The following is a 56,467-nucleotide window of genomic DNA, read 5'->3' on the forward strand; positions in this document are numbered from 1 at the left end:
CAGCGCCTCCAGCGGCCGCCCCGCGTGGTAGTGGCGCAGGCCGTGGATGAGGTCGGCGGCCACCGCCGTCAGGTCGTCGGACAGCCGGTACGGCGTGACGGCGGTGTCCTTGTAGGGGTCGAACACCTCGACGTAGTCGTCGACCGCTTCCATCCGCTCGGCCAGCGCCGTACGGACCCCGTCGACGTCGGGGTCCTCGCTCAGCGGCGGCTCCCAGTTGCCGGACAGGATGATGTCCTGGCTGGCGCCGAGCTGGGCGCCGGCCAGGCTCACCTGCGCCACCTCGACGAGCAGCAACGACCAGATGGCGTCGCCGCCCTCTCCGCCCGCCACCCTGCTCAGGCCGTCCAGATAGTTCTGCGCGTGCCCTGCGATCTCGTCGGCGAGAGCGCTCCACTGATCAGACATCCAGCAGCCTCCGTCCTTCGAACGCGCGGCCCAGGGTGACCTCGTCGGCGTACTCGAGATCACCGCCCACAGGCAGGCCGCTGGCCAGTCGTGTCACTTTCACGCCCATCGGCTTCACCAACCGGGCGAGATAGGTCGCCGTCGCCTCCCCCTCGAGGTTGGGGTCGGTGGCGAGGATGAGCTCGGTCACCCGGCCGTCGGCCAGGCGGGTCATCAGCTCACGGATGCGCAGGTCGTCGGGGCCGATGCCGTCGATCGGGCTGATCGCCCCGCCGAGCACGTGGTAGGTGCCGCGGAACTCGCGCGTCTTCTCGATCGCGACGACGTCCTTCGACTCCTCCACCACGCAGATCACCTGGGGGTCGCGCCGCGCGTCGCGGCAGATCCGGCACTCCTCCTCCGAGGCGACGTTGCCGCACACGCGGCAGAACCGGACCTTCTCCTTGACCTCGAGCAACGCGTGGGCCAGCCGCTTGACGTCCACGGGATCGGCCGCCAGCAGGTGGAAGGCGATCCGCTGCGCGCTCTTGGGACCGACGCCCGGGAGCATCCCCAGCTCGTCGATCAGGTTCTGGACGACCCCCTCGTACATGGCCTAGAACCCTGGAAGCTGGCCGAGACCACCGCCGCCGAGCCCCTGGGCCAGCGGGCCCAGCTTCTCCTGCTGCAGGTCGGACGCCGCGCGTACGGCGTCGCGAACGGCCGCGATGACCAGGTCGGCGATCGTGTCGGCGGTGTCCTGCGGGTCGTCGGCGTCGATGACGCTCGGATTGATCTTCAGCTCGAGCAGCTCGCCAGATCCGTTGACGACAGCCGTGACCAGACCGCCCCCGGCCGAGCCCTCGATCTGCGCATCGTTGAGCTCCTGCTGGGCGCTCACGAGCTGCTGCTGCATGAGCTGAGCCTGCTCCAGCAGCTGCTGCAGGTTGACATCCCCTGGGTTCACCTTCGTGCGCTCCTCGTCGGCTCCGCGTTCATAACTGTCACGAGCCTACGGTGTCTGAGCGCCGACATGTACTGGTGGGCACATGCGTTGCGACTTTGTCGACGATCGCGGCGTCATGGCCGGGTCCCAGCCCCCCTCCAGCGTCCGGGACCCGGCCATCACGCCGACAGGAGCGGCCGCGCCACGCCGGCGTGATGGGAGGAAGCTAGCGCCCACAACGTTGCACACACGTTGCGAGCGATCAATCACCCTTAGCAATCCCCCGAACGGCTTGCGCGAGAGAGGTGATAACACGGATGCTTCGCCGTACAGCATGACTACCTGGAGTGGCCAATGAGTTACGGTCGGCGGCTACGCCGGATCCTGGAGACAGGGGTCGGTGCGCCGCGCCAGCTGATCAACGCCTCCTGGCAGCGCTCGATGGAGGCCGGCGTCGACCCCGAGAGCCAGGCGGCGCCGCTGGTCTACGACGGCTCTCTCATCAAGGACGTCCGCCAGGCGCATCCCCTTCAGCCCGTCCTGCCCATGCTCGCGCACACGCTGAAGCGGATGGCCGACGAGTCCGCGCACATCATGATCGTGACGGACGCCGAGGGCCGCATCCTGTGGCGCGACGGCGACTCCGGCACCATGCGCCGCGCCGACCTGGTCGGACTGGCCGACGGGCACCACTGGTCGGAGATGTCCGTGGGCACCAACGGCATCGGCACCGCCCTCGCCACCCGCAGACCCGTCCACGTCTACTCGGCGGAGCACCTGTTGCGCGTGCTCCACTGCTGGTCGTGCAGTTCGGCGCCGATCCTCGACCCCGACAGCGGCGGCGTCCTCGGCTGCGTCGACGTGAGCGGCACCACCCGCAGCCTCCACCCCGCCACCGTCGCGCTGGTCGACACCACGGCCAAGCTCGCCGAGGCGCAGCTGGCGCTCATGATGCACGAACGCGACGAGCGCCTGCGCCGCCGCTACGACTCCCTCATGCGGCGCTCCGGCGTCCTGGTCACCGCCACCGGGCGGGTCCTGTCCGGCGACCCGGGAGGCCTGCTCGGCTCCCGCATCCGGCTCCCCGAACCCGGCACCACGGTCTGCCCCGACGGGATCCTCGAACCGTTCTTCGACGGGTACCTGCTGTTCCCTGGCGAACGGCCGGAGGCGCTGCCGCTGCGGCTCACCTTCCTCGGCGAGGGACAACCCACGGTCCGGTACGGCGACCACACGATGACCGTCTCCCTGCGACACGCCGAGATCCTCACCCTGCTGGCCCTCTACCCGCGAGGGCTCACCTCGGAGCAGCTCTCCTGTCACCTCTACGGCGACGACGGCAACCCCGCGACCATTCGCGCCGAGATCTACCGCCTGCGCGCCCAGCTCGGCGGGGCGGTCGCGGCCAAGCCGTACCGGCTGCTCGTCCCCGTGGCCGCCGACTTCCTCGAACTGAAGCGGCTGCTCGCCGGCAACGACCCCGCCGCCGTGGCCCGCGCCTACACGGGGCCGCTGCTGCCCCGCTCCGAGTCGCCCGAGATCAGGTGCGCGCGCGACGAGCTCGAGGTGCAGGTACGCGCCAGCCTCCTCACCGGCGGTACCGCCGACGACCTGTGGGCGTACGCGCAGACGACCAACGGCCGCGACGACCCCCAGGTGCTGGAACGGGTGGCCGCCACCCTGCCCTCCAGCGACCACCGCGCGGCCGCCGCCCGCGCCCGCCTGTCCCCCTGACCGCGGTCCTCCTGAACCGTCCTCCACGACACCGGCAGTCGCTCACCTTGCCCGCGAACGGCGCCTTCACGCTCGCGTTCTCCGGTCACCGCGTCTCGACCGACGGACGCCCGGCCCCTGCCTGACGGGCGCCGCCCCCTCTGATCAACGGCTCCACGCGGACCGCAGGACCGGAATCCCGTGCGGATCGCAGGACCGGTATCCCGGAACATGCCGATCGGCACGGCACGATCGAGCCCCAGCCGTCCGTGCGTCTCACCGCTCCAGCGCCTGTCGGCGAGGTCCGAGCCGTCAACGCCCCCTCGCCCGGCGGCCTGCCCGAGTGCCGATGTCCCCCACCACCGGGCCACTCCACTCCCTGCCCGGTCTCGACCCGACCGCCGCGGGCGGCTCGAGCTCCAGCACCTCCGCCCCGGCTCCGACAGGGCCCGACGCGACCTCCCTGGCAAGTCGAGCTTCCCGGGTCAACCGCGGGCCGGTCAGGTGTGGTCGATCTCGCCGATCATCTGCGCGCCGAGCTCCCGCTGCAGGAGGGCCATGCCGCTGAGCTCGTCGACGTCCGCGTCGGCGTCGTTGAGGGGATCGACCTCGTCGACCTCCGAGCCGCGGTTCCGCCCCGGGATCGCGTCGGGCCAGCCACCCGCCTGCCCGCCGGCTTTTCCGCCGCCCTGCCGCGATGTGGGCTGGCGCGGGCCTGCCTGCGCGGCCGCCTGCGCCGCCGACCTCGCCGCGGCCAGTCCAGGGCTGGATGTACGGCTGGTCGCCTGGGCGGGACTGGGCATGGGCGGCGTGCCGTAGTCGTGGTCGTCGGGCGCCTGGGGCCACGACTCGTCGGTCGTGAGTCGCTCCCCGGCCCCGCCCGTGTCGCCGGCGGCCTGTGCCGCCGACCCTGACGCCTGGTCGGATCCGGCCCCGGCCGACTGGCCCGCGCCGCCTGACCAGTCGCCCTGAGCCTCGCCGCCGCCCGGCCGGTCGCCGCTCTGCGGGCCGCCCGAGACGTCGCCCTGCCCGCCACCCGCCGGCCCGCCACCGGCAGTACCCCCGGAACCGCCGGGGCCGCCAGGGCTGCCCTGTCCACCAGGACCGGCAGGCCCACCGGCACCGCCTGGTCCACCGAATCCACCGGAACCGGCAGCGCCGGCTTCGCCGGCCCCACCAGTACCAGGCCCGTTCGCCCCACCAGCGCCGGGACCGCCGAACCCACCACCACCGGGACCTGCACCGCCGGAAACCCCGGCACCGCCAGGCCCGAGGCCACCGGGACCAGCCCCGCCCGGCCCGACCCCGCCGGAAGCACCGACGCCGCCAGGTCCGCCGGGACCACCCGCATTACCGGCTCCGCCCGGACCACCGGGGCTGCCGGGACCGCCGGGTCCGCCCGCATTACCGGCTCCGCCCGGCCCACCAGCGTTGCCGGGACCGCCGGCACCGCCGAAGCCGCCGGGACCGCCGCCCTGGCCGCTCTGGATCGCCGAGCCGTCCGGCTGCGTGGAGCCCATGGACCCACCCGAGGCGTCCCAACCGCCCGCCGCAGGACCGCCCGAAACAGCACCGCCCGAGGCGGGACCGCCCGAAGCGCCAGGGCCGCCCGGCACGCGGGGGCCGGCTTGGGCGTTGCGGCCGCCCTGGGGAACGGGCGCGCCGCCCACGACGGCCTCGACCCGCCACGTGCCGCCCAGCACGTCGCCGAGCGCCCCGGCCACGACGGCGTCCTTGCCGCCACCGGTGAAGTTCTTCATCGCGCCGACCTGGCTGAACCCGAGCGTGACCAGGTTTCCCTCGACGCCGACGACCTGGGCGTTGGTGTTGACGTTCGCCCAGACGACGATGCTGCGCTTCTTCAGCGCGGCCAGAACGGCGGGCCACTGCTGCTGGAGCGGGCCGACGCCGCTGCCCGTCGCGGCAGGGGCGGAGGCAGGAGTGGGAGCGTGGTGGACGGGCTCGGATTGCTGCGCGGGTGCTCCTGGCCGCACGGGCTCGGGCCAGTCGACGTCGCCCCCGGTGACCCCACCGGAAGCGGCACCACCCGACGCCGCACCATCCGATGCGTGACCGCCCGACGCGGCACCACCGGAAGCATGACCCCCTGGAGCGGCACCAGCGGAAGCGGCACCGGCCGCGGGGGCGCCGTCCATGACCGCGCCGCCCGGCCTCGCGCCGCTCGAAGCCGGGCCATTCGTCGCGAGATCACCGGCAGCCGCGCCGCCTCCAACGGGTCCGCCACCGGCGTAAGAGTCACCGGCGGAAGCGCGGGAGGAAGGGCCGGGAACCGTGGCCGCGGGGCCGCCTGCCGTACCGGAAGACGAGCGGGCGGCCATCTGGGCGACGACCCCGCCGCGCTCCAGGCGTTCGAGGCGGGCCAGCAGGGCCGCCTCCCCCTGGGCGGCGGCGGGCAGCAGCACCCGCGCGCACATCAGCTCCAGCAGCAGCCGCGGCGAGGTGGCGCCGCGCATCTCGGTGAGTCCCGCGTTGAAGACCTCCGCCGCGCGGGTCAGCTCGGCGGGGCCCATGGAGGCCGCCTGGGCCACCAGGCGGTCGAGCTCGTCGGCGGGGCGGTCGAGCAGCCCGCTGGAGGCCGCCTCGGGAACGTTGGCGAGGATGACCAGGTCACGGAAGCGCTCGAGCAGGTCGGCGGCGAACCGCCGGGGATCGTGGCCGCCCTCGATCACCCTGTTGACCGTCTGGAAGACCGCCGCTCCCTCACGCTTGGCGAAGGCGCCGACCACCTCGTCCAGCAGGTCGCCGTCGGTGTAGCCGAGCAGGGACACGGCCTTGGCGTAGGTGATGCCGTCGTCCTCCGCGCCCGCGAGCAACTGGTCGAGGATGGACAGCGAGTCACGCGCCGACCCCGCGCCCGCGCGCACGACCAGCGGCAGGGCGGCCGGCTCGAACGGCACGCTCTCGGAGGTGAGGATCTCCTCCATCAGCGCCTTGAGCGTGGCCGGCGGCATCAGCCTGAACGGGTAGTGGTGGGTACGCGACTTGATGGTGCCGATGACCTTTTCCGGCTCCGTCGTCGCGAAAATGAACTTCAGGTGCGGCGGAGGCTCCTCGACGAGCTTGAGCAGCGCGTTGAAACCCTCGCGGGTCACCATGTGCGCCTCGTCGATGATGTAGATCTTGTAGCGCGCGGAGACGGGGGCGAAGAACGCCCGCTCGCGCAGGTCACGCGCGTCGTCGACGCCACCGTGGGACGCCGCGTCGATCTCGATGACGTCGAGGTGGCCGGGACCCGTGGGCGCGAGCGCCACACAGGACTCGCACTCGCCGCAGGGGTCGGGCGTCGGACCCTTCTCACAGTTGAGCGAGCGCGCCAGGATGCGGGCGCTGGACGTCTTACCGCAGCCCCGAGGACCGCTGAACAGGTAGGCGTGGTTGATCCGGCCGGTGCGCAGTGCCTGCCGCAAGGGGTCGGTGACGTGCTCCTGACCCTTGACCTCGGCGAAGGTTCCGGGCCGGTACTTGCGGTAAAGCGCAAGACTCATGCGACCATCCCGCCTGGGAGGGGGCTTCCAATGAAGAGACCCCTCGCGCACCCGCCAGAGCCCGCTTATCCTTGCTGCCTTCCGGCCCTGGGGAGGTTCACAGGATGACGCCGCGCGAGGGGTCCTCCGACAGTCTAGCCCCGTACGGCAGTGCTCGCTCACGTTGAATGGTGGTCTCTTCAGTGTGAAGAGTCCGGTAAGCTTCTCGACGGAGGATTCGCCTAGTGGCCGAGGGCGCACGCTTGGAAAGCGTGTATAGGGCAACCTATCGGGGGTTCAAATCCCCCATCCTCCGCGCCTGGTTGAGGCAGTAAAACGCGAAGGGGCCGACCATACCCAGTCGGCCCCTTCGTCCTGTCCAGTCTCAGTTTTAGTCTCAGTGGGCCTCTTCGGAGGGCTCGTCCCCCTCCGCGCCCGGTTCCCAGAGCAGGCCGTCAACCTCGTGGTCATCGATCTCGACCTGCCAAAGCCCGGACACGCTCCACCGCCAGAATTGGACCGTTCTGGCATCCGTGACGGTGCCGACGTGTTCGCGGCCCTGTGCGCCGAGCAGGGGCAGGAACTGCCCCTGGAGACCTTCCAGGTACGCCTGATCAGCGAGGTCTCCAGTAATGGCAAGGTCCCAAAGGGAAGATCACCAGGGTTCCGGCTCACGTCGAGACGGAATCAGGTGGATGGGTCAGCCTTGTCCACACACGTAGTAGAGAGCCGGCACCTCTCGCAGACCTTGAGCTCACTCGGGTCATGGGCCCTTCAGTAGCGGTCACCACGGCCGGTTCCGGCCTCGGACGTCGACGGCCCCGCCGTACCCGCAGCGTCTCCTTGTCCAGGTCTGTGGTCACCCACCGGGAGCGACCCGCCCGGGGGCGGCATCGGTCCAGGGCCCGATCGGGTGAAGGTCAACCCCGCGCCTGACGAAAGACGGCCGTGGCGATGCGGGTGAGCGAGCGGATCAACGGGTTGTCGTTGGCGCTCTTCCAGGCGACGACGAGGGGGCTGGGCGGCATGTCGGCCAGGGGGACGGCGGTGACCGTCCTGGTCGTCGAGACCGGGATGGGTCCAGGCAACGCGGAAACCGTCCTCGAGTTCGCCACCGCGTACGCGCGCGGCCGCAAGCTGTACCTGACCACGACACACTTCCACCCCGAGCACGCCTTCGGCGCCCAGGTGTTCGCGGGGGAGGCGACGTTCCTGATCAACCGCGCGCAAGCCGAAGACCTGGCCGCGAAGGGCCCCGGTTACCTCGACATGTTCAAGGGACTCGGCGAACCGGTCGCCCGGCAGCTGGAGGGCGTCGCACTCGCCACGCCGGACGTCGTCTATGACGACTCCTACGACCTCGACCTGGGTGGCCGGGTGGTACGGCTGCGGGCCACCGGACGGGCGCACAGCAAGGGCGACCAGGTGATCACGGTGCCCGACGCCGGGGTGATGTTCACCGGCGACCTCGTGGAGGCAGGGCAGTTCGCGATCTTCCCGTGGTTCCCGCCACACGACACCGACGTGTCCGGCATCCGGTGGATCGCGGTGATGCAGCGACTGGCCGAGCAGAGCCCGCGAGTGGTGGTCCCGGGCCACGGCGACATCGGCGGCCCGGAGCTGCTGGCCGATGTCCGCGACTATCTCCAGCTGCTGCGCGACGAAACCTGGGTACGCCGCGACTCGGCCATGAGCGAGGAGACGATCAAAGAGGAAGTCACGGCCCTGATGATCGCGCGCCACCCGGAATGGGACGGGCAGGAGTGGATCGAGAAGGGCGTCGGCTGCCTGTGCGCCGAACACGTCGGCGGACCTCAGCAACGGCCGCAGGGCCAGGTGGACACGCTCACGGAGTAGTCGCCTCCCGCGTCCGGCGGGAACCAGACCGACATCACGACCTGAGCGCCCTCGACACCCTTCACCACACATTCCTCACCCTCAGACGAGTCCTCGCCGGCGTGATGCGCGCGTGTCATGGGGACTGGTGTTGTCGTGGGGAGACGGCCAGGTGCCACAGCCGGCGCCAGTCCAGGCGTGGCCGGGCGCGGGCCGTTCCGCGTCGGCTGCCGGCCGGTACGCGCACGCGCAGGACCCCAGGCTGGATACGGCAGTGCACCGGGGTCGCGACCATGAGCGCCTCCCCGTCGACCCCCACGGGGATCTCCGGCACGTCGGCATCGATGACGGCTTCGCGGGCGGTGAGCGAGGTCAGCCCGCCCGACCGGCCCCTGCGGATCAGGCCGACGGCCTGCACGGCGTTGTCCACCTTGACGCTGAGGACGCCGAGGACCCCCGAGTCCAGGCGGGCACGACGGCCGAGGCCGGCGGGGTCTCCCACGTGGTAGGGGTTGTTGCTCACCAGTACGGCCTGCGGATCCTCGACGGTCACGGTGTCGGTCCGTACGGTGAGGCGGGGGCCGCGCTGACCCGTAAGGAGTTCGGGCAGCATCTCCAAGGTGGTGTGCGTCTTGTCATCGCGATAGGCGGGGCTTTGCACGATGGCCGCGTAGGCGCCGAAGGACGCGTTGTTGACGAAGACCCGATCGTTGATGCGTCCCAGGTCGACGCGGATCTCCACGCCTTCGTCGAGCGCTGCCAGGCACGTGGAGGGGTCGTTCCGATCCAGCCCGAGGTCCATGGCGAAGTGATTGCGGGTGCCCGCGGAAATGACCATGAAAGGGACGCCGTGCTCGGCCGCCACAGCGGCCACCAGGGCCTGCGTTCCGTCGCCACCCGCGACGCCCAGGAGGTCCGCGCCTTCGGCCACGGCCTTGCGCGCCAGCTCGGTCACGTCCTGGTGATGGGCCGGGTCGAGAAGCGCGACCTGCGCTCCACGTTCTCGCGCCTTGGCCACCAGGTCGAACGCGCTCACCTTTCCCCCGCCCGAGCGTGGGTTCATGATCAGGAACGGACGCCTGAGCGGGAGCGCCGGGAACTCCCGTGAAGAGGCAGGCTCGGAGCCCATGCCGAGAGCGACCCGGCCGGTGAGCACGGCCAGCATCATCAGGACGCCCGACATGACCACCGGCCCGAGCATCCCGACGATCGCATACCTGACGAGCACGGCGACGGGGACGGCGATGACCAACACGGCCGCGCACGCGCGTGCCACGCCGCGATGGGTGAGCGCCCACCACAGCGCGGCGACGGTAAGGGCCAGCCCCGCCACTCCGAGGCCGAGGAGCGTGATGCTGCGGAGCCCCGCGGAGGCCATCGGAATCACCGCGGCGGCCGCCGCCGTGACAAGAGAGAGGCGGGCGATCCAGGTCCGCGTCCGGCTGGTGCGGCTTGTGGCGGTGTTCACGGGCGCTCCTGAGACCTGTATCCCCCCATGGCACCGCCATCACGCCAACCGGGCGTCACCCGGCTGAGGTGACTCCCGCGGTACGGCCCGCCGCTTCGCGTAAGTCCGGGGCGGCGCCACGGCACGGTCCGGGCCAGGAGCCGGACGCGACGGCGTGCCCGAACAGTCCGCCGGCCGTCCACCCGCCCGGCCCCGGCCGCAGGGCCGCGACTCGTACGGGTCTGCCGGCTCGTCGCCTGACCGGCACGCGCTCAGGCCGCGACGGGTCCTCGGGGGCCGGGTGTGAGGTACGGCTGGTCCGCGTAGCGGTAGAGCTGCACCACGAACCAGATGGCGGCGACGAGGGCGGCGAGCGCCACCCAGGGCGTCCCGGGGATCACGTAGCCGGAAAGAAGCTCGGCGGACAGGGCGACCGTGACCACCCATCGCAGCGTGTCGAACGTCGAGGCCGTCGGCGGGTCGTTCTGGGCGCGGGCGCGTTTGACGATCCCGTCGGCGATGAACCAGATCGTGAGGATGACGGCGATGCTGTGCAGGAGGCCGATGAAGAGGAACCGGCCGAGCCCGACGAACATCGCCAGCGACAGCACCATCGCCACCACGGCGCTCGCGTGGGCCGGGCCGAACACCGTGTCGTTCCCGGCCTTCATGCTCGACAGCCCGAGGACGACCAGGAGCCAGCCGACCGGGTCGACGAGAATGTCGAACCCGAACAGGCTCAGGGTGAAGAAAGCGATCAGGAGACCGGCCGCGACCCGGCGGAGGGGGAGCACACGGAAGATCGTCTCACTGTCCGGCCGGATTCTCCAGAGTGGAGATGTCTTCCGGGCTGAGCTCGAGGGTGCCCGCGGCGACGTTCTCCTCCAGGTGCTCCAGGGAGCCGGTGCCGGGGATCGGGAGGATGTTCGGTGACCGGGCCAGCAGCCAGGCCAGCGCCACCTGCGGCACGGTCGCGCGGTGGCGGGCGGCGACAGCGTCCAGGCGCTCGGTCGTGATCGGCTGGAAACCGCCGACCGGGAAGAACGGGACGTAGGCGATGCCCGCTTCCGCGCAGGCGTCGACGAGCGGGTCGTCGTCACGCCTGGCCAGGTTGTAGAGGTTCTGGACGCAGGCGATCGGCGTGATCGTGCGGGCTTCGGCGAGCTCGGCGGCGGTGACGTTGGAGACGCCGAGGTGGCGGATCAGGCCCTCGTCGCGCAGCGCGCACAGCGTTTCCAGGGGGCCGGCCGGCGGTGTCACGGCACGGTCGAGGTCGCCCAGCCGCAGGTTCGCCACGTCCAGGCGGTCGACGCCGAGCGAGCGCAGGTTCGCCTCGATGCCGCGGCGCAGGTTGTCAGGGGTGAGACCGGTCTTCTCCGCCGCGGGCAGGGCCAGGTCGGAGCCCTCGACCAGTGCCCCGACCTTGGTCACGATCACCAGGTCGTCCGGGTAGGGGTGCAGCGCCTCCCTGATCAGCTCGTTGGCCGCCACGCCGTCGCGCGCGTAGTAGTGCGAGGTGTCGATGTGGTTCACCCCGAGTTCGACCGCCCGGCGCAGGATGGCCAGGGCCGTCTCCCGGGTGGGCCGGTCGCCTTTCGGCCAACCGGTCAGCTTCATCGCGCCGTAGCCGATCCTCGCGACGCTCAGATCGCCGCCGAGTGCCCATCGTTCCGTCGTCACGTTCACCCACCCTAGACGTCGTGCGGGAGGCGCCGACAAAGGCGCCGTGATCAACTGTCCCCATGGAAGCCGTCATAGCGGGGCTCATCGCCATCGGGGGAACGCTGTTGGGTTCCCTCGTCACCTACCTCTTCCAGCAGAGAGCCACCCAGCGGGCCGAACAGTTCACGATCTCCGCCCGGCTGCGCGAGGAACGCATGACCGTCTACAGCGGTTTCGCCGGTGCCGTTCTGCAGTTCAGGACAGCGCAGTACGACCGCGCCCTGCGCGCCTTCGAAGGCAAGCCGACGCCGGCCTACGACGAGGCCAAGGCGACCTCCTACCGGCTCCGCGCGTCCGCCTGGCATGCTTTGCCGCAGCGGTCGCGGCCGTCCGTGACCGGATCCCCTGGCGTTACTCGGGAGCTGCCGGAAGACGCGTGAACGGCCGGCCGCCGGCGGGCCGGCCGAGGAGCGCCCGGCCCGTTCTCAGGGCGCCATCGGTGGGGTGACCGAGGAGCGCACGATCAGTCGCGACCTCAGGGTGTGCATCTCGCCGCGCGGCTCCGCGCCGCCGATCGTGTCCAGCAGCACCTGGGCCGCCTTGGCCCCCAGCTCGTGCACCGGCTGTTCGATCATCGTCAGCGGCGGCTCCATGACCGCCGCCCACGAGCTGTCGTCGAACCCGATCAGCGCCACGTCGCGCGGGCAGGCCAGCCCCGCCGTCCGCAGCGCCCGCAGCGCTCCGGTCACCGCGTCGGTCTCGGTGCAGAAGACGGCGGTGATGCGGTCGGGCAGGGCGAGCATGCGGGTGACCTCCTCGGTCGCCCGCTCCTCGGTCTTGGGCCCGACCATCACCAGTTCGGGGTCGAAGGGGATGCGGGCGTCGTCGAGCGCGTCGAGGTAGCCGCGCAGCCGCTCGCCGTCCGTCCACAGGTTGCGCGACGCCTCGGCCAGCAGCCCGCGCCTGGTCGCGGGCGCTTCGGGCGCGGGCGGCCCCCACACGAACCCGATCCTGCGGTGGCCCGCCGCGATCAGCGCCTCGACCGCCTCCCTGGCCGCGTCGCGGTTGTCGATGACGACGGCGTCGAGGTCGAGGGCGGCGACCGCGCGGTCCACGAGCACGACGGGGATGCCCCGCTCGACCGCCGCCTTGATGTGGGCGACCTCGCCCTTGCCGATCGCCGCCGAGGCGACGATGAAGCCGTCGACGCGCTTGTCGATGAGCACGTTCGTCGCCGCGACCTCCTCGTCGAGGTCCTCGTACGTGCTCAGCACGATCGTGTCGAAGCCTCTGGCGCGGGAGGTGTCGCAGATGCCGCGCACCACGCCGGCGAAGAACGGGTTGCCGATGTCGGCGACGATCACGCCGAGGGTGTGGCTGACGCCGGTCGACATGCTGCGCGCCAGCGCGTTGGCCCGGTAGCCGAGCTTCTCGGCGGCGGCGAGCACCCGTTCCCGCAGCTCGGGGCTGACGTATCCGTACCCGCCGAGTGTCCGGGCCGCGGTGGCCCGGCCGACGCCGGCCTCGGCGGCCACCTCGGAGATCGTCGGCGGTCCCGCCGCGCGGCCCCGGTCAGCTGGCATGGATGACGTCCCTCATTTCTCGCGTTCGGAGCCTGGCCACATGCTAGCCAGGGCCCGCCGTTCGACGGGCCGCCCGTGGCCGAACGCGCCTTCGACGAAGCACTGCCGGTAGGCGCTGTCAGCGCCGTCGTGCAGGGCCCGCTCGATCATGCGCTCCGACGGTCGCCGGCCGGCCGTCCACCCGGCGCGCAGCAGGGAGACGGCGAAGCCGGCCAGGAAGGCGTCGCCGCAGCCCATGGTGTCGACGACGGCGTCCTGCGCGACGGGGCGGGCCGGGGCCGCGACGGTCACGCGGCCGTCGTGGGCGATCGCGCCCGCCACGCCGCGGGTGGCCAGCGCCAGGCCCGCGCCCCGCCGTACGGCGTCGGCGAGCAGCGCGCGGGTGGCGCCCTCGTCGAGGTGGGAGCACGAGAGCAGCACCAGGTCGGCGTGCGGGCAGACGCGGTCGAGGTAGGCGGGGGCGCGGTAGTCCTCCTCGCTCGACAGGTCGAAGCTCACGAGCGTGTCGAGCTTGGGCAGCTCGCTCTCGCTGCGGGAGTAGACGCTGGAGTGCACCAGGTCGAAGGACGAGGCGTGGTCGAGCAGTTCGCCGTCGAGCGCGAGCGGCTCCCGGACCGTGACGCCGCCGCCGTTCCAGCCGAGGAAGACCCGGTCGCCGTCGTCGACGCGCAGGGTGGAGACCCCGGTCTCGCCCTGCCGTACGACGCAGTGGTCGACGGCGACGCCCTGCGCGGCGATCGACTCGCGGAGGAAGCCGCCGAGGTCGTCGTCGCCGAAGACCCCCAGGTAGGCGGCTTCGACGCCGAGGCGGCCGGCGTAGACGGCGACGTTCACGCTGTTGCCGCCCGGATAGTCGATGCCGCGGTCGACGAACCGGTCGACGATGTTGTCGCCGAAGCCGAGGACTCTCATGGAGGCTCAGTAGTCCATGACGCGGTAGTAGCGGCGCAGGTCGAGTGAGTGGTCCCGGACCCGCTCCAGGTGCTTGCTCACCCTGCCCATCACGGTGTCGAGCACGAGGGGCGCGAGCAGGCCGCGGAACTCGGGGCTGATGCCGTCGAGCGGGTAGTCGCGGGTGTCGAAGACGGTGACGTCCTTGGAGATGCGCCTGGCGAAGGACTCGACGCGGTCGGTGAGGGCGCGCGTCTCGTCCTCACCCTGGAAGACGATCACGCTGGTGTCCTCTTCGAGCAGTTCGAGCGAGCCGTGGAAGAACTCGGCGCTGTGCACCCGCGTGGTGCGCAGCCACTGCATCTCCTCGAGGATGCACATCGAGTAGAGGTAGGTGAAGCCCCAGAGGTTTCCGCCGCCGACGAGGAAGTGGTAGTCGGTGTCCTGGTGGGCCTCGGCGAAGGCCGCGGCCACGGGTTCGGCCTGCTTCGCCACCTCGAGCAGGACGCCGGGGATGCCCGCGAGCTCGGCGGCGAGCTTGTCGTAGCCGTCGAACTCGCCCCTGCGCGACAGCAGGCGTCCCATGAACAGCAGCATCTGGGGGTCGAACGGCCAGGCCTTCGGCTCGGAGACGAGCGCGACGTCGACCTTGGTGGCGACGGGCGAGTCGGGGTAGCCGGTGAAACCGATCGTGTAGGCGCCCTTGGCCTTGCAGTACTCGATGGCGCGGACGCTGTCGTCGGTCGTGCCCGTCACCGAGGTGAAGATCGCCGCGGTGCGCTCGCCCAGGCCCGCGTCGCCCGAGGCGATCAGCTCGGCCGCGATCACCGCCCGTACGGCGAGGCGGGACGAACGCCTGGCCAGGTGCTCGTACGGCCACATCTGCGCGTAGGTGCCGCCGGCGCCGACCAGGAGGAGGTTGTCGAACCCCTCCTCCACGAGGCGGTCGGCGACCTCCTCGATCCGCGGGCGCAGGGCCACGGCGCTCGCCAGCTGGGAGAGGAATTCGGGCTCGTTGAAGCCGAGCATGTTCGGGTCCTTTCGGGAGTGACGCGACCTGATACCGGTATCACGCGGGGATCACGCTGGCACAGCGCAACCTTCTCCGTCAACTGTTCAGCAGGTCAGAGGTGGCGAGCCGAGAAGGAAGATCTTTTCGACTTCCCTCTGGTACCGGTATCAGATCGGCTGTACAGTCGGCCCTCACCACGCGGATCCGAGGTGCCGAGGCACTCCGAGAGAAAGGAAGCCCATGCGTCCTCGCCCATTGACGACGCTGGCCGTACTGGCCGGGTCACTCGCCCTCACCGGCTGCTCAGGCGGTACGGCGCCGGCTCCGGCCGCCGACGTCGCGGCGAAACCGGACTTCTCCGGCACGCTCAGCGTCCTCACCAAGTTCGCGGGCGATCCGCTGAGCCCGTACTTCGAGAAGCTCGCCGCCGCCTACCAGAAGCGGCACCCTGGCGTGAAGGTCGAGCTCATCCAGGAGACCGACCAGAGCATCAAGGACAAGACCAAGACCCTGACCGCCTCCGACGCGCTGCCCGACGTCTACTTCACCTGGACGGGCAACTGGGCGGAGAACTTCGTCCGCGGCGGCAGGGCGGCCGACCTGACGAAGGTGATCGGCCCCGGCACCGAGTGGGGTCGCACCTTCGGCGAGTCCTCACTGTCCGCCTTCGCCTTCGACGGCAAGTACTACGGCATCCCGCTCTACAACAACGGCAAGTTCATGGGCTACAACAAGGCCGCCTTCGCCAAGGCGGGCGTCAAGGTGCCCACCACGTTCGAGGAGCTCGTCGGCAGCTGCCGGGCGCTGCGCAAGGCGGGCTACGAGCCGATCGCGTTCGGCAACAAGGACGGCTGGCCCGCGCTGCACTACCTGCAGCAGCTGTTCGCCTACGACGTGCCAGGCGAGACCCGCGAGGCCGACGTCCGCCCCGCCACGGCCAAACTCGACCACCCCGGCTACCTCGCCGCGCTCAAGCAGTTCAAGACCCTCGTCACCGACTGCACCGACACCGGCAGCGGCACCAACGGCGTCCTGTACACCTCGGCGCAGGAGGCGTTCGCCAACGGCAAGGCCGCCATGTACTACCAGGAGATCCTGGAGTTCGACAGCACGACCGCCGGCCGGGGGCTCACCCCCGAGGACTTCGGCATCTTCCCGCTGCCCGTCCCCTCGGGCGCCGCGGGCGACCCCAAGGTCATCGAGGGCGCGCCGGAGGGCTACCTGATCAACGCCAGGTCGCCGCGCGCCGCGCTCGCCGTCGACTTCATGAAGTTCGTGACCGAGGTCGAGAACGCCAAGGTCCTCTCCTCTCCCCCGTACGGCCAGCCCAGCACCGTCGTCGGCGCCGTCACGCCCGAGACGTCCAGCAAGGCGGTGTTCGAGGGCATCGAGCTGGTCAACGCCGCGCCCCGGCTGGCCAGCTGGCTCGACATGGTCACCGTCCCCGAGGTCGCCGACGCCTGGCTGGCCGGCGGCGAGGCCCTCATCAGCGGCGGCCGGACCCCCGAGCAGGTGCTCGAGAGCGTGCGCCAGGCCTCCCGGACGGCCCGGTAGCCGTGCGCGCCGTCACTCGCCGGGCGGCCGGGCTCGCGTGGGTCGCCCCTGCCCTCGTGCTGGTCGGGGTGTTCGTCTACCTGCCGCTCGCGCAGAACATCGGGTTCAGCACCCTCAAGTGGGACATCTACAGCGGCGGCCAGGAGTACGTCGGCCTGGACAACTACCGCAGGCTGCTCGACGACCCCGTCTTCTGGTCGTCGTTCGGCAACAACCTGCTGTACGCGGTGATCTCGATCGTGTTCCAGGTCTTCGGCGCGCTCGTGCTGGCCGCGCTCATCGAGAGCATCCGCAGCGAGAGGTGGCGGCGCGGCCTGCGGGCGGTCTACTTCATCCCCTCGGCGATCTCGCTGACCGTCGCGGGCCTGCTGTTCTACTTCATCTACGAGCCGAGCCTGGGCCCGCTCAACCACGCGCTGGAGGCGGTGGGCCTGGGCCGGTTCGACCACTCGTGGCTCGGCCAGGAGAGCACGGCGATGCCGGCGGTCATCGCGATGAGCCAGTGGCAGGGCTTCGGCTACTCCACGCTGCTGTTCGCCGTCGCCATCCAGCGCATCCCCGCCGAGCTGTACGGCGCCGCGGCCATCGACGGCACCGGACCGGTCCGCCGCTTCACGCACGTGACCGTGCCCCTGGTGCGCGAGATGACCGGGCTCATGACGATGGTGACCATCTCCGGGGCGTTCCAGGTGTTCAACGAGGTCATGGTCATGACCAGCGGCGGCCCGAACAACTCGACCCAGGTCATGGGCACGTGGCTGTACCGCAGCGGCTTCGTGCGCAACAACTTCGGCTACGCCGCCGCCATCGCCACGCTGATCTTCGTCATCACGCTCGGCATCGCCATGGCGCAGCTGTGGTTCACGCGCAAGAGAAGGGTGGACTGGTGAGGCGACTGAGCTTTCTCGGCCTGGTCGCGCGGGTGTTCATGTGGGCCTTCCTGCTCGCCCTCGCGGTTGTCGTGGTCTATCCCCTGCTGTGGATGGTCCTCAACGGGTTCAAGTCGAACGCCGAGCTGTTCGGCGACCCGTTCGCGCTGCCCGTCGACTGGAGCTTCGCCAACTACCGGAAGGCGTGGAACAGGGGGGTCGACGACTACCTGACCACCAGCGTGCTGGTCACCGTCACCTCGACGATCGCCACCGTCTTCGTCAGCGCGTGGGCCGCCTACGGACTGACCCGCGTCAGCATCCCGTTCCCCAAGGCGGTCACCGCGGCCATCCTCGGCGGGCTCATGCTGGCTCCCACCGTGGCGCTCGTGCCGCTGGTGAAGATGTTCCAGGCGATGGGGCTCTACAACAGCTTCTGGGCGCTGCTCATCCTGTACACCGCCTTCCGCGTGCCGTTCACGACCTTCCTCATCCGCGCCTACATGATCGACCTCCCGCGCGAGGTGGACGAGGCCGCGGAGATGGACGGCGCGGGCCGCTGGACCGCCTTCTGGCGCGTCATCCTCCCCATGAGCAAGCCGATCATCACCTCGACGATCATGCTGCACGTCCTGTTCGCGTGGAACGAGTACCTCTTCGCGATGGTCTTCACCAGCGGCAGCGGCGTGCAGACCCTGCCGGTCGGGCTGACCAGCCTGATGAGCAAGCACGGCACCGACTACCCGGTGGTGTTCGCGGGGATGATGATCGCGGCGCTTCCCGTGGTGCTGCTGTTCTTCCTCGGCCAGCGCTACATCGTCAAAGGCCTCGCCGACGGCATCGGAAAGTGAGCGGCCGCGGGCCGCCGAGCTGTGTGGTGGAACGCTGCCTGTCCGCGCTCGCCTGACCGCATGGGGAGCGCCGCCCGCCGGCGAGGAGCTCCCCAGGCGGGCGATTGGACAGGTCAGCGGGGTGCGCTTGATGCTGGGCGCATGGAACAGCGGACATTCGGCAGGACAGGCCGGCGCGTCTCCGTCGTCGGCCTGGGCACGTGGCAGCTCGGCGCCGACTGGGGCGAGGTCGCCGAGAAGGACGCGCTGGCGGTTCTCGACGCGGCCGTCGAGGCGGGCGTGACCTTCTTCGACACCGCCGACGTGTACGGCGACGGCCGCAGCGAGCAGCTGATCGGCGCCTACCTGCGCGAGCGTCCCGACGCGGACGTGCTGGTGGCGACCAAGATGGGCCGGAGGGTCGCGCTGGACCCCGCTCTCTACACGCTCGACAACTTCCGCGCCTGGACGGACCGGTCCCGCGCGAACCTGGGCGTCGACCGGCTGGACCTGGTGCAGCTGCACTGCCCGCCGACCTCCGTCTACTCCTCGCAGGCCGTCTTCGACGCTCTCGACACGCTCGTCGAGGAGGGCGGGATCGCCGCCTACGGGGTGAGCGTGGAGACCTGCGACGAGGCGCTGACCGCGATCGAGCGGCCCGGCACCGCCGGCGTACAGATCATCTTCAACGCCTTCAGGATGAAGCCGCTGGAGCGCGTGCTGCCCGCGGCGGCGGACAAGGGGGTGGGGATCATCGCCAGGGTCCCGCTGGCCTCGGGGCTGCTGTCGGGCAGGTACACCAAGGACACGGTCTTCCCCGCGGACGACCACCGGTCCTACAACCGGCACGGCGAGCGCTTCGACCAGGGCGAGACATTCTCCGGCATCGACTTCGCCTCCGGGGTGGAGGCGGCGGCGGAGTTCGCGGCGCTGGCTCCCGAGGGGGTCTCGCCCGCGCAGGCGGCGCTGCGCTGGGTCATCCAGCAGCCGGGCGTGACGGCGGTCATCCCCGGCGCCCGCTCGCCCGAGCAGGCGCGGGCCAACGCGGAGGCCGCCGCGCTGCCGGCGCTGCCCGAGGCGACGCTGCGGGCCGTACGGGACCTGTATGACCGGAGGATCCGCGCCCAGGTGCACCACCGCTGGTGACCTCCCGTCACGGGGACGTCAGAAGGTCACCGGCGCCGCCGTCAGGCGGCGACCACCGCGCGCGAGCGGTCCATGGCCAGGTGGATGGCCATGCCGCCGAGGACGGTGCCCATGAAGTAGCGCTGGACGCGCACCCACAGCGGGCGACTGGCCAGGAACGCGGCCAGCGTGCCGGCGGAGATCGCGATCAGGCCGTTGACGACGGTGCCGATGGCGACCTGGACCGAGCCCAGCGCGAGGCTCTGGAGCAGGATGTGCCCGGCCTGGGGGTCGATGAACTGCGGCAGCAGCGACAGGTAGAGAATCGCGATCTTCGGGTTGAGCAGGCAGGTGACAAGCCCCATGGAGAAGAGCCTGCGCGGCGAGACGGGCTCCAGTTCCCTCGGCTCGAACACCGAGCCGCCGCCGGGCTTGAGCGCCTTCCACGCCAACCATCCGAGGTAGGCCGCGCCGGCCAGCTTCAGCGCCGTGTACGCCGCGGGCACCAGCGCGAAGATCGCGGTGAGGCCGAGGCACGTGGCGGTCAGGTAGAGCGTGAAGCCGAGCATCACGCCCATCAACGAGATGAGGCCCGCCCGCCTGCCTTGGGTGATCGAGCGAGAGATCAGATAGATCATGTTCGGTCCCGGGGTGAGGACCATGCCGAGCGACACCAATGCAATCCCGATAAGTCCACCCATCATGTGCCCCATTTTGCACAATTACGGAGCGTATTTGACCAATGACCCGGGAAGGGCATCGACATGCAGTTCGAGGACGATGCCGAGCTTGACCCCTCCCAGGTCGAGGACGTCAGAGCCGCCGGGCCCGGACCAGGGCCGGGCCGGGGGCCGAGCGGCGGCATGCTGCCCGGCGGCTGCTCCGTCCCGGTCGGCGGCAAGGGCGCCGGCTGCCTGCTCCTGCTGGTCGGCATCGCCGCACTGTTCCTGTTCCAGATCGTCCCGACGAACATCTCCATCGACGAGCCCGCCCGCCAACCCCAGCAGTCGCTGCCCGCGCCACAGGGGTCGCCGAGCGGCAACCTGGCCGCCCGCTGCCGTACCGGCGCGGACGCCGACCAGTCGGAGGACTGCCGCATCGTCGGCACCGTCAACAGCATCCAGGCCTACTGGCGGCAGGCCTTCGCCGAGCGCGACCGCACCTACACCCCGGCCAAGACCGTGCTGTTCTCCCGGGCCGTCAACACCGCCTGCGGCCCGGCCGACGCCTCGGTCGGCCCGTTCTACTGCCCCGCCGACCAGAAGGTGTACCTCGACCTGACGTTCTTCGACACCCTCCAGCGCGACTTCGGCGCGAAGGGCGGCCCCTTCGCCCAGGCGTACGTGATCGCCCACGAGTACGGTCACCACATCCAGAACCTGGTCGGCACCATGGACAGGGTCGGCCACGGCCGACGGGGCGCCACCAGCGGCGCCGTCCGCCTCGAACTGCAGGCCGACTGCTACGCGGGCGTGTGGGCCCACAACGCGGTGCGCACCGGCTTCTACACCCAGCCGTTCACGCAGGCCGACATCGACGAGGCCCTCAGCGCCGCCTCGGCCGTCGGCGACGACAGCATCCAGCGCCGGACCACGGGCATGGTCGTGCCCGACGCCTTCACCCACGGCACCTCCGCGCAACGCGAGAAGTGGTTCAGCACCGGCTACGAGAGCGGCGACCCCGGCCGCTGCGACACCTTCACCGGAGGCATCTGATCCTGATGCCATCTGATCCCGGTGCCATCTGACCCCGGCGGCATCTGACCCCGGTGCCATCTGAGCCCGGTGGCATCTGATCGGGGCCGGTCGGCCCGGGTGCCGGACTGATCACCCCGGCCCCGGGCAGATGCGAGGGCATGGATTTCCGAGACCAGGCCGACCTCGACGCCTCACAGGTCGAGGAGCGCACCGGCGGCGGCCGTTTCCCCGGCGGCGGGCTCGCCGTGGGCGGCATCACCGGCATCATCGCGCTGATCGCGGCCCTCGTCTTCGGGGTGAACCCCGGGGACATCATGGGCCGCGAACCTGAAGGGTTACCGCCCACCGCCAACCTGTCCGCGCAGTGCAGGAAAGGCTCGGACGCCGACCAGTCGGACAAGTGCCGCGTCGTCGGCGTCGTCAACAGCATCCAGGAGTACTGGAGCGGGCTCGACGGCTACCGGCCCGCCAAGACGGTCCTGTTCTCCCAGGCGACGAACACCGGCTGCGGAGCGGCCGACTCCTCCGTCGGGCCGTTCTACTGCCCGCGCGACGAGCAGGTCTACCTCGACCTGAGCTTCTTCGACGTCCTGCAGTCCAGGTTCGGCGCCGAAGGCGGGCCTTTCGCGCAGGCCTACGTGATCGCCCACGAGTACGGTCACCACGTGCAGAACCTGACCGGCCAGATGGACCGCGTCGGCCAGGACCGGCAGGGCCCCGACAGCGGATCGGTGAAGCTCGAACTGCAGGCCGACTGCTACGCCGGCGTCTGGGCCAAGCACGCCGTGGACACCGGGTTCTACGAGAAGCCGTTCACCCGCTCCGACATCCAGCAGGCGCTCGACGCGGCGGCGGCGGTCGGCGACGACCGGATCCAGGAGCGCACCCAGGGCAGGGTCGACCCCGAGGCGTTCACGCACGGCACGGCGCAGCAGCGCGTCAGGTGGTTCACCACCGGATACGAGACGGGCTCCCCGGAGCAGTGCGACACCTTCCAGAGGGGCGTCTGACCGTTCCAAAGGGCGCCTGACCTGCAAAGAAGGCGAAAAGGTGGAATCTCTTCTAAAATCGATGGGGTGATCTTTAAGTTGGTCGGCGACGGTCGCCCATATCCAGAACACGGTCTGAGCAATCGCGAATGGGCGCAGATCCCTCCGCGGCAGGTCCGGCTCGACTCGCTGGTCACCACCAAGGCGATGCTCGACCTGCACTCGCTGCTGGCCGCCGACTCGACGTTCTACGGCGACCTGTTCCCCCACGTGGTGCAGTGGCAGGGCGAGCTCTACCTGGAGGACGGCCTGCACCGCGCCCTGCGGGCCGCGCTCCACCAGCGCTCGATCCTCCACGCCCGGGTCCTGGAACTGCCCTCGTGACCCACGACGAGGACGACGCGAAGGGCCGTTGATCGCTGACGATCGACGGCCCTTTCCACGATCCGCCACGACCGTGACGATTCCCATGGCCCGCGAGCGGCAACGTTCCAGGTGACGGTTTCCCTGGTCATGGGGGTTCGCCATGGGTCACCCACCGCCTCAGCCCGGCACGCCACCGCCGTACGTCCGCATGGTCGTGCCCGTCCATCCGCGGCACGTCAGGTCGGTCACCAAGCGGCGCGGCCTGAGCCCGGCAACCCACCTGGCGCACTTCGCGCTGACCGTGGCCACGTGCGGTCTGTGGGGGCTGTTCGTGTGGCTGCCCTGGTGGGCCTTCCGCATGCTCGTGCGGCGGAAGTCGACCACGCACTACTACTACTCGTGGCAACCGAAAAGGGCCGCCCGTCGGCGACCCTTCCCAGAAGCGGTCGTGGTGGGATTCGAACCAGAACCGCACGCCTTCTTGGCCTTCGGTGACGCGGATCGTAGCCCGCAGAGGCCGGGATGAGGCCACATGGTTCCGGACGAACTCGAACGGTCTCGGCCGAGCCGTTCCCCCGAATCGCGGGAAGCTTGGACCACACCGGCCGTGACGCCGGGCACGCCGCGGCGATGCTGGTGTCCGGGCGAGTGGGATGAGCAGGCGACGGCCGACTTGATCGAGGCGCGAGCGGAGCGGCTGCGGCTGTTTGAGGTCCCTCGCGGGCTGCCGTGACGGGGCACCGTGCCACCCACCTCGGACGCCGAGAAGCAGCGGATCGCGGCCCGCGCCTGAGACAGAGAACGCCCCGCCCATCGGGGCGAGGCGTTGGTTTTGCCATGTGCTGGCTATCGGGTGCGGTACTCCACCCAGGCACAGCCGGCGGAGACAGCGCGACTACGGAACTCGCGACCCTCCTCGACGTACATGGCCTTGTAGAGACGGAACAGCGTCCACAAGGCGGCGAGCCCGGTCACCGCACGCTCTGGCGCCGACGCCCATGCGGGCGCCAGGAGCTCCTCGGCCTGGGCGGGCGTGTGCCCGGCCTCGATCAGGCGCGGCGCGAGCATGACCGCGTCCACCCAAGGGGCGCCGCCGGCAGCGAACCCCCAGTCGATGACCCGCACGCCCTCAGCCGTGACCATGAGGTTGCCGGCGTGCAGGTCGTAGTGCAGGAGCGCGCCACCGGCCAGGGCGGCGACGTCGAACCCCTCGATGGCGGCGGTGTACATCGCCTGGTCGGGCACCTCGTGAGAGGGCTTGGCCATCAGGTGCCTGCCTTTGGCCAGGAGGAACTCGACGTTGTCGGCGACGAGGGGCGCCCCCTGCTCAGGTGCCTTGAGGGTGGCGAGCTTGCTGAGCGTTGCGAGGACCGCGGGCACGTCGGCCGAGCCGGGGGACAGGTCGGCGCGGCGGCCGGCGAGGTGCTCGAACAGCATCGCGATCCAGCCGTTGTCGTCGCCGCTCCACGTCATCCGCGGGGCCGGCGCGCTGGCGGGCAGGATCGTCCCGGCCCAGCGCTCCCGCTCGTACAGGTGGGCGGCCGGGCTGCCGAGCGGGACGGCCTTGAGAAACGCCTTGCCGCCGTCCTCCGTGTACAGGGTCGCGGCGATCCCCGGCATGAGGCCCTGATGCGCCGCCTCCGACTTCAGCACGAGTCCGACGACGTCCTGGACTTCGGCGCGCACCGTCGCGGGCAGTTGCTCCCACTGGGGCCTATCCAATTACCCCCATTAGTTGTCGCTAGTGGACGGCGAGCTGTTCGAGATCCTGGCGGTCGAACAGGCGGCGCAGGTGTTCAGCTGAGCGCCAGACCGAGGCCGGCCAGCTGCGATTGCGGTTCGGCCCGCCGCTGGAGGCGTGACCGCGTCGTCGTCCGTGAGCTCAGCATCGCGCTGGCGCGGTTCTCAGGTGAGCGAACGACGCTTTATCCGGGTCTGGAACGCCTATCCGACTGGACGCACGTGCAGCAAATCAGCAGGGACAGGGGCAGGTCATGCCCAATCATGCGCGTTCAAGGTGCGGGCGGGCTCGGTGGCCGAGACACCCGTCGTCGAGCGCATCACTGGTCGCAGCGTGTGAACATTTGTACGTATGTGTTGGCTGGGGTGGTGGACCCGTCGGCTGGGTCTGCGCTGCCCAACGCGATGCCGACGTACATGGTGGTGAACACCGGGCTGAGGATATTGGCTCGATGGTCGGGGCTATTCATCCACCAGTTGACGGCTGCCCGGGGCGTCACGCTCTCACGGCCTGCGCCCGTGTAGGTGTTCTCGGCGAGCCAGAACTGCTTGCAGGGGACGCGGATGCCGAAGCCCGCGTCCCGCGCACGGATTTCTGGGGTCGTCTTGGTCTCTGGGTTGATGTGTGGATCGCACAGATCGGGCTGTTTCTCCCTTGGGACGCAGTTCCCGACTTGCGCGACGGTTCCCCACCAGCGGAGTCTGGCTGCGTCATCAGCATGCCGCTGGGCGGCAATCTTGGCGGGCGGCGTCCCTCTGATCATCCGGCCTATCACGAGGGGGCGCAGCCGACGACCCACCGGCCTGAGGTGACGGGCGCGCGCCTCATTGACGAGACACAAGACCGCTTGTTCCATGTGGTATCGCTGCATTTTGTACGTCACACGTCCTACTGGCGTGTCGGGGAAAGCGGACTTATCGGGGTTGTACACCCAGTCCGCAAACTCGCACTGAGTGCTCTTGAGCTCAGCGAACGTATTGGCGGGGATCCCGGCTGTTGACTGGGCTGCAGACGTGGATGCCAGGGTCAACGCGACGGCGCCGGCCGATGTGAGAATGACGGCTTGCCGAAGACGCGATATGGGGCGCATCGCTTGCCTCCCTTCTGGGGGGCCTCGCTGGCAACTTAACAGCGGTCAGCTATCAGCCGAAACATGGCACTTATTCGGGTTGGGCAGACTGCTCTTTACCTAAAGGCCAATGGCACCCCACCGGCACCGAGCACCTCCCTTCGTGACCGCAATGGGTACCCGTCGTCGTCCATGAACCCAGCATCAGCGCCGGAGCCGCGGCCAGGTGGGCGTACGGCGCTTTGTCCGGGCGTATCCGGCCGTCCAGCGCAGCAGCCAACGCGCGTCGACCTCGCCGCGGAGGTGGGCGCGCTCGAACGCCCACATCTCGGCGGCAACCGCGACGTGCTCCAGCAGCTTCTGCCGCCAGCGGACAACGCGATCGCTTCGCGCCACGCCGCGCACCGTGACCCTGCCGAAGCCTGGAAAGTCGTTACCGACCTCGATGCTCACGATCTCCAGCTCAGCCGAGGCGCCGAAGTATCGGCGGCCGATCGCGAGACCGCCGGCGCGCAAGTCCCACTCGTCTTCGCACCTTGCACAGTGACCTTGATGACGTTCGATGGCAGGCCTGTCATGTGCTGGGCTCCTGCTCGTTCTCGTCGGGCTCCTGCCGCGTGTCCGCAGATTGGAGCCGCTGCAGCGTTTCCCGGATGCGCGCCATCGCCGCCTGTCCGAGGGGCCCAACCTCGGTACAGTCGGGCCAGCGCTGGGTACCGTCCGGAAGCCGGTGGCGTCGCCGCAGTTCGTCCTCAGGCACAAGCCCTCCTCAGCTGCAGGAGTCGGGGACCGGGGACCCGGTGTAGCCTCAACTCCCTGACCAGACCGCCAGGCGTGGGCGCGGCCAGCGTGCGCACGCACCTGCCGCACGTTGGGTCGGGGCACCTGCCAGCGGCCCACCACACGCCGTCGCGGCCCACTGTGATCCGCCAGCTCGGGTAGGCGGCGCGCAAGATCAGCGCCCGCAGGTTCTCGGACTGCGCGGGGGTCAGCCGGGAGACGGCGGCGGCGCATTCAGCACAGCACGTCATGCCGCCACCCCCGCTGCGGTGATACCTCGGCTCGGCGCGTTACTGCCCGGAGGAGCCCCACGAGGAGTAGACAGCCGAGGTGCCGCGCGGGCGGCCGTGCGGCGTCGGCGATGCATCGCGCTGGCGGGTGCGGCTCGATCACGCTCGGCATCCACCGCCCGGCGCGCGGCAGGTCGCGGCCACGCCTGATGGTCAGTGGCCAGGAGTGCGGCCGGGGCGCGGCACGCCGCGGCGAGGCTCCGGTCGAAGGGTGCGGCCGCCGTTGTGTCGACCAGTTCGAGGCGGGGCGTCGGCTGCTCGAGCGGCGCGACCTCACCGGCAGTGGCAGGCGCGGGAGACGCGAGGGCCTGCTCGGCGGGTTTCGTGGCGCAGTCGACCGGCGGAAACCAGTCGGTCGCCGGCATGTGCCGCCCCTGGATGCCCGCCGCGCGAATCAGGTCCCAGCGGGCGGCGATTGCCTCGGCGCTCGGCGTCACGTACGCATGCGCTGGCACGTGCCCGCAACCGGTCTCCCCGTGCTCGTAAGGGGCGTGACCGCAGACGCCGCAGCCCAGGGGAAGGGGCGGCCTCGAGGTACTGAAGCACGGGCCGTACACGGGCGTGTGAGTTGTATGTCCGGCTGTGGTGGAGCCTCGGTCGGGGGTCTAGGGTTGTCCACGGGTCGCACCTCCACGTGCGATCAAGGGCCCGTTCCGGTCGTGTGCAGCGCCGGTGCGGGCCCGTTTCGTGCCTGGAGCAGCGCGATGTGCCGAGCCACCCCAACTACAGAAGGATCAACGTTTCATTGCGCCAACCTTACTGCAATTCGCGAAAAGCATCAAGGCTGATACGGTCCATCCTGATATCCCCTTGATCGGTGGGTCACGTGCCCAACCGGTACGGTGGCTGGTATTGGCCTTCTGCGACCTCTGGAGGAGCGCATGCCAGACCTGCGCTGGACCAGCGTTTCTGCGCCCTACATCAGACCGCGCGCCTCCGGGGAACGGGATGCCTGGTCCGAAGAGGCCTCCCAGCACGGACATGTCGGCTCGAACCAGCTTCGAGAGGTGGCCGAGGTGGTACCTCCGCCAGGCGTAGCGGAGGCGCTACGGCTGGGCCCCAACGAAACCGCGGTCGTTCGGCGCCGCCTGGTGCTCCTCGATGACCAACCCACCGAGCTCACGGATTCCTACTACCCGAGCGCTCTCGCCTTGGGCACAGCACTGGCCGAGCAGCGGAAGATTCCGGGCGGGGCGGTGACGCTTCTCGCCAAGCTGGGCTATGAAACGCACAAGGTCGAGGAGCGCGTGCAAGCCCGCCCCTCGACCGAGGAGGAGCAGGAGACGCTCCGGATCGCGCCGGAGGAGTGGGTGTTCGTTCTCACCCGCACGACTCGCGCGATCGACGGTTCGCCGTTCGAGGTCGCCGTGATGACGATGATCGCCACCGGCCGCGAGCTCCAATACGAGATGACCGTCCAGTGAAAGGCCTGACGAAGGTGGTACGGCGGGTGGACCCTCGCCCTCGGCATCAGCAGATCGCCGCGGAACTGCGCGCGGAGATCATGTCGGGCGACATGAAGGCCGGCGAGCAACTGCCGTCCACGGCGCATCTCGTCGCCCGTTTTGACGCCGCCAACGCGACCATCCAGCGTGCACTCCAGGCACTCAAGGACGAGGGGTTCGTTCGCGGACACCCAGGCAAGGGCGTCTTCGTGCGGGACCGGAAGGCCTTCGTCGTCGACGCCACTCCCTACAAGTCCCCCGCCCCACACGGGTACAGCTATGAACTGCTGCACGTCGGTGAGCTCCGGCCGCCCAACGACGTCGCCAGTGCGCTGGGCCTGGACGACGGCCTCGCGGTCGTGCGGCACCGACTCCTGCTACACGACGGCGAACCCGTCGAGCTCTCGTGGTCGTACTACCCACTGACCATCGCGGCCGGCAGTCCTTTGGCCGGACGGAAGAAAATCCGCGGAGGCGCGCCCCAGGCGCTCGCCGAACTGGGATTTCCCCAGCGACGCTTCGTGGACCACATCTCTACCCGCCAGCCAACGCCCGACGAGGTCGAGGGCCTGAACCTGCCGACCGACGTGCCAGTGTTCAGGCAGTTCCGTGTCATCTACACCGACGCGGGGCGCCCGGTCGAGGCCTCGATCTTGATCAAGGGTGGCCACCTCTATGAGCTGGAGTACCGGCAGCCCATCAGCTGAGCAGCAGGGAGCCCAGGACCCGGGGATGGTCCTGGGCTTCTTCGTCCTGCCGGCTTCTACGCTGTCTCCTCCAGCGCGGGCGCGGATGGGGCGAGCAGGCCGTCGATGACGTCCGCGGCACGCATGTCGGCCTCGGGCGACAGGTGGCTGTAGAGGTCGGCGGTCACGACGATCGACTTGTGGCCGAGCCGCTTGGAGACCGTGTCGAGGGAGACGTTGGCGGCCAGGAGGCCGGTGGCGTGGGCGTGGCGCATCTTGTGGGGCGTAACGTGATTGTGGAGCCCCTGCTGGGCGGCCTTGTCGAGGACCTTGGACCAGTGCGTCTTGTGCCAGGCGTTGGAGTGCAGCAGGATCCCGCCCTGGGTGGCGGTGAACAGGAGGTCGGCGCTGGCCAGGTTGCGGGTGCGGCGCCGGCGACGGTGAGGAGCTTACGCTCGAGGTCGATGTCACACTTGCGCAGGGCGGTGAGTTCGCCCCAGCGCAGGCCGGTGCCAAGGGCGAGGCTGGTGATGTCGCCGGCGAGCTGGCTGACGTCGTAGGCCACGGCGATCCACTGTGCGATCTCCTCCCCGGTGGGCACCTGGTCGATGGACACGGCCTTGCCGGGCCGCGGGGGCAGCTGCACCTTGCGGCAGGGGTTGGTCTTGAGCAACTCTTCCTCGACGGCGTAGATGAAGACGGGAGCGATGACGCTGCCGTGGATGTTGAAGATGGTCTTGGCGCTGTACGGCTTCTTGTCCTTGCCCCAGCGGCGGCCTCGCATCAAGGTGACCCAGGCCTGGATCACCTTGCGAGTGAACGCCGTGATGGGTAGGCCGCCGAGCGGGCCGACCGTGGAGCCGTCAGGGAGGCGGACGACGGCGCCCTGGACGTGCTTGGCAAACTGGCTGCGGATGTATCGCAGTTGGCGGGGCGCCGCCTTGAGGTTCTGCTCGAGGTAGGTCTCCAGCAGCTGCGTGAGAGTGAGCACCGGGAGGCCCGCGTCCTCGTCGGGTGTGGTGGCGCTGATCTCGGGCTGCCTCACCGGATCGGGCTGAAGCCGCTCCTCACTGTGCAGCCCTCGGCAGCGCTTGGGGTATCCCTCCGGACGCTGCTCGCCGGCGGCTTCGACGAGGGCCTTGAAGCGGCGGGCGATGGTCTTGCTGTCGCAGGTCTCGCTGTCGCGCTTGCCGCCAGCCGCCGGTGACCCACGCGACTCGGTAGGTCGTGCGTCCGTTCGCATTAGTGCGTGGCTCGATGGAAGCCATTTCGTGATCCTTCCGTTTTCGGAAGGCGAGCGACCACCGTCACCGGGAGACCGCATGCTCTAGATCATCTGGGGTCCCGTTCCCCCACGGTTCCCCCATGATCTTGATATGCGAAGAGCCTCTGAACTGTGTTACCAGGTCAGAGGCCCTTTGTCGTGGCGGTGGTGGTGGGATTTGAACCCACGGATGAGTTGCCCCATCACACGCTTTCGAGGCGTGCGCCCTCGGCCACTAGGCGACACCACCGCGCATGAGCTTACCGGATCCTGCGAGTGCCGAAGAACTCCTTGAGTGTCGCGGAGCACTCGTCCTCCAGCACACCCATGATGACCTCGGGCCGGTGGTTGAGCCGGCGATCGCGCACCACGTCCCACAGCGACCCGACGGCCCCGGCCTTGGCGTCGACCGCGCCGTACACGATCCTGTCGACCCTGGCCAGCACCGCCGCGCCCGCGCACATCGTGCAGGGCTCCAGCGTGACCACGAGCGTGCACCCGGCCAGCCGCCAGGTGCCGAGGGACGCGGCGGCGGCCCGCAGGGCCAGCACCTCGGCGTGCGCGGTCGGGTCGGCGCCCGCCTCGCGGTCGTTGCCGGCCCGTGCCAGCACCGCGCCCGACGCGTCGAGGACCACCGCCCCGACAGGCACCTCACCCCTGGCCGCGGCCGCCGACGCCTCGTCGAGCGCCAGCCGCATGGCCGTGTCCCATGGGGTCACCGCAGCCTGTCGAGCTCGTCGGCGAAGGCCAGCCGCTCGGCGATGACCGACAGGATGTCGGCGGGCAGCACGCCCTCCTCCATGCTCAGCTCGAGCAGCTCTTCCTTGCTCACCCCGAAGTCGCTCAGCAGCTCGAAGTCGCCCGCCGGCCGTACGCCGAGGTCGGCGCTGTCCTTGTCGGGCGCGACGCCGGCGAACTCGGCGAACAGCTCGCCGAGCGCGTCGGACAGGCCGGCCTGGGCGTCGGAGAGGAAGACCCGCGGCTCCTCGTCGCCCCGGTAGCGGGCGATGGCGAACCACTCGTCCTCCACCTCGACGCACAGCAGCGCCAGCTCGTCGCCGCTCAACCCCAGACTCTCCTGGACGGCGTCGCCGAGGTCATCGACGATCTCCGCCTCGCTCAGATCGACTTCGGCCCCGCTCCACCCGTCGGGTGTCCTGACGAACGCGGCCGAGAAGATGGCGCTGGAGGGCATGCCACTGCTCCCGAGATTCAGCCGAAGACCGAGTCGATGGCTCGCTCGAACGGCTCGGAGAAGCCGAGCCGCGCGGCGATGCTGGACAGCACGTCCTCGGGGTGAAGGTCGATGTCACCGGAGAGGATGCCCAGCTCCATCTCGTCCAACCCGAGGTCGACGAAGATCGACAGATCGCCGGCGGGCAGCACGGTGTCCTCGTCCTGGAGGATGTCGTCGAGCTCGTCCTCGTCGGGGACGGGCACGTCGAGGTATTCGAGCACCTGCTGGGCCAGCGGGTAGTCCCACGAGGCGGCGATGTCGGACAGGAAGACGTCGACTCTGTCGCCGAGCACCCGCAGCGCCACGAAGAACTCGTCGCCCACGGCCACCAGGCCGATCGTGCCGCTCTCGCTCGGCTGCTGTTTCAACGCATGGATGAGCCCGTGGAGATCGGAGGTGAGAGCGACAGGGAGCAACTCTGCGTCCCAGCACTCGTCCTCGCGATAGATCACGATGGCGAAGTCGAGCGCATCTTCGTCTGTCATCGTCGTGCTCCCCACCCGGCCTGCCAACGCGGCCTCTACGAGCTCCAATGGTTCCAGAAGCGTCCACCGAGCGTAGGGCCGTCCGGCCAAATTGTGATCAAATCCAAGTACGCGACGTGCCGGTACCTTCCACACAAGATAGCGTTGTCCGTTATGGAGACCCTCGTCGTCGATCACCCCCTCGTCGCGCACAAGCTGACCACGCTGCGAGATGTCCGTACCGATTCGCCCACTTTCCGGCGGCTCGCGGACGAGTTGGTGACTCTCCTGGCCTACGAGGCCACGCGCGACGTCCGGGTCACGGACGTGACCGTCCAGACGCCGGTGTCTCCCGCCCACGGGATTCGGCTGGCCAAGCCGTACCCGCTGGTCGTGCCCATCCTGCGGGCCGGGCTCGGCATGCTCGACGGCATGACCAGGCTGCTGCCCACCGCGGAGGTCGGTTTCCTCGGCATGATCCGCAACGAGTCGACCCTGCAGGCGGAGACGTACGCCACCCGCCTGCCGGACGACCTGTCGGGCCGCCAGTGCTTCGTCGTCGACCCGATGCTGGCCACGGGCGGCACCCTGGCGGCGGCGATCCAGTTCCTCTTCGACCGGGGCGCCGTCGACGTCACCGCGCTGTGCCTGCTGGCCGCCCCCGAGGGGCTGGCCTACATGGACAAGGTCTTCGCCGACTCCGGCCGGCCGATCAGGGTCGTGACCGCGGCGCTCGACGAGCGGCTGAACGAGCAGGGCTACATCGTGCCGGGCCTCGGCGACGCCGGCGACCGCCTCTACGGCGTGGTCTGATCGGCTCTTTCCCCGACATGGCTCCGGCCCTTCGTTACATACTGTTGCTTCGTGGGTACGAAGAGTAACGAAGGTATCTCATATGCGCCTCCTGCTCCGAGGCGCGCATCGGGGAGCACCATGAGCGAGCTGCCAGCCACGAGTCCCTACGCGGAGGTCGAATCAGCCCTTCGCGACGAGTTCGCGGGGATACACTCCGCGAGCACGGTCACCCGCTGCGTCGAGGCCGCGCATTACGGCGCACTCGAGGTCACCGGCTATGCCCACCCGGGTCTGGTCGAGCGGATCGCTCGCAAGCACCTTCACGTCCTGGCGCTCGTGGCGAGCGACCGGGGCTAGTCAAGATCGAGTTCTGTATCCGCGACGCGTAAGACAGTCGTGGTCTGGAGCGCTTTACCCAGCCACCTGGCTGGGTAATGTATACGGCGGGTGTAGTGGGAATGTGGTAGTGGAGGCGACAGTGCAGGTCAAGAAGGTCCTCACCTATGGTGGTATCGCATTCGTTGCGTACTACCTCTTCGCACGACCAACCGATGCGGCGGACGCGGTGCGTGGCGCGTTCGACACGGTGTTCAACGCGGCCGACTCTCTGGCCCAATTCTTCAACAGCCTCGCATGAGACTTGTGACCCACGGGGACTCTGCTCCGTCGTCGGTCAACCGCTACCTACTCCCCCACGAACACCAGGTCATCATGGTGCGGCGACACCCCGCCGTGCTGCTTCGTCCGGTCGCCGAGGTCTTCGGCGGCCTGATCATCGCTGGACTGCTCAGCAAGTTCTTCGGCGACCAGGGTGGCGGCACCGCCTTGGTGGTCGTGTGGTGGCTGTGGCTGCTGTTGCTCATCCGTTTCGTATGGAAAGTCGCGGAGTGGTCGGTCGACTACTTCGTGGTGACCTCGAAACGGATGTTGCTCACGACGGGCCTCATCACGCGCAAAGTCGCGATGATGCCGCTACAGAAGGTCACCGACATGAGCTTCCAGCGCTCCTTGCTCGGTCGCATGCTCGGTTACGGTGAGTTCATCCTCGAGTCAGCAGGTCAGGACCAGGCCCTGTCCACGGTCGAGTACATCCCGTATCCGGAGACCCTTTATCTCGAGGTCTGTCAGATGCTTTTCCCGAGCAAGGACGAAGGGGACGATTAACCCTCTGTGAAGAGATTTCTCGGGTGGGGATACCCGATTCGGTCGCTTCATGCAATCATTGCGACACATTGACCCTTCCCCGCCCTGAGAGATGAGATGCCGAGTCAGGGAACCATCGGTGACCGCGTCCGAGGACTGCGGCTAAACAGGCGGATGTCTCAGGCCCAGCTGGCCGGGCCCGACCTGTCGGACAGTTATGTCTCACTCATCGAGTCGGGTAAGCGAACACCGACTCCCGTAGTGGCCAGACTCCTGGCCGAGCGACTGGGATGCACCACCGAGTTCCTCCTGCACGGGATCGAACCTCGACAGCGCATCGACACCGAGCTCGGCCTCCGCCATGCCGAGCTGGAGTTGCGGCACGGCGACCCGAACGTGGCCGCCGAGCGCTTCACCGAGATCATCAAGGCCGCCGGCGAGGAGAACGCGATGCTCGCCGCGCACGCCAGACTCGGCAGAGCGCGCGCGCTCGAGGCGCAGGGCAGGCTCGGACCGGCTGTCGAGGCTTATGAGCGGCTGCGTAGGGAGGCTGCCGCTCATCCCGAACGCCTTGCCGACCTGCCGCTGGCCGTCGCGCTCGCGCGCTGTTACCACCTGGCTGGCGACCGGCTGCGCGCACGCGACCTGGGCACCGCGGCGTTCGAGCACGCCACCAGGCTCGCCGTCACGCAGGGTGAGCTGGCGGTGGAGCTGGCCGCCGCACTCGTGGAGACCCGCTCGGACCCGTCGCCTGAGCTCACCTACGTGCGGCAGGTGCTCGTCTCGACCGGGACACCTGAGATTGTGGACCGTTCCGCTGAGATCCACGCGCTGTGGAAGGCGAGCATCGTGGCCGCGGCCGGCGAAGACTCCGCGCTGGCCGTACGGCTGGCCGACGACGCCATCGCCGCAGGTCGCTCCGCCCGCCTGGCCGTCCGCCTCGGGCAGGTCTCGATGGCGTGGGCGCGCCTCGGGCTCGCCACGGCCGCGGAGGCGGAGGAGTTCGCCACGAACGCGAGCCGGATCCTGTCCGCCTTCGCCGACACGGTCGCCGACCACGCCGAAAGCATGATCGTGCACGGGCGCGTCCGGCTCCGGGCGGGTGACGCCGACGGCGCGAGCGAGCTCGGCACCAATGCGCTCAGCCTGCTCCGTAACGTTCCAGGAACGGTCCCAGCGGTCGCCCACCTGCTGCTGGCCGACGCCACGCTCGCGAGTGGCGGCGACGCGACCGAGCACCTCCGCTCGGCCCGGCTGCTCCTGGACGCGCTCCACGCTCCGCCGTACGGGATCGACAGGAGAGCGGCCAGATGCTGGCGCGAACTGGGCGACCTGTACGGCAGGGCCGGTCATCAGGACGAACAGACCGCGGCGTATCGTAGAGCCCTCGAAGCCGCAGGAGTTCGCTCCGCCATGGCCGGAGTGCGGGTGGACGCGCCACTTTCCCGCTGAAAAGAACTCCGGGAGCTCCAGATTTGTGTTTTCACGTCTGGAATAATTAGGGTCGACCAGTCATTGACTCATAGGATGATTGGTTTCCCCGGAGGAGGCGGACTGTGAGTCTGCGTACGGCGCAGCGGGCCTCGCTCGTCGACCAGGTGATCGATCAGCTCAAAGAGCAGATCACCTCAGGGTCGTGGCAGATCAACGGCAAGATCCCCACGGAGACCGTGCTCGCCGAGCAGCTCGGAGTGGGACGCAACACGGTTCGTGAAGCCGTGCGCGCGCTCACCCACGCCGGGCTGCTCGAGTGCCGGCAAGGCGACGGCACCTACGTCAGGGCGACCAACGAGCTGTCAGGAGCGATGCTGCGCCGGCTCAAGCAGGCCGAACAGCTGGAGATCCTCGAAGTCAGGCGCGCACTCGAGGTCGAATCGGCGCGCCTGGCCGCCACCAGGCGCACCGACGACGACATCCGCATCATCGAGGCGCGCCTGGCCGACCGCGACAGGGCGTGGGAGGCCGGCAACCCCGAGGCGTTCGTCGAAGCCGACCTGTCCTTCCACAAGGCGGTCGTGGGCGCGACCCACAACCTGGTGCTGATCGACCTCTACGAGGACTTCTCGGCGGCGCTGCGGGCCAGCATCACGGCGGCGGGCACATCGATGGACGCGCTCAACTCCAGCTACATCCCCCACGACGCGATCGCCCGCGCCATCGCGGCAGGCGACGCCTCCGCCGCCGAACGCGCCGGCCACGCCTGCATGGAACACATCCTCATCGCCCTGACCGACGTCTGACCCCGGCTCCCTCTCCACCGACTCGCGGCACTGGGATCGGCCGCCCATCCCCCGCACACGCCACTGCTTTCCGTATGGGTCACGAGACCGGCCGTGCTGCATGGGTCACGAGACCGGCCGTGCTGCTTTCCACGTGCGCCGCAGGTCTTGTTGGCGTGTCTCTCGCCCGCGCCATGAGGATGGCCGTCTTCCGCATCGTGCGTGGAGCCGGTCGTCCTTCCCCCTGCACGCGCCGCCGGGCCGGTCGTCCTTCCTCCCGTACGGCAAGCCACACCACGGCCACCGGGGTCACTCGCTGGCCGCCCGTCTTTCACGCGTACTCCAGCAGGACTCCGGCTGATCGCCGCTACGTCGCCCGTACAGCCGTTCCTGTGGCCAACGTCGCCCATACAGCCGTCCCCGCGGACGATGGCTGGGCGCCTGGGCCGCCGCGCTGGGCCGAAGCCGCCACGCCAACGAGCCCGGCGTCTGCCACCCCGGCCCCGCACGCTCGCCGGCCGTCTCCCTGGAGGGACGCCGGCCCGCACGGAGGGTGGGCTTGACCCGGCGTGCCGTACGGACCTGACGCCCTGGGTGCCGCCCTACGTGCCACACGGACGCAGACGCGCACCTTCGACTCGCCCCACGTGCCGCATGGCCCTCGAACCCAGCGACGCCTCCTGCGGGACGTCAGCGCGGGCCCGACGCCCGACACGCCGGACGGGCGCGGCCCGAGACCCGGTTGACAGTCTCGCATGCCACACGGACGCGGCGGCCCGGACTCACGGGCGTACCGAATCAGACCCAGCATCAGACCCAGCGCCCCCGAGCGTGCAGGCCGACCGGGCACCCGGGTGCCTCCGCAGCCGCGGACCGGCCGGAACGCGGGTGGAGCGCGGACCGGCCGGAACGCGGGTGGAGCGCGGACCGGCCGGAACGCGGGTGGAGCGCGGACCGGCCGGAACGCGGGTGGAGCGCAGATCAGTCGGAAGCGCGGGTGGAGGCACACCTGTGTCCGCGCGTGGGGCGACGCGGGGTGGTCAGACGAGGCGGAGGGACATGACGAGGTAGCGGAAGGCGGGGTCGGCGTCGCCCGGGACGTCGGTGATCATGGCGGGCCTGGTCGGCGACTCCATGTTGATGCGCGCGAACTCCGTCTCGATCCCGGTCAGCCCGTCGATCAGGAACTGCGACTGGAAGGCGATCTGGATGTCGTCGCCGCGCAGGTCGCACTCCACCACCTCGGCCCCGCGTCCGATGTCGCCGCCGCCCGCCTGGATGAGCACCTGGCCCTGCGTGAACGACAGCTTCATGCGGGTGTTGCGCTCCGCGACGAGCGCGACGCGCTTGATCGCCTCCACGAACGGGCCGACGCGCACGTCGGCGCGCAGCGGCCAGTCGGCCGTCAGGCGCGTGCGGTAGTCGATGAACTGCTCGTCCAGCAGGCGGACGGTGGTGCTGCGGCCGACGCTCTCGAAGCCCGCCACCCCGTCGCCCATCGCGATCGACACCTCGCCGCCGCGCAGCGACTTGGCCACCTCGACCAGCACCCTGGCCGGCACCATCGCCGAGATGTTGACGTCGGGCCGGACGGGACGCCAGGCGAAGTCGCGGGCCGCGATGCGGTAGCGGTCGGTGGCGGCCATGGCCACGGAGTCGCCCGCGATGTCGACCCGGATGCCGGTCAGCATGGGCAGCGTGTCGTCGCGGCTGGCGGCGGGGGCCACCTGGCCGACGGCTCCGGCGAACACGCCACCGCCGACCGCGCCGATGGCGGGGGGCATCGTGGGCAGGGTGGGAAAGTCCTCGACCGGCATCGTCACGAGCCCGAACTCGGCGCTGCCACAGGTCAGCACCGCCTCGGAGCCGTCGGTGACGATCTGGACCGGCTCCTGCGGCAGGCTGCGGCTGATCTCGGCGAGCAGCCTGCCAGGGATGAGGACCTGGCCCGGCTCGTCGATGTCGGCCTCGATACGCGCTCGCGCGGAGACGTCGTAGTCGAAGGCGGACAGGGTCAGCTCGTCGCCCGCTTCGAGCAGCAGACCGGACAGCACGGGAGCGGAGGGGCGGGTGGGGAGGACTCGGGCCGCCCACGCCACCGCGTCAGCCAGCACATCGCGGTTAACCCGGAACTTCACCTGAGCCATCCCTTCGTCGCCGGTTTCTCACCAAACGTTAGCTGGTGGCACTGACAAACCGGACCGGTGCGAGATGATCCCACCGCAGCTCGGAGGCGGCCCCAGGGGCGCTCGATGCGCCAGAGACCCCGGCCCAGCCGCGTGAACGGCGCCGCCAGGCGCGACGGCCGGCGCCGGGCCGCGTCGAAGACGGCTGGCGCCGGGCCGAAGAAGGCTGGCGCCGGGCCGCGTTGAGGACGGCTAGCGGCGGGCCGCGTTGAGGTAGGCCAGGACGGCCAGCACCCGCCGGTTGTCGTCGTCGGAGGGGGCGAGGTCGAGCTTGGCGAAGATGGAGGCGGTGTGCTTGCCCACGGCGCTCTCGCTCAGGTAGAGCCGCTGGGCGATGGCGGCGTTCGACCGGCCCTCGGCCATCGCCCCCAGCACCTCCTTCTCGCGTGGCGTGAGCCTGCCGAGCGGCTCGTGCCTGGCCTTGCTGGCCAGCAGCTTGGCGATCACCTCGGGGTCCATCGCGGTACCGCCCTCGGCGACCCTGCGTACGGCGTCGACGAACTGCGCGGCGTTGAACACCCTGTCCTTCAGCAGGTAGCCGACGCCGCCCGACCCGTCGGCCAGCAGCTCCCTGGCGTACAGCTGCTCGACGTGCTGCGACAGCACCAGGATGGGCAGGCCGGGGATCTGCTTGCGGGCTTCCAGCGCGGCCTGCAGGCCCTCGTCGGTGAAGGTGGGCGGCAGCCGTACGTCGACGATGGAGACGTCGGGCCGCAGCTCGATCAGCGACCGGTGGAGGGAAGGGCCGTCCTCGACGGCGGCGACGACGGTGAAGCCGTGGGCCTGGAGCAGGTGGACGAGGCCTTCCCTGAGCAGGTAGAGGTCCTCGGCGACCAGGACGCGGTTCACCATGCGCCGCGCCAGGGGCGCCTCGGGGTGGACTCGGCCATCCAGCGTTCCCTGTCGTGGCACATCGGCAGGTAGAGCGCCAGGCCGTACATCAGCGAGCCCAGCGCGACCATTCCGATGATCGTCGGCCACTGCCACGACTCGTCCAGGTACAGCGCCAGGAACCACGACTTGATCTCGAGGTCGAGGGCCTTGAAGACGCCCGCGACCAGGCCCTGCGGGAACAGCGGAAGCCAGGCCAGGCCCCAGCACACGACCACGGTCGAGGTCTGCCACCACGGCATGCGGATCTTCGGCTTGCCGTACTCCTCGGGCAGGGCCAGCGGCACCGACAGGGCCACGGTGGTCGGGCCGCCCTCCGGGCTGGACACGGCGAGCACGCCGTCGAAGGCGGCGAGGCGGCGTTCGATGCCGTTCAGGCCGCTGCCGCGCGAGGCGTCGGCCCCGCCGCGCCCGTCGTCCCAGACCAGGACGTTGACGTCGCGTCCGGAGTGGCTGATGTCGACGGTGACGCGTTCGGCGCCGGAGTGCCTGGCCACGTTCGACAGCAGCTCGCTGATCGCGAAGTAGAGCGCGGTCTCGACCGGCGTCTGCAGCCGTACGGGGAGGTCGATCTGCACGTCCACCGCCAGCGGGCTGTCGAGGGCCAGCGCCCGCACCGCGTCGCCGAGCCCGCGTTCGGCCAGGACCGGCGGGTGGATGCCGCGCACCACCCGGCGCAGTTCGGCCAGCGCCTCCGCGGAGGCCTCCCGCGCCTTGGCCAGCAGCGCCACGGCCGCGGCCGGATCGTTCCTGACCAGTTCCTCGACCGCGCCGAGCGTCATGCCGAGCGCGACGAGCCGCGCCTGGGTGCCGTCGTGCAGGTCGCGTTCGATCCTGCGCATCTCGGCCGCCTGCGAGTCGACCGTCGTCGTGCGCGACTCCGCCAGCCGCCGCACCTGGCCCGCCAGCCGGCTCTTGGCCGTCGGCGCCAGCAGCAGCGCCGCCCACCGCCCGTAGACGCGCTGCGCGGGTCCCGGCAGCGCCAGCAGCGGCAGCGCCAGCACCGCCTTCACCACCGGGTCGAGCAGCAGCCAGACGAAGTCCCGCCACGTGGCGGGGTCGCCGAACAGCCACTTCCAGCGGTTGCTCCACCTCGGCACCCGCGGCGACTTGTAGAGCGTGCGGTCGTGGCGGTACCAGCCGTCCGGTTGCGGTACGGGCGGGGGCGGCTCGGGGTGGTACGGCGCCTCGATGCCGGCCATCCGCCTGGTCAGCCCGGTCACGCGCCTGACGAGCATGACCGTGGGCGGGAAGCACGGAACCAGCCCCAGGGCGAACGCGCCGATCAACGTGAGCATCGACAGCAACGCCACCGGCACCTCGACGGCGACCAGCGCGATCAACACCAGGCTTCTGCGGAGCATGCCCCCAGTCTGGGCGATCGGCGGCTCGTGCACACTGCACCTAGCCCCACCCCTGTCGTGCATCCAGCCGCCTTACCGGTGGGCGCGCCGGTTCCTAGCGTCATGGACATGAAGGTCATCGAGGTCGCGAACCTCCGCAAACGCTATGGGGACCACGTGGCGGTGGACGACGTCTCGTTCGCCGTCGCCGAGGGTGAGATCTTCGGCGTGCTCGGTCCGAACGGCGCCGGCAAGACCACCACCGTCGAGTGCGTCGCGGGGCTGCGGACCCCCTCAGGCGGCACGATCAGGGTCGGCGGGCACGACCCCGTCGGCGACCGCGCCGCCGTCCGCCGCATTCTGGGTGTCCAGCTGCAGAGCGCCGCCCTGCCCGACAAGATCAAGGTATGGGAGGCGCTGGACCTCTTCGCGTCCTTCTATCCCGACCCGGCCGACTGGCGGGCGCTGCTCGACACGGTGGGCCTGTCCGCCAAGCGGAACACCCCCTTCGCCAAGCTGTCAGGCGGCCAGCGGCAGCGGCTGTCGGTCGCGCTGGCCCTGGTCGGCAGGCCACGCGTGGCCGTGCTCGACGAGCTGACCACCGGGCTCGATCCGCAGGCCCGCAGGGACACCTGGGACCTGGTCGAGCGGGTCAGGGCGGACGGGGTCACGATCGTGCTGGTCACCCACTTCATGGAGGAGGCGGAGCGGCTCTGCGACAGGGTGGCGCTCATCTCCTCGGGCCGGGTCGTCGCCCTGGACACGCCGGACGCGCTCATCGGCGGGGCCGGGGCCGCGCAGCGGGTCAGGTTCCGGCCGTCGGCGCCGGTCGAGGAGGCGCTGCTGCTGGCCGTACCCGGGGTCACGGGGGTGGTCAGGAACGGCGAGCAGGTCACGGTCACCGGCTCGGGCGACCTGGCGCCGGCTGTCACGCTCGCGCTGGCGGAGCGCCGGATCGTCCCCGCCGGCCTGCACATCGAGCGGGCGACGCTCGAGGACGTCTTCCTCTCGCTCACCGGAAGGAGCCTGACGTGAGCAAGATCCTGCTCGTCGAGGCCAGGCTGCACCTGCGCGACGGCGCGTCGCTGCTGTTCACGATCGCCCTGCCGCTGATGCTGCTGGTCTTCCTCGGCCGGGCCGCGGGTCCCGCCTTCCCGGCGCTGATGGTCATGCTGTCGGTGCTGACGCTGTCGTTCACCGTGCTGCCTACGGTGCTGGCCACCTACCGGCACCAGGGCGTGCTGCGCAGGATGTCGACGACGCCGGTCTCGCCCCTGCGCGTGCTGGCCGTCCAGCTGCTGATCAACCTGGTGGTCGCGGTGGTGTCCACCGGACTGCTGATGGCGTTCGGGCCGGGCCTGCCGCGCAACCTGCCCGGGTTCCTGCTGGTGTTCGTGCTCGGCACGGCGGCGCTGATGGCGATGGGGCTGGTGATCGCCGCCCTGGCGCCGAACGGCAAGGCCGCGCCGACCATCGGGTCCGCGGTGATGTTCCCGCTGATGTTCGTGTCGGGCATGTGGGTGCCGCGCGAGTACCTTCCCGAGGTCGTGCGGGTGATCGGCGACTACTCGGTGGCCGGGCCCTTCGCCCGCGCGCTGGGCGACACGTGGGTGGGACAGGCGCCCCACCTGCCCCACCTGCTGGTGCTGGCGGTGGGGTTGGTGGTGTCCGGGGCGCTCGCGGTCAGGGTGTTCCGCTGGGAATGATCCCCCGCACGTTGGTCATCAGCGCGTAGAGCGAGGTGGAGGCGGTGATGAACAGCCAGTTGCCCTTGAGCCCGCCGAAGGTCAGGTTGGCGACCTTCTCGGGGATCGCCAGCCTGCCGATGAGCGTGCCGTCGGGGTCGAAGCAGAGCACGCCGCCGTCTCCCGCCGCCCAGATCCGGCCCGCGTCGTCGAGCCTGATGCCGTCGGAGGTGCCCTCGGCCAGCACCTTGCCGCCCGACAGGGTGCCGTCGGCGTGGACGTCGAAGACGCGCAGGTGCCTGCGGCGGGTGTCGACGACGTACAGCAGGCTCTCGTCGGGGCTGAACGCCAGGCCGTTCGGCCGTTCGAACCCGTCGGCCACCCGGGTCACCTCGCCGCTCACCGGGTCGACGCGGTAGACGTGGCAGCCGTCGATCTCCTGCTCGGCCCGGTGCCCCTCGTAGTCGCTGGTGATCCCGTACGGCGGGTCGGTGAACCAGACCGACCCGTCCGACTTGACGACCACGTCGTTGGGGCTGTTGAGGCGCCTGCCCTGCCACCGGTCGGCGAGAACGGTGATCGAACCGTCGTGCTCGGTGCGGGTGACCCTGCGGTTGCCCTGCTCGCAGGAGACGAGCCGGCCCTGCGCGTCGCGGGTGTTGCCGTTGACGTAGCCGGACGGCCGGCGGAAGGGCCCGACGTGGCCGGACTGCTCGTCCCAGCGCAGCATCCTGTCGTTCGGGATGTCGCTCCAGACCAGGTAGCGGCCTGCCGGGAAGTAGCAGGGTCCCTCGGCCCAGCGGGTGCCGGTGTGGAGGATCTCCATCCGCTCGTCGCCGCCGATACCGGCGAAGCGCTCGTCGAGGACCTCGAAATTTGCCTGAATCGTGTTCACGGTCGGATCGTAGAAGATGGTCCGTTTAGGCTGGAGCGGTGCAGGTACTCGCGTACGTCAGCGACATCCACAGGCCCGTGACGCCATGACCGCGCCGTGGAACGCGAAGGAGCTGACGGTCGGCCAGCTGTCCGAGCGCAGCGGCGTGGCCGTCTCCGCCCTGCACTTCTACGAGGCCAAGGGCCTCATCTCCAGCCGCCGCACGGCGGGCAACCAGCGCCGCTACTCCCGCGACACCCTGCGCAGGGTCGCCTTCGTACGGCTGGCGCAGCGCATCGGCATCCCGCTGAAGACGATCAAGGACGCCCTGGCCGAGCTGCCCGAGGGGCGCACGCCGACCCGTGGCGACTGGGCCCGCCTGTCGGCCGCCTGGCGGACGGAGCTGGACGACCGCATCGAGCAGTTGCTGCGCCTGCGCGACGACCTCACCGACTGCATCGGCTGCGGGTGCCTGTCGCTCGACAGGTGCGTGCTGGCCAACCCGCGTGACGAGCTCGGCGAGGAGGGGCCGGGGGCCAGGCGCATCGACACCCACCTGCGCCCCTTCCCCTGCACCCCGGCCAACGACTCCCCGCGGGAGGCCGGGCCCCCGGTGAACGGCTCCCCGCGGGAGGCAGGACCGGCGGCGGACGGCCCCCCGAGAGCGGCAGGGCCGGCGGCGGACGGCCCCCCGCGGGAAGCGGGGCGGGGCGAGCTGGTCAGCGGCCTTCCGTCGGAGGCACGATCAGCGTCGGGCGCCGGGCGTGGTGGAGCACGTGGTTGCTGACGCTGCCGAGGAGCACCGAGCGCACGCCGCCGAGGCCGCGCGATCCGGTGACGACGAGCGAGGCGTCGATCTCGTCGGCGAGGTCGACGATGGCCTGCCAGATGGAGCTCTTGTCGGCCACCGCGCGGTAGGTGACGTCGGACAGGCCGGAGGCGACCGCCAGCTCGGCCCCCTCCTTGGCGCGCGCCACGGCCTGCGTCTGCGCTTCCTCGGCGTTCTCGCCGGGGATCAGGGTGGCGGCTGCCGCGCCGTGCCGGGCGAGCTGCACGATGAGCGGCTCCCACACGGTGACGATCACGGTGGGCTCCGCGCTGAGATGCTTGGCGGCGAACTCGATCGCGTGCCGCGAGTCGGCCGAGCCGTCATAGGCGATGAGGTACGACATGGTTGCGCTCCCTTTCGCGTGTCCTGTCTCCTGTAGCACTGGAGTGATCACGGGGGATTCCTGCGGTCGATGTCTCATACGTCACATTCATCGGGAGATCTGATGATTTTTCTGGAAATGACGACATCGCTCGACGGGTACGTCGCCGCGCCCGGCGTCTCGCTCGAGCACCCCCTCGGCGAGGACGGCCTGCGGCTGCACGACTGGCTGCTCGGCGACTCCACCGCCCAGGAGAAGGAGATCGCGAGCCGGACCTTCGCCAACACCGGCGCCTTCCTTCTCGGCCGCCGCATGTTCGACGTCGGCGAGGAGCCCTGGGGCGACGACGGCGCCTTCGGCAGGCCGTGCTTCGTGGTCACCCACCGGCCCCGGCCGACGCTGGCCAAGGGCCCCACCACCTTCACGTTCGTCACCGACGGCATCGAGAGCGCGCTTGACCAGGCGCGCGAGGCCGCGGGCGACGCCGACATCTGCGTCGTGGGCGGGGCCGACCTGGCCCGGCAGTACCTGAGGGCAGGGGTCGTGGACGAGCTGCGACTGCACCTCGTGCCGGTGATCCTGGGCGGCGGCACGCTCCTCTGGGACGGACTCACCCGCACCGAGCTGCGCACGACCCAGGTGGTGGAGACGCCGCAGGCGACACACCTCACATTCCGCCTGCGATAGATTCGACCAACGGTCAGCGCGTGTTCTGGAGGCCCCATGACGAAGGAGCGGGCCGACCGGATCCTCGACGCCGCCGCCGAGCTCCTGGTCCAGCTCGGCTACCGCAAGGTGACGATCGAGGACATCGCCCAGCGGGCCGGGATCGGCAAGGGCACCGTCTACCTCCACTGGCGCACCAAGCAGCAGCTGTTCGAGGCCCTGCTCCTGCGCGAGGCCGTCGCCTACCTGGAGACGCTCCTCGCCCAGATGCGCCGCGAACCGGCCACCGTGCTGCCCCACCGGATGCTGGCGTTCTCGTTCGTCGACATCCAGGACCGGCCCGTCCTGCGCGTGCTCATCACCGGCGACAGCCGGGCGCTGCAGGGCATGATGGCCGACCGGCCGCTGCACAGCCAGGAGCTGCTGGCCACCACGCGCATGTTCGACCTGATGGTCGGCCACGGCCTGCTCCGCGACGACGTGCCCAACCTTCGGTACGCGCTGAGCGCGCTCAACGGCGGCTTCTACCTCATCGACGCGCTCGACCCGCAGGCGGGCGAGCTCGACCGGCGGGCCAAGGCCGAGACGCTGGCGTTCGTCGTGCGCCACGCGCTCGAACCCGCCACGCCGCCGCCGGACGAGGAGATCGCCACGGCCGCCGCCGAGTTCATCGCCGTGTTCGAGGACCTCATCCGGCCGTACCGCCGGCTGATCTACGCGAGCTGACCGCGTCCAAGGCCGTCAGCAGTTCCTCCAGCGAGCCGATGACCGTCACGCCGTCCGGTGCCGGCCCGTCCCCGCCCCGCGACCCCGCGGCACCCTCGCGTTCCCGGCCATCCCCCGCACGCGACCCCGCGGCACCCTCGCCTGCCGATACGTCCCGCGCCGGTCGCCCTGCGGCGCTCTCGCGGGCCGGAGCAGCCCCCACCCGCGGCCCCACGGCGCTCTCGCGGGCTGGAGCAGCCCCCGCCCGCGGCCCTGCGGCGCTCTCGTGTGCTGGTATGGCGCCGCGGCCCGACCGGTCGAGCCAGAAGGCGCGCAGTCCCGCGTCGCGCGCCCCCAGCGCGTCGATGTCGTACTTGTCGCCCACGAACGCGACCTGCGCAGGGGGCAGGCCGAGCCGCGCGCACCCCTCCAGGAAGATGCCGGGGTGCGGTTTCGCCTGGCCGTACTCGCTGGAACACACGATCGCCGTCGTGCCGAAGTGGCCGAGCAGGCCGAGCGCGGTCAGCTTGGCCAGCTGGTGCGACAGCGTGGAGTTGGTCACCACCCCCAGCCGGTAACGCGGCGCGAGCGCCGCCAGCACGGGGGCGGCGTCGGGGAAGGCCGCCCACGCGGCGTTGACGAGCGCCGAGTAGCCCGCGAACCAGGCCGTCGCCTCCTCTTCCGGCACCGGCCTGCCGAGGAACCTGCTGACCCGGACGAGCCGCTGCTCCTCGAAGGTCAGCTCGCCGACCAGGAACCTGTCGTACTCCTCCTCCATGATCCGTCGCCACCGCCCCACCGCCTCCTCGGGCGACGGGAAGCCGTCCAGCAGGCCCTCGGCGGCCAGATGTTCGAGCAGGCCGGCGCGTTCGGAGCTGGAGTAGTCGAAGAGGGTGTCGTCGATGTCGAACAACACGCCACGGATGAGGTCAGCCACCGTCCCGCCTCGTCGTCGTCAGGAAGTCATCAGGAAGTCGCCAGGAAGTCGGATCCAGCAGGCACGCTACCCGGCACCGCCCCGATCGCGCCTTCCGCCCCCCGGGCGCCGCCCCTGATCCGCGGTGCGCGCGCCGGGCGGATCCCAACCAAACCAATGCCCAATTTGCACACTTTTAGGGAGAAATGTGAAGCCGGGGAGGGCATGAACAGAGGACACGCCGGTGATCGACACCGGCGGTGTCGCATACCCGCTTCCTGCCGGTACGGGCGCACGAAGCGATGAAGGAGGAAGCCGCCGACGGGGTCCCGACCGCGCTCGCCGTGTGATCGGCCGCGCTTTCGCAACGGAGGACGCAGAGGATGAGCAGCACCGTCTCGCCGGATCCGCACCGCCCGGGAAAGCCGGAGACCGTCCCGGAGCGGGGGCAGGGGGCCCGTCCGGCATGGCACGCGGTCGATGTCGCGACGGTGCTCCGGGAGTTCGGTGTCCAGCTCGACCAGGGGCTCGGTGCCGACGCCGCGCGCGAACGCCTCAGGACCCACGGCCCCAACCGGCTCGCCGCGGGGAAGAAGGAGTCCGCGCTCCAGGCGTGGCTGCGCCAGTACCGGGACTTCATGCAGATCGTGCTGCTCGCCGCCGCGTTGATCAACCTGCTCGTCACGCGCGAGGTCGGAACGTCCGTGGTCCTCGTCGCGCTCACCGTCTTCAACGCCGTGGTCGGCCTGCGCCAGGAGGCGAAGGCCGAGGAGAGCGTCAAGGCCCTCTCCCAGATGATGAAGACCATCGCGCGGGTGCGCCGGGACGGCCAGGCCGTCGAGATCGACGCCGAGGAGCTCGTCCCGGGTGACGTGGTGCTGGTGGAGGCGGGCAACAGGATTCCGGCGGACGGCCGGATCTGCGTCGCCGCCACGCTGGAGATCGAGGAGGCCGCCCTCACGGGCGAGAGCCTGCCGGTCCTCAAGAGCGTCGAGCCCGTGCCGGGCAAGGAGGTGCCGCTCGGCGACCGGACGTGCTTCGCCTACATGAACACCTCCGTCACCCGGGGCCGCGGGGAGATCGTCGTCACCGCGACCGGGATGGACACCGAGATCGGCCACATCGCCGACCTCCTCGCCAGCACGGAGGCGGACAAGACTCCGCTGCAGAAGCAGCTGGACTCGCTGTCCAAGATCATCGCGACGATCGCCGGCATCGCCCTCGCCCTGGTGGTCGTGCTCGGGCTGCTCCAGAACAAGCCGTTCAACACCTTGTTCGTCACGGGTGTGGCCCTGGCCGTCGCCGCCATCCCGACGGGCCTTCCCGCGGTCGTGACGGCGCTGCTGTCGATCGGCACCCAGAACATCGCACGCCGTAACGCCATCGTGAAACGCCTGCCCGCGGTGGAGACCCTGGGCTCGACGTCGATGATCTGCTCCGACAAGACCGGAACGCTCACGCTCAACAAGATGACGGCCAGGGAGATGGTGATCCCTGGCCAGAACCGCTTCACCGTGTCGGGCGAGGGCTACCGTACCGAGGGCGAGATCAAGCACGTCGGCGGGACGAGCATCGACCTCGACCCGTACCTGCTGCCGATGGTCCTGTGCGCGGACGCCGTCCTGGACGGCGAGAACCTGATCGGGGATCCGACGGAAGGCGCGCTGATCGTGCTGGCCGCCAAGGGCGGTCTCGACATCGCCGACACCCGCGCCGCCTACCCCCGGATCGCGGAGGTCCCGTTCGACTCGGACTACAAGTTCATGGCGACCTTCCACGAGATGACCGGCGCGAACGGGCAGCCGGTCGTCCGCTGCTACGTCAAGGGCGCCCCCGACGTGCTCATCGCGCGCGGGACCGCCTACCGCGCGCCGGACGGCTCCCGCGTCCAGGTGACGGACGGCAACCGCTCGCTCGCCCTGGACGCGAACGACCGCATGGCGGCGGCGGGCGAGCGGGTCATGGTGGTGGCCGAGCGGGAGTTCGATCCGCGCGCCTTCAACCCGGACGGCGACCTCATCGGCCAGGTGCGGGACCTCACCCTGCTCGCGATGGTGGGAATCGTCGACCCGCCGCGTCCGGAGGCCAGGAGCGCGATCGCGACGTGCAAGAAGGCCAGCATCCGGGTACGGATGATCACCGGTGACCACGCGACGACGGCGGCGGCGATCGCCGGTGAGCTCGGCATCACCGGCCAGGCGATCACCGGGGCCGAGTTCGCGGCGCTGAGCGACGACGAGGCGCTCAGGAAGCTGGATGACATCGGCGTCGTCGCCCGGGTGGCGCCCGAGGACAAGCTGCGCCTGGTCCGGCTGCTCAAGCAGTCCGGCAACGTGGTGGCCATGACCGGCGACGGGGTGAACGACGCACCCGCCCTGAAGGCGGCCGACATCGGCGTGGCGATGGGGATCACCGGCACCGAGGTGTCCAAGGAAGCCGCCGTGATGATCCTCACTGACGACAACTTCGCGACGATCGTGGGCGCCGTGGAGTACGGCCGCTCCCTGTACGACAACCTGCTGAAGTACCTCCGCTTCCAGATGTCGACGCTGGTCGCCTACATCGCGGTCTTCATCGGCGCGGCCCTCTTCGGCATCGCCGACGGGATCCCGCTCAACCCGCTGCAGATCCTGTGGATCAACATGGTGGTGGACATCCCGATCGCCATCGCGCTGGGCTTCGACGAGCCGACACGTGGCCTGATGGACCGCGCGCCCCGGCCGGTCGGCGCACCGGTCCTGTCCCGGGCGAACTGGATCCGGCTGTGCGTCCAGGGGCTCGTCATGACGGTCGGCTCGCTGGCCGCCTACCAGGTCGGCGTGGCGTACGGGGCGCTCGTGGCCTCCACCATGCTCCTGACCACGCTGTCGCTCTTCCACGTCGCGGCGGGAGTGCTGACCAGGGACCAGACGAACACGATCTTCTCCAGGGACGCCATTCCTGGCCCGAACCAACTGCGCAGGTACGCCATCGCGCTCCTCGCGGTCATCGCGGTCACCGTGGTCGGCTTCCTGCAGAGCATCCTCAGGACCACCGGCCTGAACCTCGCCCAGTGGGGCGTCTGCGTCGGGATCGCGGCGACCCTCGTCGTGATCGAAGAGCTGATCAAACTCGTCGTACGGCACCGCGTGCACGCGAGCCACGCACGGGTGGCGGAAGCGACCTGAGGCGGAGGTGACGGCCGCTAGTGCTGGGCCATGTCGACGAAGCGGCTGTAGTGGCCCTGGAAGGCGACGGTGACCGTAGCCGTGGGGCCGTTACGGTGCTTGGCCACGATCAGGTCCGCCTCACCCGCGCGCGGCGACTCCCGCTCGTAGGCGTCCTCGCGGTGAAGCAGGATCACCATGTCCGCGTCCTGCTCGATCGATCCCGATTCGCGGAGGTCGCTGACCGCGGGACGCTTGTCGGTGCGCTGCTCGGGACCACGGTTGAGCTGGGAGATGGCGATCACCGGCACCTCGAGTTCCTTGGCCAGCAGCTTGATCGACCGCGAGATCTCCGACACCTCGTTCTGCCGGGACTCCGTCTTCTTCGGCGAGCTCATCAGCTGGAGGTAGTCGATGACGACGAAACGCAGGTCGTTGCGCTGCTTGAGACGGCGGCACTTGGCCCTGATCTCCATCATCGACATGTTGGGCGAGTCGTCGATGAACAGCGGCGCCTCGGCCACCTCGCTCATCCTGCGGGCGAGCCTGGTCCAGTCGTCGTCGGTCATCATGCCCGAGCGCATCGCGTGGAGCGCCACGCGCGCCTCCGCGGACAGCAGTCGCATGGTGATCTCGTTGCGCGACATCTCCAGGGAGAAGACGACCGTGGTCATCCCGTGCTTGATCGCCGCCGACCTGGCGAAATCCAGTCCCAGCGTCGAGTTGTGCGTAGGGATCCAGGACCGACTGGCGAGGTACAGGTGCTCCGGGTTGTCCACCTCGACGCAGCGAACCGGAACCGACTCGACTCGCCGTACGGCGACGATGTTCCGGTAGCCGACCTTGGGACCGGCCTGCGGCCGGTGTCGGGCGGCTTTCCCGCTGAGCTTGAACACCTTGTCGCCAGGGGTGAAGCAGACCTGGTAGCACGTGGAACTGTCCTCTGAGCGGCCGTTGACACGCTTGGTGGCGATGGTCGCCTTGTATCCGAGACCGAGGATCAGTTCCTGCGTGTCGTAGGCCAGTCGCCGGTTGGTGACGGCGAACACGACCGTGCCGCTGTCGTTGACGTACCCGTCGGTGTCCAGCAGGCCGGCGAGCAGGTCCCGGCGCTGTTGTTCGGAGGCACGCAGGTAGATGGAGGGGATGTGCTTGTTCCCCAGCACTCCCATACCGCGGAGAATGTCCTGAGCGGTCCCGTGGTGGTCCCGGCGGCGCAATCCGGTGGAGGGGCCGCCTTTTTCGCCGCCTATCCCCTCTTGTTCGATGTAAGCGGCGATCTCCGGGTCCGCCGATGTGAACCTGGCGCTGTCGCTGTTCCCGTCTCCCAGCCACACCCCAAGGGTGTACGGCGGCAACGGGAGGTCGCGGTCGGGCAGCTCCATGGAACCGGCGACGGGTACTGAGTGGTTGAATCGCACGTCGGACGTGTTGCAGACGAGAGTGGCGGCGATCTCCTCGGTGGTCTTCACCGAAGCACTCCGCCGGCCCGCCCCGCGGGATGCCCGTGTGTCCGTCAGCCACTGATGGGAGCCGTCGGCGACGATCACCGTACCGTCGGCGAACTCCACCTCGTAGCAGGGCCTGCCGTGCATGACGTCCGTCGCCGCGACAACGCGGGTGGGCTTTCCGTCGGCTCCGATCAGATGGTCACCGACTCTCACCTCACCCATGGTGGTCCAACCCGTCGGGGTTGGCAGGGGAGTGTCGAGCGCGAGCGCCTTGCCGATCGCGGGGCGGGCGGCGACGACGATCATCTGGCCGGGGTGCAGGCCGTTGGTGAGCGAGTCGAGGTCCTGGAAGCCGGTCGGGACGCCGACCATCTGGCCGCCGCGGGAGCCGATCGCCTCCAGCTCGTCGAGGGCGCCCGGCATGATGTCGGACAGCGGCGCGTAGTCTTCGGACGTTCGGCGCTCGGTGACCTTGTAGATCTCCGCCTGTGCCCGGTCGACCAGGTCGTCGACCTCTTCGTTCTGCCCGCCGTAGCCGAAGGAGACGATGCGGGTGCCGGCCTCGATGAGGCGGCGCAGGATGGCCTGCTCCCTGACGATCTTGGCGTAGTAGCCGGCGTTGGCGGCGGTGGGGACGACCGCGGTCAGCGTGTGGAGGTAGGCGGCGCCGCCGACTCTGGCCATCTCGCCGCGCTTCTGCAGCTCGTCGAAGACGGTGACGGCGTCGGCGGGCTCGCCCCTGCCGTACAGGTCGGTGACGACCTCGTAGATCATCTGGTGGGCGGGCCGGTAGAAGTCGTCGGACCTGATGATCTCGACGACGTCGGCGATGGCGTCCTTGGACAGCAGCATGCCGCCGAGGACGGACTGCTCCGCCTCGATGTTGCTCGGTGGGGTGCGCTCGAAGCCAGGACCGCCGCGTGGCTCGTCGTCTTCCATGGTCACCGCGCCCCCTCGATACACCTAGCAGGCGGTCGCACCACCCCCACTTGTAGTCGACCGGGCTGACAGTTTCGCCCGTCGTTAGACGGTACGGCAACGCAGCCTGTGGACAACCCTGTGGTCAAGCTGTGCAGGAACCGGTGGAAGGTGTGGGAGCGCTGTGGACGAGCCTGGGGATAACTCTGAGCCTGGCTGTGGAAAACCGCCCTGACCAGCGAAAACACTATCCACCGGCTGTGGAGGAAAGAAAGTTGGCTCGACACGCCAAAGGATCATTACGTAAGGGGCATAATGGCTAAATGCCCATTACCGCCCGGGACAGGGAGATTCTGCGCCTGGCACTCCCCGCCTTCGGGGCACTGGTCGCCGAACCGCTGTTCCTGATCGCCGACTACGCGATCGTGGGCCATGGACTGGGCACCACCGCGGTCGGCGCGCTCGGCGTGGCGGGGACCGTCCTGTCGACGCTGGTCTATCTCTGCGTGTTCCTCGCCTACGGCACCACCGCCTCCGTCGCCAGGCAGATCGGCGCGGGCAACCACACCCGCGCCATGCGCGACGGCGTGGACGGGCTGTGGCTGGCCTTCGCCATCGGCGTCGCGCTCATCGTGATCTGCTGGCCGCTGTCACCCGCGATCGTCGACCTGTTCGGCGCCGAGCCCGCGCAGTCCGCGGACGCCGCCACCTACCTGCGGATCAGCCTGCTCGGCACCCCCGGCATGCTCGTCGTGCTCGCCGGCACCGGCGTCCTGCGCGGCATGCAGGACACCAGGACACCGCTCGTCGTCGCCGTCGCCTCCTTCACGCTGAACGCCGTGCTCAACGCGTGGTTCGTGCTCGGCCTGCACTGGGGCATCGCGGGCTCGGCGTGGGGCACCGTTCTCGCCCAGACCGCCGCGGCGGGCGTCTACCTGTGGGTCGTCGTCAAGGGCGCCCGGCGCGCGGGCGTACCGCTCACACCCAACCCGGCAGGCATCAAACAGGCCGGTACGGCAAGCGTCGCCCTCCTCATCAGGACGATATGCCTGCGCATCGTGCTCCTGGTGGCCACCGCCATGGCGACCAGGCTGGGCACCGCCGAGCTGGCCGCGCACGCCATCACCACCCAGCTGTGGACGCTGCTCGCCCTCGCCCTCGACGCCATCGCCATCGCGGGGCAGGCCATCACGGGGCGCTCGCTCGGCGCGGGCGACGCCGCGGGCACCAAGGACGCCACCAGGCGCATGGTGTGGTGGGGCCTGTGGTCGGGGGTCGCGCTGGGCCTGATCGTGGTCGTGGGACGGCCGTTCTTCCCCGGCGTCTTCGACGCCGATCCCGAGGTGACCGCCGAGCTGCTCGGCGTGCTGTGGGTGGTGGCGCTGCTCCAGCCGGTCTCGGGCATCGTGTTCGTGCTCGACGGTGTCCTGATCGGCGCGGGCGACCAGCGCTACCTGGCGTGGGCCGGGGTGTGGACGACGCTCGCCTACCTGCCCCTGGCGCTCGCGGCGGGCGACCTGGTCGTGTTGTGGCTGGCCCTGGGCGTGTGGATGGTCGCGCGTCTCGTCACGCTGGGAGCCAGGGCGTACGGCACGCGGTGGCTGGTTACCGGAGGTTGACCACTCGTCAACCGGCCCGTTCTTGCCTGGCACGCTCCACGCCCTGCATGGTGAGAATCCTCACCCCGGCGATTGGTACAGACACGTGCCCCGTCTCCCCCTCGCCGCGGCCACCGGCCCGCGCACCGGTGCCCGGCACCGCCTGCACCGGCTCTACCGGCCTGCCGACCTGGTGATCCTCGGGCTCGGCGTGATGATCGGCGCGGGCATCTTCAGCGTCGCCGGCCGCCAGGCGGTCACCACCGCCGGCCCCGGCGTGATCCTCTCCTTCATGATCGCCGGGATCGCCTCGCTGCTGGCCGCGCTCTGTTACGCCGAGCTGGCCTCCACGATCCCCGCCTCGGGCAGCGCCTACACCTTCTCCTACGTGCTGTTCGGCGAGGTGGGGGCCTGGGTCGTCGGCTGGGCGCTGCTGCTGGAGATGCAACTGGCGGCCGCCGTCGTGGCGCGGGTGTGGGCGCTGTACGCCGCCCAGACGTTCGCCGACCTCGGGGTGCCCCTCCCGGTACCGCAGGGCGTGCTGACCGCGCTCGTCCTCGGCCTGCTGACCGCCACGGTCGCGATGAGCGCCAGGTTCGGGCTGCGCGCGCTGTGGCTGATCGTCGTGGCCAAGCTGGCCGCCATCGCCGCGGTGATCGCCGTCGGGGCGCTCCACTTCGACCCGGCCAACCTGGGTGACTTCATCGCGCCGCACCAGCCGTCGTCAGGCCCGCCCGACACCCTGCTCGGGCTGGTGGTGGGGCCGGCGGGATCCTTCGGATGGTTCGGGGTGTTCGCCGCCGCTCCCGCGATCGCCTTCGCCTACATCGGCTTCGACGTCGTGGCCACGGCCGCCGAGGAGACGCTGGACGCGCCGCGGGCCGTACCGAAGGGCATGATCCGCAGCCTCGTGATCGCCACCGTGCTCTACATCGCGGTGGCGGTGGTGATGGTCGGCATGGTGCCGTACACGCGCATCTCCGAGGTGGCGCCGCTGGCGGCGGCCTTCGCGGCGGTGGGCGAGGACGCGATGGTGCACGTCATCAACATCGGCGCCGTCCTGGGGCTGACGACGGTGATCATGGTGCTGATCGCGGGGCAGACGCGGATCATGTTCGCGATGGCCCGCGACGGGCTGCTGCCCCGCGGGCTCGGGACGCTCAGCCGCCGCTACCACTCCCCCACCAGGGTCACGCTGGTGATCGGCGTGACCGCGATCCTGCTGGCCGAGCTGGCTCCGGTGCTGATGCTGGAGCAGATCGTGGTGGTCGGGGCGTTGTTCGCGTTCCTCGCGGTGTCGGCCGGGGTGATCGTGCTGCGCCGCCGGATGCCGGACGCGCCCCGCGGGTTCAGCGTGCCGCTGTCCCCGCTGCTGCCCGCGCTGTCGATGCTGGCCACGCTGTGGCTGATGGTGAACCTCAGCGTCCAGACGTGGCTGTCGTTCGCGGCGTGGATGGCGGTGGGCGTCCTGGCCTACCTCGTGTACGGCAGGCGCCGCAGCCCGCTGGCCGCCCCCGTCGCCTCCGGACGCGGCCGCCACCGCCGCTAGGAACGAGGTGCGTGGCCGCCGGCCATGCACCTCGTTCCTAGAAGCGGCCTGACTCGATCACGCTGCGCAGGAAGTCGCGGGTGCGCGGGTGCCGGGGATCGGTGAAGATCTGCTCGGGCGTGCCGCGTTCGAGCAGCACGCCGCCGTCCAGGAAGCAGACGGTGTCGGCGATGTCCCGACAGAAGCTCATCTCGTGCGTGGTCAGGACCATGGTCATGCCCGCGCTCTTGAGCTCCCTGATGACCCCGAGCACCTCGGTGACCAGTTCGGGGTCGAGCGCCGAGGTGACCTCGTCGAGCAGCATCAGCCGGGGCTGCGTGGCCATGGCGCGGATGATGGCCACCCGCTGCTGCTGCCCGCCCGACAGCTGGTCGGGGTAGGCCTTCGCCTTCTCCGCCAGGCCGAACCTGGCCAGCAGCTCCCTGGCCTGCTCCTCCGCCTGCTTCCTGGACACCCCGTGCACCTGGCGCGGGGCCAGCGTGATGTTGTCCAGGACGCTCATGTGCGGGAACAGGTTGAACGCCTGGAAGACGATGCCCATGCGCTTGCGCACGTCGTCGACGTCGACATCGGGGTCGGTGATCTCCCGCCCGTCGAGCGTGATGATCCCGTCGTCGACGGTCTCGAGCAGGTTCACCGTACGCAGCAGGGTGGACTTGCCCGATCCGGAGGCGCCGATGAGGCAGACCACCTCGTGCGGCGCCACCTCGAGGTCGATCCCGCGCAGCACGGGATGGTCGTGGTAGCTCTTCCACACCCCTTCGAGGGTGAGCACGCTCATCGTCCCCTCCGCCTCTGCGACCGCGCGGCCAGGTAGTCGGTGAAGCGCGCCATCGGGATGGTGAGCAGGATGAACAGCAGCGCGGCCACCAGGTAGGGCGTGTAGTTGAAGGAGCTGGACGCGTGGATCTGGGCCTGCCTGAGCGCCTCGATCGCCCCGATCGTCGCCACCAGCGCCGTGTCCTTCTGCAGCGACACGAAGTCGTTCAGCAGGGGCGGGATCACCCTGCGCACGGCCTGCGGCAGCACCACGAAGCGCAACGTCTTGCCCTGTGTCAGCCCGAGCGAGCGGGCCGCGGCCACCTGGCTCGGATGGATCGACTCGATGCCGGAGCGGAACACCTCCGCCACGTAGGCGCCGTAGGAGAGCGTCAGCGCGATGATGCCCAGCGTCGCCTCGTCCGAGGGGGTGCCCTGCAGCCGCAGGGCGGGCAGGCCGAAGCCCACCAGGTAGACCAGCAGGATCGTCGGGATGCCGCGGAAGATGTCGGTGTAGGCGACGGCCAGGCAGCGCAGCGGGAAGAACACCGGGGCGGTCAGCCCGCGGGCCAGCGCCACCAGCAGTCCGACGACGAGGATCAGCGGCTCGGCGATCAGGAAGATCTTGACGTTGAGCAGGAACCCGTCGAGCACGTCGGGCAGCGCGGCGACGAACTGCTCGGGGTTGAAGAAGGTGTCCTGCACCCGGTCCCAGCCGGGCGCGTTCGTGACCACCCAGACCACGAGCACCAGGAAGACGATCGTGGAGACGGTGGCGGTGGAGGCCGAACGGCGGGCGCGCCTGGCGCGCACCCGCTCACGTTCGAGCTGCTTTTCGCTCTTGACCCAGGTGGACGCCATCACTTCAGCTCGGGAGCACCCGCCGCCTCGCCGAGCCACTGCTGCTCGATCTTGGCCAGCTCGCCCTTGGTCTTGAGCGCGTCGACCGCCTTGTCGACGCAGGACTTCAGCGTGCTGCCCTTCTCCATGACCAGGCCGAACTCCTCGGGCGTGCCGCCCGAGGCGCTGAACTGGCCGATGATGGCGGAGTTGTCCACCTGGGCGGCGGTCACGTAGAAGGCCGTCGGCAGGTCGACGACGAGC

The 56,467-nt window shown here is 70.0% G+C and carries 51 protein-coding genes, 2 tRNA genes, 1 other RNA gene and 3 pseudogenes (1 of these 57 cut by a window edge); 27 read left to right on the forward strand and 30 right to left on the reverse strand.

From position 1 onward, the window contains the following. The 3 genes from ABZX22_RS37090 to ABZX22_RS37100 form a co-directional block, all read right to left on the reverse strand. Positions 1–408, reverse strand: a 408-nt coding sequence (locus ABZX22_RS37090; RefSeq protein ID WP_354919059.1) for a DUF5063 domain-containing protein, incomplete at its 3' end; no start/stop codon positions are given. Continuing rightward, entirely contained in the window at positions 401–1,000 is a 600-nt protein-coding gene (gene recR / locus ABZX22_RS37095; RefSeq protein WP_354919062.1) for a recombination mediator RecR, read from the reverse strand. The genes recR and ABZX22_RS37090, both read right to left, overlap by 8 nt. Before the next feature lie 3 nt (positions 1,001–1,003). Further along, positions 1,004–1,354 carry a YbaB/EbfC family nucleoid-associated protein gene (locus ABZX22_RS37100; protein WP_354919065.1) on the reverse strand — a complete coding sequence of 117 codons (351 nt, stop codon included), beginning with the start codon at positions 1,352–1,354 and terminating at the stop codon, positions 1,004–1,006. 333 nt (positions 1,355–1,687) lie between these two features. Between ABZX22_RS37100 and ABZX22_RS37105 the strand changes: the two genes are divergently transcribed. Further along, positions 1,688–3,067, forward strand: a complete 1,380-nt coding sequence (locus ABZX22_RS37105; protein WP_354919068.1) for a GAF domain-containing protein — start codon at positions 1,688–1,690, stop codon at positions 3,065–3,067. A 1,673-nt stretch (positions 3,068–4,740) separates the two neighbouring features. Here ABZX22_RS37105 and ABZX22_RS37110 read toward each other — a convergent pair. Continuing rightward, positions 4,741–6,552 (reverse strand): annotated as a pseudogene (locus ABZX22_RS37110) (DNA polymerase III subunit gamma and tau); the annotation flags it as partial. Between the two features lie 31 nt (positions 6,553–6,583). Then, positions 6,584–6,679, reverse strand: an RNA gene (ffs, locus tag ABZX22_RS37115) — signal recognition particle sRNA small type. An 83-nt stretch (positions 6,680–6,762) separates the two neighbouring features. Between ffs and ABZX22_RS37120 the strand changes: the two genes are divergently transcribed. Then, positions 6,763–6,847, forward strand: a tRNA-Ser gene (locus ABZX22_RS37120). Positions 6,848–7,485: 638 nt separating this feature from the next. Beyond that, on the forward strand, positions 7,486–8,388 hold the full coding sequence (locus tag ABZX22_RS37125; protein WP_354919297.1) for an MBL fold metallo-hydrolase: 903 nt from the start codon (positions 7,486–7,488) through the stop codon (positions 8,386–8,388). A 115-nt stretch (positions 8,389–8,503) separates the two neighbouring features. On the opposite strand, the gene ABZX22_RS37130 is transcribed toward ABZX22_RS37125, so the two are convergent. From ABZX22_RS37130 to ABZX22_RS37140, 3 genes are all read right to left on the reverse strand, one after another. After that, the gene (locus ABZX22_RS37130) at positions 8,504–9,835 is read right to left on the reverse strand and encodes a diacylglycerol kinase family protein (RefSeq protein ID WP_354919070.1); all 1,332 of its coding nucleotides are present in this window, start codon (positions 9,833–9,835) and stop codon (positions 8,504–8,506) included. A gap of 251 nt (positions 9,836–10,086) precedes the next feature. After that, positions 10,087–10,608, reverse strand: coding sequence for a hypothetical protein (locus tag ABZX22_RS37135; protein WP_354919073.1), 522 nt, complete (start codon positions 10,606–10,608; stop codon positions 10,087–10,089). Between the two features lie 13 nt (positions 10,609–10,621). Continuing rightward, positions 10,622–11,494: an oxidoreductase gene (locus tag ABZX22_RS37140; protein ID WP_354919076.1), complete on the reverse strand. Its 873-nt coding sequence runs from the start codon at positions 11,492–11,494 to the stop codon at positions 10,622–10,624. Between the two features lie 62 nt (positions 11,495–11,556). Between ABZX22_RS37140 and ABZX22_RS37145 the strand changes: the two genes are divergently transcribed. Then, positions 11,557–11,916 (forward strand): hypothetical protein, encoded by a 360-nt coding sequence (locus ABZX22_RS37145; protein WP_354919079.1) that lies wholly within the window; start codon positions 11,557–11,559, stop codon positions 11,914–11,916. Between the two features lie 45 nt (positions 11,917–11,961). On the opposite strand, the gene ABZX22_RS37150 is transcribed toward ABZX22_RS37145, so the two are convergent. The 3 genes from ABZX22_RS37150 to ABZX22_RS37160 are packed head-to-tail and all read right to left on the reverse strand — an operon-like array spanning position 11,962 to position 14,979. Further along, positions 11,962–13,059 carry a LacI family DNA-binding transcriptional regulator gene (locus ABZX22_RS37150; RefSeq protein ID WP_354919081.1) on the reverse strand — a complete coding sequence of 366 codons (1,098 nt, stop codon included), beginning with the start codon at positions 13,057–13,059 and terminating at the stop codon, positions 11,962–11,964. A gap of 12 nt (positions 13,060–13,071) precedes the next feature. Continuing rightward, the gene (locus ABZX22_RS37155; protein ID WP_354919084.1) at positions 13,072–13,971 is read right to left on the reverse strand and encodes a PfkB family carbohydrate kinase; all 900 of its coding nucleotides are present in this window, start codon (positions 13,969–13,971) and stop codon (positions 13,072–13,074) included. Between the two features lie 6 nt (positions 13,972–13,977). Further along, positions 13,978–14,979, reverse strand: coding sequence for an SIS domain-containing protein (locus ABZX22_RS37160; protein WP_354919087.1), 1,002 nt, complete (start codon positions 14,977–14,979; stop codon positions 13,978–13,980). Positions 14,980–15,202: 223 nt separating this feature from the next. On the opposite strand from ABZX22_RS37160, the gene ABZX22_RS37165 reads away from it, so the two are divergent. The 4 genes from ABZX22_RS37165 (at position 15,203) to ABZX22_RS37180 (ending at position 19,361) form a co-directional block, all read left to right on the forward strand. Then, a complete protein-coding gene (locus ABZX22_RS37165; RefSeq protein ID WP_354919090.1) occupies positions 15,203–16,516 on the forward strand; it encodes an extracellular solute-binding protein in 1,314 nt (437 codons plus the stop codon). 2 nt (positions 16,517–16,518) lie between these two features. Beyond that, positions 16,519–17,406 (forward strand): sugar ABC transporter permease, encoded by an 888-nt coding sequence (locus tag ABZX22_RS37170; protein WP_354919093.1) that lies wholly within the window; start codon positions 16,519–16,521, stop codon positions 17,404–17,406. Then, a complete protein-coding gene (locus ABZX22_RS37175) occupies positions 17,403–18,236 on the forward strand; it encodes a carbohydrate ABC transporter permease (RefSeq protein ID WP_354919096.1) in 834 nt (277 codons plus the stop codon). The genes ABZX22_RS37170 and ABZX22_RS37175 overlap by 4 nt, the downstream gene beginning before the upstream one ends. Positions 18,237–18,377: 141 nt before the next feature. Continuing rightward, positions 18,378–19,361: an aldo/keto reductase gene (locus tag ABZX22_RS37180; protein ID WP_354919099.1), complete on the forward strand. Its 984-nt coding sequence runs from the start codon at positions 18,378–18,380 to the stop codon at positions 19,359–19,361. Between the two features lie 41 nt (positions 19,362–19,402). On the opposite strand, the gene ABZX22_RS37185 is transcribed toward ABZX22_RS37180, so the two are convergent. Further along, the gene (locus ABZX22_RS37185) at positions 19,403–20,044 is read right to left on the reverse strand and encodes a LysE family translocator (protein WP_354919102.1); all 642 of its coding nucleotides are present in this window, start codon (positions 20,042–20,044) and stop codon (positions 19,403–19,405) included. A gap of 60 nt (positions 20,045–20,104) precedes the next feature. Here ABZX22_RS37185 and ABZX22_RS37190 point away from each other — a divergent pair, with 60 nt between their 5' ends. The 3 genes from ABZX22_RS37190 (at position 20,105) to ABZX22_RS37200 (ending at position 22,410) form a co-directional block, all read left to right on the forward strand. Beyond that, positions 20,105–21,055: a neutral zinc metallopeptidase gene (locus ABZX22_RS37190; RefSeq protein WP_354919104.1), complete on the forward strand. Its 951-nt coding sequence runs from the start codon at positions 20,105–20,107 to the stop codon at positions 21,053–21,055. A gap of 140 nt (positions 21,056–21,195) precedes the next feature. Next, complete coding sequence (locus tag ABZX22_RS37195; protein ID WP_354919107.1) at positions 21,196–22,047, forward strand: neutral zinc metallopeptidase; 852 nt, start codon at positions 21,196–21,198, stop codon at positions 22,045–22,047. A 66-nt stretch (positions 22,048–22,113) separates the two neighbouring features. After that, positions 22,114–22,410 carry a type II toxin-antitoxin system VapB family antitoxin gene (locus tag ABZX22_RS37200; protein ID WP_354919110.1) on the forward strand — a complete coding sequence of 99 codons (297 nt, stop codon included), beginning with the start codon at positions 22,114–22,116 and terminating at the stop codon, positions 22,408–22,410. An 828-nt stretch (positions 22,411–23,238) separates the two neighbouring features. On the opposite strand, the gene ABZX22_RS37205 is transcribed toward ABZX22_RS37200, so the two are convergent. The 3 genes from ABZX22_RS37205 to ABZX22_RS37215 form a co-directional block, all read right to left on the reverse strand. Further along, the gene (locus ABZX22_RS37205) at positions 23,239–24,114 is read right to left on the reverse strand and encodes an aminoglycoside phosphotransferase family protein (RefSeq protein ID WP_354919112.1); all 876 of its coding nucleotides are present in this window, start codon (positions 24,112–24,114) and stop codon (positions 23,239–23,241) included. Between the two features lie 338 nt (positions 24,115–24,452). Next, a complete protein-coding gene (locus ABZX22_RS37210; protein WP_354919115.1) occupies positions 24,453–25,223 on the reverse strand; it encodes a CAP domain-containing protein in 771 nt (256 codons plus the stop codon). Positions 25,224–25,406: 183 nt separating this feature from the next. Beyond that, complete coding sequence (locus ABZX22_RS37215; protein ID WP_354919118.1) at positions 25,407–25,718, reverse strand: hypothetical protein; 312 nt, start codon at positions 25,716–25,718, stop codon at positions 25,407–25,409. A 1,435-nt stretch (positions 25,719–27,153) separates the two neighbouring features. Here ABZX22_RS37215 and ABZX22_RS37220 point away from each other — a divergent pair. Next, the gene (locus ABZX22_RS37220; protein WP_354919121.1) at positions 27,154–27,696 is read left to right on the forward strand and encodes a UTRA domain-containing protein; all 543 of its coding nucleotides are present in this window, start codon (positions 27,154–27,156) and stop codon (positions 27,694–27,696) included. Further along, a complete protein-coding gene (locus ABZX22_RS37225) occupies positions 27,693–28,424 on the forward strand; it encodes a GntR family transcriptional regulator (protein WP_354919123.1) in 732 nt (243 codons plus the stop codon). Before ABZX22_RS37220 ends, ABZX22_RS37225 begins: the two co-directional genes overlap by 4 nt. A gap of 194 nt (positions 28,425–28,618) precedes the next feature. Here the strand turns inward: ABZX22_RS37225 and ABZX22_RS37230 are convergent. From ABZX22_RS37230 to ABZX22_RS37250, 5 genes and pseudogenes are all read right to left on the reverse strand, one after another. Further along, a pseudogene (locus ABZX22_RS37230) lies at positions 28,619–28,819 on the reverse strand (hypothetical protein); the annotation flags it as partial. A gap of 1,008 nt (positions 28,820–29,827) precedes the next feature. Continuing rightward, positions 29,828–29,917: transfer RNA gene (locus tag ABZX22_RS37235), tRNA-Ser, on the reverse strand. A gap of 10 nt (positions 29,918–29,927) precedes the next feature. Beyond that, positions 29,928–30,365, reverse strand: coding sequence for a tRNA adenosine(34) deaminase TadA (tadA, locus tag ABZX22_RS37240; RefSeq protein ID WP_354919300.1), 438 nt, complete (start codon positions 30,363–30,365; stop codon positions 29,928–29,930). Positions 30,366–30,382: 17 nt separating this feature from the next. Next, positions 30,383–30,862, reverse strand: a complete 480-nt coding sequence (locus ABZX22_RS37245; protein WP_354919126.1) for a tRNA adenosine deaminase-associated protein — start codon at positions 30,860–30,862, stop codon at positions 30,383–30,385. Between the two features lie 17 nt (positions 30,863–30,879). Continuing rightward, positions 30,880–31,389 (reverse strand): tRNA adenosine deaminase-associated protein, encoded by a 510-nt coding sequence (locus tag ABZX22_RS37250; protein WP_354919128.1) that lies wholly within the window; start codon positions 31,387–31,389, stop codon positions 30,880–30,882. A gap of 153 nt (positions 31,390–31,542) precedes the next feature. On the opposite strand from ABZX22_RS37250, the gene upp reads away from it, so the two are divergent. From upp to ABZX22_RS37280, 6 genes are all read left to right on the forward strand, one after another. Beyond that, positions 31,543–32,181, forward strand: coding sequence for a uracil phosphoribosyltransferase (upp, locus tag ABZX22_RS37255; protein ID WP_354919131.1), 639 nt, complete (start codon positions 31,543–31,545; stop codon positions 32,179–32,181). A 120-nt stretch (positions 32,182–32,301) separates the two neighbouring features. Then, positions 32,302–32,520, forward strand: coding sequence for a hypothetical protein (locus ABZX22_RS37260; RefSeq protein WP_354919134.1), 219 nt, complete (start codon positions 32,302–32,304; stop codon positions 32,518–32,520). A gap of 121 nt (positions 32,521–32,641) precedes the next feature. Beyond that, complete coding sequence (locus ABZX22_RS37265) at positions 32,642–32,800, forward strand: hypothetical protein (protein WP_354919137.1); 159 nt, start codon at positions 32,642–32,644, stop codon at positions 32,798–32,800. Next, positions 32,797–33,327, forward strand: coding sequence for a PH domain-containing protein (locus ABZX22_RS37270; RefSeq protein WP_192778731.1), 531 nt, complete (start codon positions 32,797–32,799; stop codon positions 33,325–33,327). The genes ABZX22_RS37265 and ABZX22_RS37270 overlap by 4 nt, the downstream gene beginning before the upstream one ends. Positions 33,328–33,423: 96 nt before the next feature. Then, positions 33,424–34,758, forward strand: a complete 1,335-nt coding sequence (locus ABZX22_RS37275) for a helix-turn-helix transcriptional regulator (RefSeq protein ID WP_354919141.1) — start codon at positions 33,424–33,426, stop codon at positions 34,756–34,758. Positions 34,759–34,862: 104 nt separating this feature from the next. Continuing rightward, positions 34,863–35,546 carry a FadR/GntR family transcriptional regulator gene (locus tag ABZX22_RS37280; RefSeq protein WP_354919144.1) on the forward strand — a complete coding sequence of 228 codons (684 nt, stop codon included), beginning with the start codon at positions 34,863–34,865 and terminating at the stop codon, positions 35,544–35,546. A 1,019-nt stretch (positions 35,547–36,565) separates the two neighbouring features. On the opposite strand, the gene dnaN is transcribed toward ABZX22_RS37280, so the two are convergent. The 3 genes from dnaN to ABZX22_RS37295 form a co-directional block, all read right to left on the reverse strand. Then, entirely contained in the window at positions 36,566–37,663 is a 1,098-nt protein-coding gene (gene dnaN, locus ABZX22_RS37285; protein WP_354919147.1) for a DNA polymerase III subunit beta, read from the reverse strand. A 240-nt stretch (positions 37,664–37,903) separates the two neighbouring features. Beyond that, positions 37,904–38,563 carry a response regulator transcription factor gene (locus ABZX22_RS37290; RefSeq protein ID WP_354919150.1) on the reverse strand — a complete coding sequence of 220 codons (660 nt, stop codon included), beginning with the start codon at positions 38,561–38,563 and terminating at the stop codon, positions 37,904–37,906. After that, a complete protein-coding gene (locus ABZX22_RS37295) occupies positions 38,557–39,966 on the reverse strand; it encodes a histidine kinase (protein ID WP_354919153.1) in 1,410 nt (469 codons plus the stop codon). The genes ABZX22_RS37290 and ABZX22_RS37295 overlap by 7 nt, the downstream gene beginning before the upstream one ends. Positions 39,967–40,074: 108 nt before the next feature. On the opposite strand from ABZX22_RS37295, the gene ABZX22_RS37300 reads away from it, so the two are divergent. Both ABZX22_RS37300 and ABZX22_RS37305 read left to right on the forward strand, forming a co-directional pair. Next, a complete protein-coding gene (locus ABZX22_RS37300) occupies positions 40,075–40,980 on the forward strand; it encodes an ABC transporter ATP-binding protein (protein WP_354919156.1) in 906 nt (301 codons plus the stop codon). Then, positions 40,977–41,651: an ABC transporter permease gene (locus tag ABZX22_RS37305; RefSeq protein ID WP_354919159.1), complete on the forward strand. Its 675-nt coding sequence runs from the start codon at positions 40,977–40,979 to the stop codon at positions 41,649–41,651. The genes ABZX22_RS37300 and ABZX22_RS37305 overlap by 4 nt, the downstream gene beginning before the upstream one ends. Here the strand turns inward: ABZX22_RS37305 and ABZX22_RS37310 are convergent. Further along, positions 41,629–42,525, reverse strand: a complete 897-nt coding sequence (locus tag ABZX22_RS37310) for an SMP-30/gluconolactonase/LRE family protein (protein WP_354919162.1) — start codon at positions 42,523–42,525, stop codon at positions 41,629–41,631. The genes ABZX22_RS37305 and ABZX22_RS37310 overlap by 23 nt on opposite strands. A gap of 85 nt (positions 42,526–42,610) precedes the next feature. Between ABZX22_RS37310 and soxR the strand changes: the two are divergent. Beyond that, positions 42,611–43,051, forward strand: a pseudogene (soxR, locus tag ABZX22_RS37315) (redox-sensitive transcriptional activator SoxR); the annotation flags it as partial. Positions 43,052–43,223: 172 nt separating this feature from the next. Here the strand turns inward: soxR and ABZX22_RS37320 are convergent. Continuing rightward, positions 43,224–43,676, reverse strand: a complete 453-nt coding sequence (locus tag ABZX22_RS37320) for a universal stress protein (protein WP_354919165.1) — start codon at positions 43,674–43,676, stop codon at positions 43,224–43,226. Positions 43,677–43,793: 117 nt separating this feature from the next. Here ABZX22_RS37320 and ABZX22_RS37325 point away from each other — a divergent pair, with 117 nt between their 5' ends. Together ABZX22_RS37325 and ABZX22_RS37330 are read left to right on the forward strand one after the other, a co-directional pair. Then, positions 43,794–44,342, forward strand: coding sequence for a dihydrofolate reductase family protein (locus tag ABZX22_RS37325; protein WP_354919168.1), 549 nt, complete (start codon positions 43,794–43,796; stop codon positions 44,340–44,342). A 36-nt stretch (positions 44,343–44,378) separates the two neighbouring features. Next, positions 44,379–45,047 (forward strand): helix-turn-helix domain-containing protein, encoded by a 669-nt coding sequence (locus ABZX22_RS37330; RefSeq protein WP_354919171.1) that lies wholly within the window; start codon positions 44,379–44,381, stop codon positions 45,045–45,047. Here ABZX22_RS37330 and ABZX22_RS37335 read toward each other — a convergent pair. Continuing rightward, positions 45,010–45,963 carry an HAD family hydrolase gene (locus ABZX22_RS37335; RefSeq protein WP_354919174.1) on the reverse strand — a complete coding sequence of 318 codons (954 nt, stop codon included), beginning with the start codon at positions 45,961–45,963 and terminating at the stop codon, positions 45,010–45,012. The genes ABZX22_RS37330 and ABZX22_RS37335 overlap by 38 nt on opposite strands. Before the next feature lie 362 nt (positions 45,964–46,325). Here ABZX22_RS37335 and ABZX22_RS37340 point away from each other — a divergent pair, with 362 nt between their 5' ends. Further along, positions 46,326–49,109: an HAD-IC family P-type ATPase gene (locus ABZX22_RS37340; protein ID WP_354919177.1), complete on the forward strand. Its 2,784-nt coding sequence runs from the start codon at positions 46,326–46,328 to the stop codon at positions 49,107–49,109. A gap of 17 nt (positions 49,110–49,126) precedes the next feature. Here ABZX22_RS37340 and dnaB read toward each other — a convergent pair whose 3' ends face one another. After that, on the reverse strand, positions 49,127–51,478 hold the full coding sequence (dnaB, locus tag ABZX22_RS37345; RefSeq protein WP_354919303.1) for a replicative DNA helicase: 2,352 nt from the start codon (positions 51,476–51,478) through the stop codon (positions 49,127–49,129). Positions 51,479–51,780: 302 nt separating this feature from the next. Between dnaB and ABZX22_RS37350 the strand changes: the two genes are divergently transcribed. Further along, positions 51,781–53,076 carry an MATE family efflux transporter gene (locus ABZX22_RS37350; RefSeq protein ID WP_354919180.1) on the forward strand — a complete coding sequence of 432 codons (1,296 nt, stop codon included), beginning with the start codon at positions 51,781–51,783 and terminating at the stop codon, positions 53,074–53,076. An 85-nt stretch (positions 53,077–53,161) separates the two neighbouring features. Next, positions 53,162–54,604 carry an amino acid permease gene (locus ABZX22_RS37355; RefSeq protein ID WP_354919183.1) on the forward strand — a complete coding sequence of 481 codons (1,443 nt, stop codon included), beginning with the start codon at positions 53,162–53,164 and terminating at the stop codon, positions 54,602–54,604. A 37-nt stretch (positions 54,605–54,641) separates the two neighbouring features. Here ABZX22_RS37355 and ABZX22_RS37360 read toward each other — a convergent pair whose 3' ends face one another. The 3 genes in view from ABZX22_RS37360 to ABZX22_RS37370 are tightly spaced (each overlapping or abutting the next) and all read right to left on the reverse strand, a layout consistent with a single transcriptional unit that may run on beyond the window. After that, a complete protein-coding gene (locus ABZX22_RS37360; RefSeq protein ID WP_354919186.1) occupies positions 54,642–55,385 on the reverse strand; it encodes an amino acid ABC transporter ATP-binding protein in 744 nt (247 codons plus the stop codon). Beyond that, positions 55,382–56,224: an amino acid ABC transporter permease gene (locus ABZX22_RS37365; RefSeq protein WP_354919189.1), complete on the reverse strand. Its 843-nt coding sequence runs from the start codon at positions 56,222–56,224 to the stop codon at positions 55,382–55,384. The genes ABZX22_RS37360 and ABZX22_RS37365 overlap by 4 nt, the downstream gene beginning before the upstream one ends. Beyond that, on the reverse strand, positions 56,224–56,467 hold the 3' end of the coding sequence (locus ABZX22_RS37370; RefSeq protein ID WP_354919192.1) for an ABC transporter substrate-binding protein. Its footprint extends 623 nt past the window's final position; 244 of the gene's 867 nt are visible here — the last part of the coding sequence; its start codon lies beyond the right edge, outside the window — the gene reads right to left on this strand; its stop codon occupies positions 56,224–56,226. The genes ABZX22_RS37365 and ABZX22_RS37370 overlap by 1 nt, the downstream gene beginning before the upstream one ends.

The organism is Nonomuraea sp. NPDC003804 (genome assembly GCF_040610675.1).
Taxonomy (GTDB): Bacteria; Actinomycetota; Actinomycetes; order Streptosporangiales; family Streptosporangiaceae; genus Nonomuraea.

Excerpts from the sequence above, each read along its gene's own strand:
- ABZX22_RS37340 (WP_354919177.1), top strand. The coding sequence starts at position 46,326 with ATGAGCAGCACCGTCTCGCCGGATCCGCACCGCCCGGGAAAGCCGGAG.
- ABZX22_RS37195 (WP_354919107.1), top strand. The coding sequence starts at position 21,196 with ATGGATTTCCGAGACCAGGCCGACCTCGACGCCTCACAGGTCGAGGAG.
- ABZX22_RS37275 (WP_354919141.1), top strand. The coding sequence starts at position 33,424 with ATGCCGAGTCAGGGAACCATCGGTGACCGCGTCCGAGGACTGCGGCTA.
- ABZX22_RS37165 (WP_354919090.1), top strand. The coding sequence starts at position 15,203 with ATGCGTCCTCGCCCATTGACGACGCTGGCCGTACTGGCCGGGTCACTC.
- ABZX22_RS37295 (WP_354919153.1), bottom strand. The coding sequence starts at position 39,966 with ATGCTCCGCAGAAGCCTGGTGTTGATCGCGCTGGTCGCCGTCGAGGTG.
- tadA (WP_354919300.1), bottom strand. The coding sequence starts at position 30,365 with ATGCGGCTGGCGCTCGACGAGGCGTCGGCGGCCGCGGCCAGGGGTGAG.
- ABZX22_RS37220 (WP_354919121.1), top strand. The coding sequence starts at position 27,154 with ATGCCAGACCTGCGCTGGACCAGCGTTTCTGCGCCCTACATCAGACCG.
- ABZX22_RS37270 (WP_192778731.1), top strand. The coding sequence starts at position 32,797 with ATGAGACTTGTGACCCACGGGGACTCTGCTCCGTCGTCGGTCAACCGC.
- ABZX22_RS37160 (WP_354919087.1), bottom strand. The coding sequence starts at position 14,979 with ATGCTCGGCTTCAACGAGCCCGAATTCCTCTCCCAGCTGGCGAGCGCC.
- ABZX22_RS37245 (WP_354919126.1), bottom strand. The coding sequence starts at position 30,862 with ATGCCCTCCAGCGCCATCTTCTCGGCCGCGTTCGTCAGGACACCCGAC.
- ABZX22_RS37155 (WP_354919084.1), bottom strand. The coding sequence starts at position 13,971 with ATGAGAGTCCTCGGCTTCGGCGACAACATCGTCGACCGGTTCGTCGAC.
- ABZX22_RS37330 (WP_354919171.1), top strand. The coding sequence starts at position 44,379 with ATGACGAAGGAGCGGGCCGACCGGATCCTCGACGCCGCCGCCGAGCTC.
- ABZX22_RS37290 (WP_354919150.1), bottom strand. The coding sequence starts at position 38,563 with ATGGTGAACCGCGTCCTGGTCGCCGAGGACCTCTACCTGCTCAGGGAA.
- ABZX22_RS37325 (WP_354919168.1), top strand. The coding sequence starts at position 43,794 with ATGACGACATCGCTCGACGGGTACGTCGCCGCGCCCGGCGTCTCGCTC.
- dnaB (WP_354919303.1), bottom strand. The coding sequence starts at position 51,478 with ATGGAAGACGACGAGCCACGCGGCGGTCCTGGCTTCGAGCGCACCCCA.
- ABZX22_RS37185 (WP_354919102.1), bottom strand. The coding sequence starts at position 20,044 with ATGATGGGTGGACTTATCGGGATTGCATTGGTGTCGCTCGGCATGGTC.
- ABZX22_RS37180 (WP_354919099.1), top strand. The coding sequence starts at position 18,378 with ATGGAACAGCGGACATTCGGCAGGACAGGCCGGCGCGTCTCCGTCGTC.
- ABZX22_RS37350 (WP_354919180.1), top strand. The coding sequence starts at position 51,781 with ATGCCCATTACCGCCCGGGACAGGGAGATTCTGCGCCTGGCACTCCCC.
- ABZX22_RS37365 (WP_354919189.1), bottom strand. The coding sequence starts at position 56,224 with ATGGCGTCCACCTGGGTCAAGAGCGAAAAGCAGCTCGAACGTGAGCGG.
- ABZX22_RS37190 (WP_354919104.1), top strand. The coding sequence starts at position 20,105 with ATGCAGTTCGAGGACGATGCCGAGCTTGACCCCTCCCAGGTCGAGGAC.
- ABZX22_RS37105 (WP_354919068.1), top strand. The coding sequence starts at position 1,688 with ATGAGTTACGGTCGGCGGCTACGCCGGATCCTGGAGACAGGGGTCGGT.
- ABZX22_RS37250 (WP_354919128.1), bottom strand. The coding sequence starts at position 31,389 with ATGACAGACGAAGATGCGCTCGACTTCGCCATCGTGATCTATCGCGAG.
- ABZX22_RS37150 (WP_354919081.1), bottom strand. The coding sequence starts at position 13,059 with ATGCCAGCTGACCGGGGCCGCGCGGCGGGACCGCCGACGATCTCCGAG.
- upp (WP_354919131.1), top strand. The coding sequence starts at position 31,543 with ATGGAGACCCTCGTCGTCGATCACCCCCTCGTCGCGCACAAGCTGACC.
- recR (WP_354919062.1), bottom strand. The coding sequence starts at position 1,000 with ATGTACGAGGGGGTCGTCCAGAACCTGATCGACGAGCTGGGGATGCTC.
- ABZX22_RS37300 (WP_354919156.1), top strand. The coding sequence starts at position 40,075 with ATGAAGGTCATCGAGGTCGCGAACCTCCGCAAACGCTATGGGGACCAC.
- ABZX22_RS37360 (WP_354919186.1), bottom strand. The coding sequence starts at position 55,385 with ATGAGCGTGCTCACCCTCGAAGGGGTGTGGAAGAGCTACCACGACCAT.
- ABZX22_RS37260 (WP_354919134.1), top strand. The coding sequence starts at position 32,302 with ATGAGCGAGCTGCCAGCCACGAGTCCCTACGCGGAGGTCGAATCAGCC.
- ABZX22_RS37145 (WP_354919079.1), top strand. The coding sequence starts at position 11,557 with ATGGAAGCCGTCATAGCGGGGCTCATCGCCATCGGGGGAACGCTGTTG.
- ABZX22_RS37210 (WP_354919115.1), bottom strand. The coding sequence starts at position 25,223 with ATGCGCCCCATATCGCGTCTTCGGCAAGCCGTCATTCTCACATCGGCC.
- ABZX22_RS37320 (WP_354919165.1), bottom strand. The coding sequence starts at position 43,676 with ATGTCGTACCTCATCGCCTATGACGGCTCGGCCGACTCGCGGCACGCG.
- ABZX22_RS37125 (WP_354919297.1), top strand. The coding sequence starts at position 7,486 with ATGCGGGTGAGCGAGCGGATCAACGGGTTGTCGTTGGCGCTCTTCCAG.